Source organism: Amycolatopsis sp. NPDC041971, from assembly GCF_055588925.1.
The window spans coordinates 161,372-206,903 of the sequence record NZ_JBVJCE010000009.1; the positions used below are offsets into that span (position 1 = coordinate 161,372).

Below are 45,532 nucleotides of genomic sequence, written 5' to 3' on the forward strand. Positions count from 1 at the left end.
ACTAAAAAGCATCAACGCGCCCCCCCCCCCTCCCGGCGCTGTCTAGTCGTTTGGGGGTGGGGGGGTGGTGGGTTTGTTTTTTTTCTCCCCCCCCCCCCCCCCCCCCCCACGACCAACCCGACCCACCACGCCACCACCGGGTTCACCACCAGAGAACTGAGAACAGGAAACCATGAGCGACACGAAGGAATGGACGTTCCCGGCCTCGTTCGGGCAGGAGCGGATCTGGCTGTCCGGTCAGCTCGACCCGGCGTCCCCGGTGTACAACCTGCACTGCCAGGCCCGGCTGGACCGCCCGCTGACCGCGGACCAGTGGCGCGCCGCGCTCGGCGTCATCGTCGGGCGGCACGAGGCGCTGCGCACGTCGTTCCGCATGGACGGCGGCGCGCTCGTACAGGTGGTGCACGCCGAGGTTCCGATCGAGCCCGAGGTGCACGACCTGCGGGACCTGCCCGCCGACGCCCGCGATGACCGGCTCGCCGAACTCGTCGCCGCCGTCTCGCGCGGGGCCATCCCGCTCGACTCGCCGCCGCCGTGGCGGGCCCAGGTGTGCCGCACGGCCGACGACGAGTGGGTGCTCACGTTCGTCGTGCACCACACCGTGTTCGACGCCGCCTCGGTGCTGGTGCTGGGATCCGAGCTCGGCGAGGCGTGCGACGCCGTGTTCGAGGGCCGCAAGCCGAAGCTGCCCGAGCTGTCCATCCAGTACGCGGACTACTCGGCCTGGCAGCGCGGGCAGCTCGAAACGGCCGGTGAACAGCTGGACTACTGGCGGACGCAGCTCGCCGGGCTGCCGCCGGTGCACGGCCTGCCCACCGACCGGCCGCGGCCGTCGGAGCTGACGTTCGCCGGTGACCAGGTGGACTTCACCCTCCCGGACGGACTGATCGACCGGGTCGGTGACCTGAGCCGAGAGCTCTCGGCGTCGCCGTTCATGGTGCTGCTGGCCGGTTACGCGGCACTCCTGTCGCGACTGTCCAGAGTGGACGACGTCGTCGTCGGCGTCCCGGTCGCCGGCCGTGACCTGCCCGAGCTGGCCGACCTGATCGGCATGTTCGTCAACCAGATGGCCGTACGTGTCGACTGTTCGGGCGCACCTGCGTTCACCGAGCTGGTCGGCCGGGTCCGGACCACGCTGCTGGAGGCGATCGACCACAGCCAGGTGCCATTCCAGGCGGTCGCCGAGGCGGCCGTGGCCGAGCGCGATCCCGGTGTGCAGCCGGTATATCAGCTCGGGTTCAACTTCCTGCCCGATTCGGGGCTGGAGCCGATCCGCTCGGCCACCGCGAAGGACGACATCGCGATCGACCTGACCGCCGTGGACGGCAGGCTCGTCTACCGCACCGACCTGTTCGACCGCGAGACCGCCGAAGCCGTGGCCGAGCGGTACCTGCGGTTGCTCGCCGCGGCGCTGGCCGATCCGGCTCAGTCGGTCGCGGACCTGCCGCTGCTGTCGGACGCCGAGCGAGAGCTGGTCCTGACCGGGTGGAACCCGGGGGAACTGTCCACTGTGTCTAAATCGGCCGCGACGACCGTGCCCGCCCGGTTCGAGGCCCAAGTGCGGCGGACCCCGGACGCGCCGGCCGTCGACTTCGGCGGGATTCGCTTGACTTACGGGGAGCTGAACGCGCGAGCCAACCGCGTCGCGCACCGGCTGCGCGATCTGGGCGCCGGCCCCGGCACCGTCGTCGGCGTGTGTGTGCCGAACTCGGCGGACCTGCTGACCGGTGTGCTCGGGGTGCTGAAGAGCGGCGCGGCCTACGTCCCGCTCGACCCGGCCAACCCGGCCTCCCGGCAGGCGCTGATCCTCGCCGACGCGGGCGTCCCGTTCGTGCTGGTCACCGGAGAGTCCACAGTGGACACCAAGATGCTGGCCTTGGACGACCCGGCCGAGTGGTCCGCCGCGGCCACCGAAGACCCCGAACCGGCGGCAGGGCCGGGCGACGTCGCCTATGTGATCTACACGTCGGGTTCGACCGGGAAGCCCAAGGGCGTCGAGGTCGAGCACCGGGCCGTCGACACGTACCTGGCCTGGGCGCGTGAGGCGTATCCCGGCCTGGCCGGACGCGCGTTGCTGCACACGTCGCCGTCGTTCGACCTCACCGTGACGACGCTGCTCGGCACCCTCACCGCCGGGGGCGCGGTGGTCGACGGCGGCCGCCCGACGTTCGTCAAGGCGACCCCGACGCACCTCGCCGTCCTCGCCGAGGAGCTGTTCCCGACGGGTGAGTTGGTACTCGGCGGCGAAGCGCTGACCGCCGAGACCGTCCAGCCGTGGCGGGAACGGCACCCCGGCACGCTCGTCGTCAACGAGTACGGCCCGACCGAGGCCACGGTCGGCTGCGTCGTGCACCGGATCGAACCCGGGGACGAACTGCCGTCCGGACCGGTCCCGATCGGCCGCCCGGTGCCCGGCACCCGCGTGTACGTCCTCGACGAGCGGCGGCGGCCGGTGCCGCCGGGCGTCCCGGGTGAGCTGTACGTCGCCGGGTCGCAGCTCGCCCGCGGCTACCTCGGGCTGCCGGACCAGACCGCCGGGAAGTTCACCGAGGGTCCGCACGGCCGGGTGTACGCGACCGGCGACCTCGTCCGCTGGCGCCGTGACGGCACGCTCGACTACCTCGGCCGCGTCGACGAGCAGGTGAAGCTGCGCGGTTACCGCATCGAGCCCGGCGAGGTCGAAGCGGCGCTGCGCGAGCTGCCGGAGGTGCGGGACGCGGCCGTTGCGGTCCGCGGCGACACACTCGTCGGCTATGTCGTCGGCAGCGCCGAGGGAGTGGCAGAGGCCCTGCGGAAGACGTTGCCGGAATACCTGGTGCCGACCCGGTTCGTGACACTCGACGCGCTGCCGGTGGCGGCCAGCGGCAAACTCGATCGGGCCGCGCTGCCGGATCCCGAACCCGGCGAGGCGCCGGTGTACGTCGCACCCCGGACCGCGGCCGAAGAACTCGTCGCCGAGGTGCTCGGCGACCTGCTCGGCGTCGACGACCTCGGCGCGCACGACGACTTCTTCGCCCGTGGCGGCAACTCGCTGCTGGCGATCCGCGCGATGGCTCGGATCCGCAAACAGGTCGAAGTCGACATCCCGGTGCGGGGGCTGTTCTCTCTCACCACCGTCGCCGGACTCGCCGCCGAGATCGAGCGGCGGCTCGCCGAGGACCTCGACCAGCTCAGCGACGAAGAAATCCAGCGCCAGCTGGCCGAAGGTGAGCTCTCATGACCGCGATCGACGAAGCCGGCAGCGCGGCCGCGCGCCGCGCTCTGCTCGAACGGCGGCTGCGACGGCGCACGGAGCGGGCCGCGACCATCACGCCGCGCCCAGCCGACGCCGTCGTCCCACTGTCCTATCAGCAGGAACGCGTCTGGTTCATGGAGCAGTTCGCGCCGGGCACCGGGTCTTACCACATCCCGGTGCCGATCCGGCTGACCGGCAGACTCGACGTCGCCGCACTTCAGTCCGCTTTGGACACCCTGCCGGCGCGGCACGAGGCGCTGCGGATGCGGTTCCCGGCCGGGGACGACGGACAGCCGACCGTCCACATCGAACCATCGGTCGAGGTCAGTTTGTCCATTGTGGACTCCGGGAGCGAGGAAGCGGCCCGCGCCACCGTCGACGCCGCCGCGGCCGAGGCGTTCGACCTGGCCGCGGGCCCGCTGCTGCGCGCGACCCTGGCCAGGGTGTCCGACGAGGAGCACCTGCTTGTCCTGTGCACGCACCACATCGTGGGCGACGGCTGGTCGGTCGACCTGCTGCTGCGGGACCTCGCCGCGCGGTACCACGCCCTGAGCACCGGCGGCACGGCCGAACTGCCCGCGCTGAGCATCGGGTACGGCGACTTCGCGCACTGGCAGCGCCGCACGCTCACCGGTGGCGAACTCGACCGGCAGCTGGAGCACTGGCGGGCGCAGCTCACCGGGGTCGAGCCCCTGGAGCTGCCCACCGACCGGCCCCGCCCCGCCAAGCAGAGCTTCGACGGCGCGATCCACGAGTTCTTCGTCGAGCGCGACCTCGCCCGTGCCCTCGGCGAGCTGAGCCGCGAGCACGGAGTCACGCTTTTCATGACCCTGCTCGCCGCCTACCAGGTGCTGCTGGCGCGGTATTCGGGCCAGGAGGACTTCGCGATCGGCTCGTCGTCGGCCGGGCGCGGCCTGCCCGAGTTGGAGGGCGTGGCGGGCATGTTCATCAACATGCTGCCCCTGCGTGCCCAGCTGGCAGGCGACCCGACGTTCGCCGAGCTGCTCGAACGCACCAGGCGGCACGTGCTGGACGCGTTCGACCATGCCGACGTCCCGTTCGAGCGGCTGGTGAACGCGCTTGGCGTGCCCCGCGACGTCAGCCGCTCGCCGGTGTTCCAGGCGATGTTCGTGCTGCAGAACTACGAGATGGGCCGGATGGGCGCGGCCGGGGAGTCCGATGTGGACTTCCGCTGGCTGCCGATGGACCTGCCCGCGACCCGGTTCGACTTCGAGTTCCACGCGATCGAGGTCGAAAGCGGGTTGATCGGCAAGTTCGTGCACAACACGGCGCTGTTCACCGCGGACACGGTCGACGGGATGGCCGGGCGGCTGGTCACGCTGCTGCGCTCGATCGTCGCCGACCCGGACCGGCGGCTGTCCGAACTGGACATCCTCGACGCCGGGCAGCGCGAACTCGTCCTGGAGCGCTGGAACGCCACGACGGCCGAGTTCCCGCAGACCACGCTGCACGCGCTCGTCGAGGAGCAGGCAGCTCGGACGCCGGAAGCACCCGCGGTGACCTTCCGCGGCGCGTCGCTGACCTACCGCGAGCTGGAGGAGCGGGCCAACCGGCTCGCGCACCGGCTGCGCGGGCTCGGCGTCGGGCCGGGCGTGCTCACCGGCGTGTTCGCGCAGCGGTCGTTCGAGCTGGTCGTCGCGCTCCTCGGCGTACTGAAAGCCGGTGGCGCGTACGTCCCGCTCGACCCGGAGTACCCGGCCGACCGGCTGGCGTTCATGCTGCGGGACGCTGCCGCGCCCGTCGTGGTGACGCAGGCGGCGTTGCGCGAGACGCTGCCGCCGGGTGACGCGACCGTCGTTGTCGTGGACGACCCTGCCGAAACGGCCGGGCAGCCGGGTACTCCGCCCGAGCCGCTCGCCGGACCGGACGACCCGGCGTACGTCATCTACACCTCTGGCTCGACCGGCCTGCCGAAAGGCGTGCCCAATGGTCACCGCGGCATCGTCAACCGGCTCGACTGGATGCAGCGCGCGTACCACCTCGACGGCACCGATTCGGTGCTGCAGAAGACCCCGGCGGGATTCGACGTGTCGGTCTGGGAGTTCTTCTGGCCGCTGAGCACCGGCGCGCGGCTCGTGCTCGCCGAACCCGGCGGCCACAAGGACGCCGCGTACCTGCGTGAGCTGCTCGCGTCCGAAGGCATCACCACCGCGCACTTCGTGCCGTCGATGCTCACGCTGTTCCTGGCCGAACAAGGTGTCGAGACCTGCACGGCGCTGCGGCGGGTCGTGTGCAGCGGGGAGGAACTGCCACTCGACGCCGCCCGCGAGTTCACCCGGCGGCTGCCGGAGTGCGAGCTGCACAACCTCTACGGCCCGACCGAAGCCGCCATCGACGTCACCGCCTGGCACTGCACGCCCGCCGCGCTCGCCGAGGTCGCGTCGGTGCCGATCGGGGCGCCGATCCAGAACATCCGGATCTACGTACTCGATCCCGCCGGGCGGCCATGCCCGGTCGGCGTGCCCGGCGAACTGCACATCGCCGGCGTCGGCCTGGCCCTCGGGTACCACAACCGTCCGGAGCTGACGGCCGAGCGGTTCGTGCCCGATCCGTTCCACAGTGGACGGATGTACCGCACCGGCGACCTCGCGCACTGGCGCCCGGACGGGACGATCGCGTTCCTGGGCCGGATCGACCACCAGGTCAAGCTGCGCGGCCTGCGCATCGAGCTGGGGGAGATCGAGACGACCTTGCGCGCCCAGCCGGGTGTGCGCGACGCCGCCGTGATCGTCCGCGAGGACACACCGGGGGACAAGCGGCTGGTCGGGTACGTCGTCGGCGACGCCGAGCCCGGCGCGCTGCGGGCGGCGCTCAAGCAGAGCCTCCCGGATTACATGGTGCCCCCGTCGTTCGTTCCGCTCGATGAGCTGCCGCTCACCCCGAACGGCAAGCTCGACCGCAAGGGGCTGCCCGCTCCGGTCGCGTCCCGTGACGCGACCAACGAACTGGTCGCGCCGTCGACCCCGGTCGAGATCCTGCTGGCCGAGATCTGGCGGGACGTGCTCAAGGTGGATGAGCTGGGCGTCGACGACGACTTCTTCGACCTCGGCGGCCACTCGATGCTGGCCACCCAGGTGGTGGCGCGGATCGGCAAGGCGGGCGCCGGTCAGGTCGGCGTCATGGATCTGTTCCAGCACCGCACGATCCGCGAACTGGCGTCCTTCATGGACGGTGACCCCACCGACCGGCCACGCCATCTGCTGTACGAGCTGACCAAGCCGACGACGCGGCGGACGCTGACCTACGTCTGCTTCCCCTACGGCGGCGGCAGCGCGATCGTCTACCAGCCACTGGCCGACGCGCTCCCGGAGGGCTACTCGCTCTACTCGGTCGCCATTCCCGGCCACGACGTCGGACTGTCCGAAGAGGCCTTGCCCTTCGACGACCTGGTCGCGCGGCTGGCCGACGAGATCCTCGACCGCGTCGACGGCCCGCTGGCCATCTACGGCCACTGCGGTGTCGGCAACGCGCTCGCCGTCGCCGTCGCCCGCCTGCTCGAAGAGCGCGGCCGCGAGCTGGAGGTTGTCTACATCGGCGCGATCTTCCCGTTCGCCCGCATGAAAGGTCCGGTGGGCACGCTGCGCACCAGGCTGGAGAAGCTGCGCAGCAACCGGTACTACTCGAACTGGCTCAAGGGCATGGGCGTCGACACCGACGACCTCGACCCGGCGCAGGCCGACCGGATCATCACGAACATGCGCGCCGACAGCCGCGCCGCCGAGGAGTACTTCAGCGGCCTGCTCGACGCCCGCGTGGCCAAGCTGCGCGCGCCGATCGTGTCGGTGGTCGGCTCCGAGGACCCGGTGACCGACTACTACGCCGAGCGGTACCGGGAATGGGAGTTCCTCACCGACACCACCGCGCTCGTGGTGCTCGACCGGGCCGGGCACTTCTTCCTGCGCTACCGGGCCGACGAACTCGCGGAGATCGTCACGCGGGTGCACCCGGCGCTGGACGACCCCGGTGAACTCGACGTCCGGGCCCGCGGCGAAGACGCGGCCTGGGCGGTGCACGAGACCCATCGGGCAGAAGTGGACGAAAAACCCGCCGTGCGGCCGAGTATGGCCCGGTTCGTCACGATCACGATCGGGCAGCTGGTGTCCTCGACCGGCTCGGCGCTGACGTCGTTCGCGGTGCCGATCTGGCTCTACACCCGCACGGGCTCGGTCGCCGACCTCGGCCTGCTGTGGGCACTCGCGCTGCTGTTCGGCGTGCTCGTCCTGCCGGTGGCGGGCGCACTGGTCGACCGCGGCGACCGGCGGCGGATCATGATCGCGGCCAGCAGCGTCGCCGGCGGGATCCAGCTGGCCCTGGCCTTGCTGCTGATCACCGGGCACGTCCAGCTCTGGTTGTTCTACGTGCTGATCCCGCTCGGTTCGGTGGCCGCTTCGTTCCAGCGCATCGCCTATCAGTCGTCGGTGGCGCAGCTGGTGCCGAAGCAGTACCTCGGGCACGCGATGGGCCTCGCGCAGCTGTCCACCGGTTTCGCCCAGCTGCTGATGCCGGTGCTCGCGGCCGGGCTGCTGGCGACGATCCAGCTGTCCGGCATCCTGATCCTGGACATGGCGAGCTACGCGTTCGCGATCGTGGGCCTGCTGCTGGTGCGGTTCCCGGACATGATGGGCTGGCGCCCGCGCGAACCGCTGCTGACGGCGATCGCGGGCGGACTGCGGTATTCGTGGAACCACCGCGGCTTCCGCACGATGCTGCTGTACTTCGCGCTGGCGAACGTCTTCCTCGCACCCGCGCTGGTGCTGGTCTCGCCGCTCGTGCTGTCGTTCGGCTCCGTCACCGACGTCGCGCAGGTGGCGCTGGCCGAGGCCGTCGGCGCGGTGGCGGGCGGGATCGGGATGGCGCTGTGGGGCGGCCCGCGGCACCGGCGGATGGTCGGCGTGCTCGCCGGCAACATCGGCATCGCGCTCGGCAGCCTGGTGATGGGCCTGCGGCCGTCGCTGATCGTCGTCGCGGCCGGGGTGTTCCTCCTGGCCGCCGCGATGTCCGTGTCGCAGGGCATCTACGCGACGCTGGTGCAGGTCAAGGTGCCGCAGCGGTTCCACGGCCGGGTGTTCGCGATCAACCAGACGATCACGTGGTCGACGCTGCCGATCGGGTTCGCCGTGCTGGCTCCGCTGGCCGTCGGCTGGTTCTCGCCGCTACTGGCGCCCGGCGGCGCGCTGACCGGGTCGGCGGGCGCCGTGCTCGGCACCGGCGAGACCCGGGGCATCGGGCTCGCTTATGTCGTCTTCGCGCTGATCCTGCTGCTGATCAACGTGGGCGGGTTCTCGATGCGGCGGCTGCGCCGGTTCGACACCGAGGTGCCCGATTCACTGCCGGACGACCTGGTAGGGGCGCAGGAACGGGAGCGGAAGCTCGCCGGGAAGGAGGCCTCATGAGTACGGCAGTGCTGATCAGGGAGGCCCGCGGGCACTGGGTCGGCGAAGTCGCGCCTGCGATGCGGGCGGCCGGGCACCGCGTGGTGCTGCTCGCCCCGCCGATGGAAGCGGCCGAACGGGCCGCGCTGGACGGCGTGGTGGACGACGTCGTCACACTGGACGACGTCTACGACCCGGAAGCCGTCTCGGCGAAGGTCCGCGAGATCGACGGCGGTGCGTTGGCCGGCATCTTCACCGGCTCGGACGGCGCCATCGCGAACACCGCCCGCGCCGCGGAGCTGCTCGGGGTGGCGCGCTGTCCGGCGTCGGTGTTCGCCTTGTGCGCGAACAAGTTCGCCGTCCGGGAGGCTCTCGCCGCGGCCGGGCTGCCCGGACCCGCGCACGCCCTGATCTCGTCGGCCGCCGAGGCGGCGTCGGTCGCTTCGGCGGTAGGGCTCCCGGCGATCGTCAAACCGGTCAACGGGGCGGGCAGTAATCTTGTCCGCACCGTGTCCACTGTGGATGAACTGGCTGCCGCGTATGAGCTGCTGGCCGCGCGACTGCCCGAGTCGGTGGATCCGCGCTACCACCGTCCACTGGGGACACTGGATCCTTCGGCGACGTTCCTCGTCGAAGGGTTGCTTTCCGGCCCGGAGTACGCGGTGGACGTGCTGGTCCGCGACGGCGTGGCCGAGCCGGTCGAGATCCTCGACAAGCCGCTGATCGACGAGCGGAAGTTCGAGCTGGCGCTGTCGTGCCCGCCCGCCGGGCTCACCGCCGACCGGGCCGAACTGGTCACCGCGGCGGCGGTCGCCGCCGTCCGCGCGCTGGGTCTCGACAACACCTGTGCCCACGTCGAGCTGATCGACGACGTTGACCGAGGCCCGACGATCGTCGAGGTCAACGCGGGCAGGCCCGCCGGGTCGATCATGCCGCTGCTGGCGAAGCTGCGCACCGGCATCGACGTGTTCGCCGAGCTGGCGGCACTCGCGGTGGGCGCTCCGCCGCCGATACGGGAACCCGCGAAACTGCCGATCCCGCTGGGGATGCTGATCCTCTACGCGGCCGGTTCGGGCCGGTTGACCGGCATCGGCGGGCTCGACGAGATCGCCGAGCTGCCCGAGGTGATCGACGTCGTCACCACCGTGTCGCCAGGACAGGTGCTGACCGACGAACAGGAGATCTACGCGGTCAACCTCGTCGTGGCCGGGTTCGCCGATCACGACGACCTCGCCGCCTTGCACGCGGAGGCGAGCAAGCTCGTCCGGCTGGAATTGGAGGACGTGTGAACACCGCGTTCGTGGTCCGGGAGACCGCCGGTCAGTGGATCGCCGATGTCGTGGCCGCCGTGCGCGCGACCGGGCTGGGGGCCGAACTGGTCACCCAGCCTCTGGAACCGGCCGAACAGGCACAGCTGACGGAACTGGTGGACGGCTTCGTTTTCGTCGACGACGTCCGTGACGCCGAAGCCGTGGCCGAGGCGATCGGAGCGCGGACCGCGTGTCCGGCTGGGGTGGTGACCGCCGCCGAGGGGATCATCGCGAGCGTCGCCCGTGCGGCCGAGCTGCTCGGTGTGGCGCGGTGTCCGGCGTCGGTGTTCACCGTGACGCACAACAAGTTCGCGGTCCGGCAGGTGCTGGCCGCAGCCGGGTTGCCGGGGCCGCGCAGCGCATTGATCTCGTCGGCCGCCGAGGCGGAGTCGGTGGCTTCGGCGGTCGGGCTCCCGGCGATCGTCAAGCCGGTGAACGGCGCGGCGAGCAATCTCGTGCGTACTGTGTCCACTGTGGACGAACTGGCGGCCGCGTACCGGCTGCTGGCCGAGCGGTTGCCGTTGTCGGAGGACGCCCGGTACCACCGGCTCATCGGTGGCGGACCGGCGCCGATCGACCCGGTGAAGGTGTTCCTCGTGGAAGGCCTGCTGCGTGGGCCGGAGTTCGCGGTCGACGTCCTGGTGCGTGACGGCGTCGCGGAGCCGGTGGCCGTGGTGGAGAAGCCGCTGATCGACGAGCGCAAGTTCGAACTGGGTATGGTCTGCCCGCCGCTCGAACTGTCCGAAGAGGACACCGAACGGCTGTTCGCGGCGGCGACGGCCGCCGCGCTCGCGCTGGGCCTGGACAACACCTGCGCTCACCTGGAGCTGATCGACGACGCCGAGCTGGGCCCGACGATCGTCGAGGTGAACGCGGGCCGCCCGGCCGGCGGCGCCCAGCCGGTGCTGCTGAAGCTCGCGACCGGTATCGATGTCATCGCCGAAGCCGTGTCTCTGGCACTGGGCACGCCACCGCCCGCGCGAGGTGCGGGCCTGCCGGTGCCGGTGGGCTACCTGATCTTCTACGCCGAGGGCGCCGGGCGGCTGGTCCGTGTCGAGGGCACCGACGAGGTCGCCGATCTGCCCGAGGTGCTGGAGGTCGTCACGATCGTGCGGCCCGGCCAACTGCTCACCGACGACCAGGAGATCTACGCGGTGAACGTGCTCGCCGCGGGGTTCGCCGATCTCGAAGACCTCGCCGCGCTGCACGCCGAGGCCGCCAAGCTGATCCGATTCGAACTGGAGGACTCATGACCGCCGAACTCACGGCGAACCTCGGCAGCGCCCGCAGCGCTAACAACGTCGAGGGCAACGAACACACCAAGCTCACCGTGTACGCGGCCACAGGCCTGGACTGGGTGCGCGCGCACCGCGAAGCGCTGCAGGACCGGCTACGCGAGCACGGCGCGATCCTGCTGCGCGGGATGCCGGCCGACCTGACGATGTTCAACCAGGTCACCGAGGAGATCGGCGGCTCGCTGCTGACTTACACGGAACGGTCGACGCCGCGGTCGGCGGTCTCGGGCAACATCTACACCTCGACGGAGTACCCGCCTGCCGAGTCGATCCCGATGCACAACGAGAACTCGTACTCGGCGCACTGGCCGGCCCGCCTGTTCTTCCTGTGCGACACGGCGGCCGAAACCGGCGGCGCGACGCCGATCGCCGACAGCCGCGCGATGTACCGCCTGCTGCCGTCGGATCTGCGCGAGCGGTTCGCGGGCGGCGTCACCTACGCACGGGCGTTCCGTGAAGGCCTCGGGCTGACCTGGCAGGAGGCGTTCCAGACCGAAGACCGCCAGGTGGTGGCGGACTACTGCACCAGCAACGGGCAGACCTACGAGTGGACCGACGAGGGCCTGCGCACGCGGCACGTGCGTCCTTCCTTCGTCGTGGAACCGCACACCGGCGCGACGGTGTGGTTCAACCAGGCCAACCTGTTCCACGTTTCGAGTCTGGGGGAGGAGGTCAGCGAAGCGCTGCTGGAGCTGTACCCCGAGGAGGACCTGCCTCGCCACGCGCTCTTCGCCGACGGCTCGCCGATTCCGCGGGCGGACCTGGACACGATCAAGGCCACTTACGACGAGGTCAGCTACGCGTTCCCGTGGCAGCCGGGCGACATCATGGTGATCAACAACATGCTGATGGCCCACGGCCGCGAGCCGTTCACGGGCAACCGGCGGACCCTGGTCGCGATGACGTGACCTGACTCAGGGTTCGCCAGTCGCCTTCGAGGCCGAGGTAGTCGACGCGCCGCACCTCGGCGTCGAGTTCGGCCTCGTCCCGCGCCCACACGGGCGGCACCGTCGCGCTGAACGTGGCGGAGCCGCTCTGTGGCACGACCGAGCGTTACTACTGGCCGGTTTTCTCTTCCAGCGTACGGCGTCGAGCGGTCACCTCGTCGGGGTCGTCCCCGAGGACCAGCAGTTGCAAGGTGCTTCGCCTGATCGGATCGTCCGTGTGGCCGGTGTCATGACCGGCGACGATGAGCAGGCCGCCGGCGGCCAATGCCGGGCGTAGCTCGGTGAGCAGGTCGGTGAGGGCGCCGGCGACGGTCAGCTTCACGGACTCGGCGGGGCGGTCGAGGGCGTCGGGGCGGACGGACTGCATCGCCAGCAACGGGATCGAGCCACTGGTGATCCGGAAGTTCAGGTCGAGCACGACCTGCTGGCCGTCCTGGGTTTGGGCGCAGTCAAGGCTGCACAGGCCGCGGTAGCCGACATCGGCCGCCCGCTGGGTGATCGCCAGGCATTCGGTGAGCAGTTCGGCAGGAGGAGAGGCGACCGCACCGAATCTGCCGCCGGAATAGACCCCTATCGCGTCGACGCGTTGTTCGGTCACGGCCAGCAGGCGAGCCCGCGCGTCCGCTCCCACGTAGAACTGCAGGCCCCAGTTGCGCAGGATCTGCAGGTACTCCTCGACGACGAACTCGTTGAGCACATCGGTGAACGCCGGGAGCGTGATCTGCTCGTCGGCCCGGTGCAGATAGACATCGAGGCTGCCGCCGTGCGCGTCGTTGGTCGCGGCCTTGAGCACCCACGACTTCTCCGCCGGTGCCGCCTCCGCGAGTTGCGCGCGGGTCACGACGCTGCGGTGCGCTTGGAAACGTGGTTCGACCAACGTGGTGATGCTGGCTTTGTTGTTCAAGTAGCCGACGAGTTGCGCGCTTTTGAGCGCGCGTTCGTCTGGGCACAGCGCGGTCGGCTGCGGATACTCCATCGACATCAGCAGGCCTTCGGACACCGCTTCGGTCACGCGGGCGGCGAATTCCCTTTCGCTTCGGAACTCGCGCAGGTCCGTGCCGACAGGCAGGCCGCTGTCCCGCAGGTGTGCCAGCAGATCCGGATCCGTGCCACCGGCGCTGCAGATCACCGGCGTGTCGGCCGCGACGGCGATCGGTCGCGCGGAGACTACGTCGCGGCTGTGGCGGTGCCTGTTCACTGGTTCGGCGGCCGCCAGTTCGGGCCGCGCGCAGACGGCGATGCCCGGACCGTACACATCGGTGAGAGAACGAGGAGCGCTGACGGCGTGCGGCAGAACGACTGGAACACTGATGGAGGATCTCCTGTGGAGTGAGTCGGACCGGCCAGAACCGGCTGTGGCGTGCGGGGAAAACGAGGGAGAGACGACAAGGCGTTGGCCGACCGAAGCCTGCGAGCACCAGCACTCGGAATTTCGCCATGACCGGTGCCGTCAACCGTGTCAGGCCTGCCTGCCTGTCCACTGTGGTACGTCTTGACCTGGCGTGTCGGGCAGGCGCGCGTGCCGCCGAGGTCGGAAGCTGTTCACCGGCTCGGCCTCACCTGATCCGAAAATCGGACCCGTTAGCAGGTGGGTAGCCTCGGCGGAGGGCGGCGGAGCCAGGGCTGGCTGTCGTCATGATAGCGGAGGATTCGAAGATAAGCTTATAACCGAGGGCTTCCAGTGACGGAAGTGGTGGCGTTTCTCGCGCTCCGGGCCGGTGCAAGCGTCGTAGAAGCCAGAGTCCAGGTCCTGCTGACGAGTGTCGGGATCGCCCAGCGGCTGCCGACCGATAGGGATTTTGGCGCGGTCTCGCCGTTCGTCAACGCGGTGAGTAGCCGTTCGGTTCGGAATTCCCCTCGTCGGCGACTCGCTCCGCGGCCGTGGTCAGCACCGTGCAGAGTCTGTCCACGTCGAACTCGGTGGTGCGCCAGTTGCTGAACGCCACCCGGACGCCGGGTGTGCCGTGGTACACGGTCGGTGTGACCACGGCCTCGCCACTGCCGGTGACCGCGCGAACCAGGGCGTCGACCCGTTCCTGGGTCGGGTTGTCGGCGAGGGTGCAGCAGACGACGTTGAGGCGGACCGGCGCCAGCAGCCGCAGCCGTGGCTCGCCGGCCAGCCGCTTGCCCAGCCGGGCGGCCAGCGCGGTGGTGCGGTCGACGATCTCTTGGTGTCCCTCCCGGCCGTAGGCGACCAGTGAGAACCACGTGGGCAGCGCTCGCAATCGCCGGGAGTTCTCGGGGGTCAGGTCGGCGTACGCGGGCTCGCCGACCGCCGGCGGCAGGTAGGCCGCGACGTTCTTGAACGCCGCGAACTGGAGGTCGCGGCGCCGGGTGAACTGCACCGCGGCGTCGTACGGGACGTTCAGCCACTTGTGCAGGTCCACGCAGACCGAGTCGGCTTCCGCGAGGCCGTCGACCAGTTCGCGGTGCCGGGGTGACAGAGCCGCGAAGGCGCCGAAAGCACCGTCCACGTGCAGCCAGAACGGGAACCGCTCCTTCAGCGCCGCGATCGCGCGCAGGTCGTCGAAGTCCACGGTGTTCACCGTGCCGGCGTTGGCGACCACGATGGCGGGTTGTCCGTCCAGCGCCGCGAGGGCTTCGGCGAGGCGGTCGACATCCACCGCCTCCCGCTCGGGCAGCGCGGGTACCAGGGTCAGCTGGTCCCTGCCGATGCCCAACATGGACAGTGCTTTGTAGACACTCGAGTGCGGGGTGGCCGAGAGCACCGGGATCGGGCCGAGCGCGCGGACGCCGGCGTGGGTCACCGAGATGCCGGCTTGTTCGCCGAGCCATTCCCTGGCCACCGCGAGGCCGACGAAGTTCGACATCGTGGCACAAGTGACGAATGCGCCGTGGTGTTCAGTGCCCAGGCCGAACAGTTCCGCGAGCCAGCCGGTCGTCTCGCGTTCCAAGTCGACCGCGGCCGAGTCTCCTCCGGAGGCCGCGTTCTGATCATACGCGCTGGTCAGCCAGTCCCCGGCCACCGAGGCAGGGGTGGCGCCGCCGGTGACGAACCCGAAGTACCTCGGGCCGGCGCTGCCGGAGAACCACGGTGCCCAGCGTTCCTCGAACCGGGTCAGCGCGCCGGCCGTGCCGATCCCGGCCACGGGCGTCGGCGCGGCACCGACCTCGGGTGCTCGCGCGGCGACCGGACGCGTGTCCAGGCTCGTGAGCGCACGTTCGGCCGCGTCCCGGGTGGCCATCAGCAATTCGGACAGGTCGGTCAGGTCATCGGTGAGCTTGGGATACATCGGTCATCTCCGGGTTCAGCGGGTGAGGGCGTCGGCGAGGCGGTCGAGCGCGGTGCTGAAGTCGGCGGCCGGAAGGTGGCCGAAGCCAAGCCGGAACACCCTGTCGTGCTCGCCGAACCATGAGCCGCGCGCGACGCGGGTGTCGCTCTTGACGAGCCGGGCGTAGAACGTGGCGACCGCGTCGTCGTGCGGGAACAGGTTGGCGGGCAGACGTAGGCAGCACATGGCGCCGCCGTCCGGGCGGACGATCTCCACGGCCTCGTTCTGTGCCCAGTCGACCAGTTCGGCGAGCGCTCGGCCCAGCCGCTCGGCGCGGGGAGCGAGAATTTCCTTTCGCCGGCGGAGGACATGTACGGCCAGGAACTCGTCGACGGTGGAGCAGGCGATGGTGGTGTGGAACTTGGCTTGGCGGAGCCGTTCGTACAGTTCGGGGTCGGTGGTGGTCAGCCAGCCGATGCGCAGGCCGGGCGCGCCGTGCGCTTTGGAGAGCGAGGAGCAGGTGACGAGCTGTGGCGACATGGCTGCGGCCGACCAGGGTGTCGGGTCGTCGTCGTAGGTGGACTCGCGGTAGGTCTCGTCGAGCAGCACGACCGCCTCCGGTGCGCGATCCCGCACGACGGCGAGCAGCCCGCGCAGCTCGTCGTCGGTGAAACGGACACCGGAAGGATTCTGCGGTGAGGCCAGCGACACCAGCCGGGTGCGGGGGGTGAGCGCGTCGGCGACCGTGTCCAGTGCCAGCCGGTAACCGTCGTCGAACGACAACGGCACTACGTCCACCCGCGCACCGAGTCCTTCCGGGACGGTTCGCGCAGGCGGAAAGCACGGCGTGACAAGGAGGACCCGATCACCCGGGACGCAGGTGGCCTGCGCGAGCAGGAACATCGCCTCGATCGCGCCGACCGTCACCAGCACCTGTTCGGCGTTCACCCCGGCACCCGCGGCGATCAGCTCGCGCAGCTCGGCGTCACCGCGTGAGGTGCCGTAGCCGAGTGCCATGTCCGCGAGCTCGCCAGGGCCGGCCAGATCAGCGACCCGCAGCGGCGGGCAGGTGCTTTCGGCCAGGTCGTAGCGCACCGAGCTGTCGATCAGGCTGGTCATGGAGCTGGGTGTGAAGGTGGTCATGGCGTCCATGATCGAAGCAAGCCCGCTGTCGTGGCAGAGCCAATGCCGCTAAATTGGTTTGCTGATGGAGCCAACTGGGTTGAACGAGCGCCTCGGTCGCTGGTCATCGGGCCGCGGACCGCTGTATGTCCTGCTCGCGGCGCGGATGCGCACGCTGATCGATGACGGTGAGCTACCACCGGGCTCGCGACTGCCACCGGACCGCGCGCTGGCCTCGGCGCTGGCGGTCGGCCGCAGCACGGTCGTCGCGGCGTACGACCAGCTGGCGGTGGAGGGCCGCATCGTACGTCGGCAGGGCAGTGGCACCAGGGTCGCCGGAGCCGCCCCGACCCCGCTCCGGTCCACCACGGACGCGCCGGCGTTCCTGCACCTGTTCGAACCGAAGGACGGGGTGATCATGCTGGCGTGCGCCGCACCGGCCGGCCCACCCGCGGAGCTGATCGAGGCGTATACCCGGATCCTGCCGCAGCTGGCGGCCACCACGGACGACATCGGCTACCACCCGATGGGACACATCGCGCTGCGCCGCGCGATCGCCGAGCGCTACCGGCAGCGTGGCGTGCCCACGACGTCGGACCAGGTGCTGGTCACCGCCGGCGGGCAGCAGGCACTGTCACTGCTGGCACGTGCGCTGCTCCGGCCCGGCGACCGGGTGCTGGTGGAGACCCCGACCTATCACGGTGCGCTGGAAGCGTTCCGGGCGGAGGGCGCCGTGCTGCGTGGGACGCCCGTCGGGCTCACCGGATTCGCGGATGCCTCGGCCGAACACCGTCCCGTGCTCGCCTACACGATCGCGACTCACCACAATCCCACCGGGGCGGTGATCCCCGCGTTGCGACGGCGGCGACTGGTGGAGACCGCGGTCGCCGCCGGTGTCGTGCTTGTCGACGACGAGGTACTCGCCGATCTCGGCTTCCCAGGCGAATCGACACCGCCGCCGTTGGCCGCCTACAACGACCAGGTGATCACGATCGGGTCGCTCAGCAAGGTCGCCTGGGGCGGCCTGCGTATCGGTTGGGTACGGGCACCGGCTCGAGTTGTCGCACGACTGGCGCGGCTGCGGGTAGTGCACGACCTCGGCGGCAACATCCCCGCGCAGCTGGCCGCCGTCGACCTGTTCTCACGCCTGGACACGCTCCAGCGTCGCGGCGCCGCAGAGCGACAGGCCCGCCACGACCACCTCCGTACCGAGCTCGCCCGGCACCTGCCGGACTGGCACGTGCCTGCCGTGCCCGGAGGCCAGACCCTGTGGGTTCGGCTGCCGCACGGCGACGGGACGTCATTCACCCAGACCGCTCTGCGCCACGGCGTCGCGGTGCTCCCGGGCACCGGGCTCGACGCCGAGGGAGGCAGCACGGACTATCTGCGACTCCACTTCCTCGCAACGCCGGACGACCTGACCGAAGCCGTCCAACGCCTGACCGCTGCCTGGCGTGGCTATCGCCCGCAGCCCGACCGGGTTCCCTCGATGCCGACCCTGGCGATCTGATCCAGCACGACACCCCACCGGCACCGGCAGATCGTTCTGCCGTCCTCACCGCACCCAGCCACCGCGTCCTCCATTCGCAGTGCTGGAAACCGCCGTTCGTCAGCCGCGCTCGTAGCTCGCGCCGGACTTGTCCCTGCGCAGCATGCCCTCGTCCACCAGGGCGCGGCGCAGGGTCACCCAGTCGTCGAACCACTCGCCGCAAATCGCGTTGACCTTGGCTTCGGGATAGGACACGCCGGGTTCGAACGAGTCGCTCACCACCTCCAGCACCCGGCTTCGCACTGTCTTGTCGCCAGGGATGGAGGTGAGGCGGCCGCGCCGGAAGTAGGCGCCTGCTCCGTCTCCGCCGGCTCGCCCGGCGAGCCTGGCTTCCGCTTGGACGGCCAGCTGGAAGGTGTCGTCGATCAGACCGCAGACGTGCTTTTCAGGGTCGAAAGAAGCGATTCTGACGTTCGCCAGCTTCTGCAAAGCCACGGCGGCGGCCGGTGGGCGCAGCCCGGCACGGTCGGCGACTTCGGCCACAGTCGTCGCACCGAGGGCGAGGGCCGCGTAGGCGGCGCGCCGGTCGTTCTGGGCGAGCGCGCCCACCAGATCGCGGCAGGAGGGCTGAGGCGGGTCCGCGAGGGGGGTGTTCATGGTGTCCGTTCCGGTTGTCGTTCGGGCACCGGCAGGGGAGAAGGAACCGCGGATGCGACTCCCCGGATGCTCGCCTCTGCTTGCCGCCCAGTTCGCTGCTCGGTGCCGGTGGCGTCGCCCGTCATGCGGCCGCTTCGGAGCGTGGGTCGATCGGTGTGAGCACGCCGAGGCGGTCCTCGATCTCCTGGGCAGCGGCCAGGCACAGATCCTCCCGGAACGCGCGTCCGACGATCTGCACGCCGGACGGCAGTCCGTGAGTCACTCCGGTCGGCACCGCCACCCCGGGGACGCCCACGAAGCTGGTCACCGTGCACAGGCGCATACCCGCGCCGACTCGTTCCCTTCCGGCGTCGTCGCGTGACTCCAGCCCCGGCTCGACGGGCGGCTCGGTGAACACCGGTCCGAGCAGCAGCGGGTACTCGTCGAGGAACTCCGCCCAGGAACGGCGGATGCCCAGCCACACTCCCATCAGCTTCATGAACTCCGCGGCTGTCGCGGGCTGAGTCTTCTCCATCGCCATCCCGATGTAGCGGTCTCCACCCTCGCCGAGCAGGGTCCGTACCACCGGCCAGGTCTCGGCGAATTCGGTCACGGTGATCCGGCCGTACGTCTCGAGTGCCTCGGCCAGCCGGGGAACGTCCGGCACCTCCCGCACGTCGTACCCGGCGTCCCGCAGCGCGTCGGCCGCGGCGGCGACAGCCCCACGGACCGACGGGTGGACGCCGTGGCCGCCGGGGTCGGCGACGACCGCGACCCTCATCCGGCCCGGCACCGGCTCACCGTCAAGGGGCACCGGCACGGCCCGCGGGTCCCGCGGATCGGTTCCGGCCAGCGCCTCGTATGCCAATCGCAGGTCGGCGACCCGGCGGGCCAGCGGCCCGTCGGTGACCAGCATTTGTGAAGCCGGTCCAGGGTCGTCCTGGCCGAGGATGCGGGGGTCGGCGGGGAATCGCCCGGCGGTCGGCTTCAACCCCGCCACGCCGCAGAACGAAGCCGGGATCCGTACCGATCCGCCGGAGTCGTTGCCGAGCCCGAGCGCGGCCATGCCGGTGGCCACGGCCGCCCCGTCGCCACCGCTGCTGCCCCCTGGGGTGCGGCTCGGGTCCCAGGGGTTGACGGTGTCGCCGAACAACTCGCTGCGCGAGTGCATCCCCGCCAGAATCAGGGTGGGCATGTTGCTGTGGCCGATGGGGATGGCCCCGGCCGCACGGAGCCGAGCCACCGGCAGCGCGTCCGCGGGGGCCACCATGTCGCGGAAACGCGCCACTCCGAACGTGGTCGGCACACCTTCGACAGCGGTGGACTCCTTGACCGTGAACGGCACGCCGGCCAGGGGCCCGAGGTCCTCGCCCGAGGCCCTCCGCCGGTCCAGCCGCGCGGCGGCGTCGCGGGCACGTTCGGCCATGAGCTGGGTGACGGCGTTGACCCGCGGGTTGACTTCGGCGATGCGTTCCAGATGGCTGTCGATCAGTTCGACCGCCGATATCCCTCCGTCTCGGACAGCCTTCGCCTGAACGGCCGCCGGCGACTTCCACAAGGCGTCTTGCATGATCTTCGCGTTCCCGTCCCTAGGTCGACGTGCTGGTATCGGCACCATACACCGGTTCCGATACGCTGGTATCGGAATAAGGAGGTGACCGCACATGCCCAAGCAGGTGGACTACGAAGGCCGCCGCCGTCAGATCGCCGAAGCCGTTTGTGTCCTTTCCGACGAACACGGACCCGAGGGGGTGACGATGCGCGACGTCGCCGCCCGCGCGCAGGTTTCCCTGGGTGCCGTTCAGCGCTGCTTCCGCAGCAAGGAAGAAATGCTTCTGTTCGCCGTCGACCATGTCGGCGAGCGCCTCATCGAACGCGTCCGCGACCGGCTGGCCCGGAACCCGGGCCAGCCGGCCGCCGCCGCACTGGCCGGCGTGGCCGCCGAGATCGCCCTGCTTGGCGAAGAACACCGCGCCGAAGCACGGATCTGGCTCGCGTTCCTTGCCCAGGCGGCCGTCAACGAGCCGCTCGCCGGGCCGTTGAGAACCAGCTACGCGGCCCTCGAGGACCTCCTCGCGCGCCTCATCGCGGCGGTCGCAGCCGAGAGCGGTCCGGCCGATGAAGACGTCGTCCCGCCCGATCCGCGGCGTGCGGCTCGCACCCTGCTCGCCCTCGCCGACGGCCTCACCGGCCACGTGCTCATCGGCCACCTGACCGCGGAAACGGCCGAGGAGGTCCTGCACGCGCATGTGGCCGGCCTTTGTGAGCGCCTCTGACGCTCATGAGGATCCTTTGATCCCGTCAAGTCGCGAACCTGCTCACCGACTGGCCTCGAACGCGGCGTGGGCTGGGTGCGGTAGCAGGTGTGAGAGCAACAACTTGATCACCAGGAGCGGCACCACCCAGGCCAGCACGGCGGTCGGCGGCAGGACGGCGGTGCATACGGCGATCAGGCCCACGGCCGACGCGAAGGCGACGGGCTGACGGAAGGCGTCGGGGGCGAGGATCACGAGAACGGCGGCGAGCACCGTCCCCGCATAGGCGGCGATCGCCGTCGCCCACGGCATCCCGGGCAGGACGAACGCGAGTACCAGCGTATGGATGTGTGCGGCGACGAACCCGAGCGCCGACCATCGCGGGGATCCGGATGCGTGAAACCGACGCGAGCCCGATGGCGTCGCGTTCACCACCGCGCCTCCGAAGAGGTCGAAACCGACCAGGACGAGGATGATCGCCGGGAGTGCCGGCAGCGCCACGGCAACGGCCAAGGCCCCGGCGAACACCGCGCCGAGAACCCCGGCGCCATAGCCGAGCAGCCGCTCGATCGAAGTCGCCCCGGGGGCGATCAAGGTCTGGTCCGCGCGGTCGATCCATGAACGTAATACCGCCATCGGCGCTTCCTCCGGTGCCTACTTGTCCTTTGGTGAATACTTAGTCACTATGGTAACCATGTATTCACCCGAGGATCGAACGGCGAAGGCGATCATCAGGGACACCGCCGTCGAACTGTTCGGCCGTCACGGTGTCGATGCCGTACCGCTTCGGAACGTCGCCGTCCAGGCCGAAGTGTCCCAAGCGCTCATCATCAAGCATTACGGCTCGCGGGACGGACTGATCGCGGCGGCCGACGAACACGTCTTAGGCGTCACAGAACGGTTACTGCACGGCGTAGCGATCGAGTCCGGCGGAGACTTCGGCCTTGACGCGATGGGGGCACCGATCTCTCGGCTGCTCGGCACCTCGAGCATAGGCCCGTACCTGGCAAAACTGCTGACGGGAGAAGGTGACCGTTCTCGACACGCATTCGAGCGACTCACTGAGTTCGCACGCGGCCTCATCGAGCAACTGGCCGAGGCCGGAATGGTCGCTTCGGGAGTCGACCGAGACGACCTCGCGGTGATCCTTCTCGTCCACGACCTGTCCATACTCATCCTGCGCGCTCGCATCACCGAAGCATTCGGCGTCGACCCACTCGATGGCACGGGCATGGAGCGTCTGGCGTGTATCGCCAAGGATCTTTATTCGGGCAAGGCACTGACCGCTCGATGAAGGGGCTCGCCTTTGTCGATGGGCACCGGGCCTGTCCCATTCCTCACCGGAGCAGGCCGCTTCGGTAGGCGAGGACGGCCGCGTGCACTCGGTTGTCGACATCGAGAGTGTCGAATAGTGCGGATACGTACTGCTTCACGGTGCCTTCGGACAAGTGCATCGCGTCAGCGATCTGAGCGTTCGAACGACCGTCGCCGATGTGGGTGAGGAGCTCGATCTGGCGCGACGTAAGCATGTTCGTGATATCCATGCGCGCCTTCGCGGCGTGGAGACCAGCTCGTTCGCGGGTCGCGAGCCAGCGCGCCACGCGAGGCGAGAAAGCGCCGCCTCCTTGCGCCAGTGCCCGGACACCGCCGATGAGCTGTTGGGGCTCGTCTGACTTGAGCAGGAAACCAAGTGCGCCCGCGCCGATCGCGTCGGCGATGAGCTCCTCGTCGGAGAACGTGGTCAGCATGGCGATCGGGAGCCGGGGCCGCCGCCGCCGGATCTCTCGAAGAGCCTGAATGCCATCGAGACGAGGCATTTGAATGTCGAGAAGCGCGACATCGATGCGCTTGGCGACAGCTGCGTTGATCGCTTCGTGACCGCTGGCGGCCTGCGCGGTGACCGAGATGTCCTGATCGGAGACCAGGATCCCGGCTATGCCAGCTCGCACGAGATGGTCGTCATCGGCGATGAGGATACGGATCGGCTGTGTGCTCGCTCCGTCGTCAGCGGTCATGGCGCGGCCACCGTCGCGGTTCTGGTGACTCGGCTTGATGCGAAGCAGACGGCATAGACGTCGACGCGTTCGAAGAAACTCACCTCGGCTTCGAAGTAGAGGCAGTCTTCGTCCGGTCGGGCAGGGAACTCGTCCCGAGGCGGGTCGAGCAGTTCGAGGGAGGGAAGAGCCTGTTCGATCACCGCCCTGTCGTCGCCGATCGCGATCTCGGCGAATTGTGCGCTGCTCATCACGGACAGCGTGTTGGCGAGCACGAAGTATTTGATCGCCACGCACGCGAGCGCGCTCACGATCGCCACCGTTGGTCCCACCACGGCTCGAGTGGCTTGTAATCGAATCTTCGCCGCGGTGGCTTCCGCGGCAACGATTTCGTCGTGACGGGGCGCGCTGTCGGTGGTCGGCCGTGCCTGAAGGGGGAGGGTGAGGGTGAGGGTGAACATGTCCGGGCTCTCCTGGACGGTCAGGTCACCGCCCAACATCGCGGCCCGATGACGAAGGCTGACCAGGCCGAATCCAGATCCGGACCCGCTGGACTCGATTGTCCGTTCAGACAAGCGATTGCACAGCTGAACGACGACGTCCTCGTCGGAGAGCGTGACAAGAATCTTCACAAGCTGCGCGGGCGCGTGTTTGGCGGCGTTGGTGAGCCCCTCCTGAATCACGCGAGCGACGGCGTTGGCTGCTCCGTCACTGAGCCGGTCGTCCCATTCACTCTCAATGCGCGCATCGACCAGCATGCCCGCTTTACGCGCACCCTCGACCGCGTCATCGATCGTCAGCGGCGTCCACGCCGCCACCGCGTCGTCGGACTGGCGCAGCAGCCGGACTGCGAGTCCGAGTTCGTCTGCCGCCTCCGCCGCCATCCGCCGGACACCTGCGACCTCCGCCCGATCGACGGCCGTGAGTGAACGGGCGAGCGAAAGCCGCCCCAACCGGACAGCCATCAGCGTAAGGGTGTGACCGAGCCCGTCGTGCATCTCGGCGGCGAGCACCATCCGCTCCCGTTGCCGAGCGGCACGGATCTCGCTCGCACGCCGCCGTGACTCGGCCTCAGCGAACTGCCACCCCCGCCGCCGGAAGTCGCGCCGCTGCCGCAGAGCGCGTCGTAACGTTAGCGGCCCCGCCAGCGTCAACGCGGTGAGCAGGCCAAAGATCACCCCCTGGAGGGCATCCTCGACCCGCGGTCCTGGAAGCCGAATAACCGTGGCCGCCGACACCGACCCCACAACGACCGCGAGCACCCTCGCGTCGGGTGTCGTGAGCGCCAGCACCAGGGCGGCGACCGCGACGATGCCCAAAACCGGTGCGGGCGCATCGACCAGCCAGTTCGTGGAAGCGCCTGCACAGATCGAGGCCAGGCAAGCCGCGGCGGTCCGCCTGCCGCCACCTATGACGCGGTCATCGAAGTCGTCCCCCATGCCGGTCAACGCAGGTACACGACCTCGCCCAGGTGAACTGACGATCGTCAGTCGAGAAGCAGGCGATCGCGAGTGCCGACGCCGGCCCGGCGGATCTACGGTCGTGTTCATGATCGATCTCCTTCGCTCCTTCCTCGAACAAGCCAGCGGCCATGTCGCGCTCCTGCTGGTCTGCGTCCTGCTGTTCGCGGCCGTCGACGCGGCGCTCGGTGTCGGAGCGGTCTTCCCGGGAGAGACCGGCGTCGTCTTGGTGACGATCGCCCTGACCCCGCGCGTCGAACTCATCGCACTCGCCGTGGTCGCAGGCGCCCTGGGCGCCTTCATCGGAGACCACATCGGGTTCGCGGTCGGCCGCACTCTCGGTCCACGGCTCGGCGACACCAGACTGATCAAACGTCTCGGAAGCCGCCGGTGGGAGAGGGCCCGCGTTCAGGTGGCGGGCCGTTTTTGGCTCGTGATCATCGCGCGGCTGCTCCCGGGTATCCGCACCTTCGTCGCCGCGGCGGCGGGGGCGTCGACGATGCCCTATCGCAGGTTCGCCGCGGCATGCGGCATCGCCGCGGTCCTGTGGGCGACGATCTGGGTGGTCGGTGCGGCGACCATCGGAAACGCGCTGCTCGACGTCGTCGACCGATACACGCTCCCGTCACTGGCGATCGGGGCGGTCGCCATAACTTGTTCGCTGCTCCTCCGTCACCATCACAGGCAGAGCCGAGAATGACATCACCCCGGACAGCCACTCTCCGACGCCTCGAGCGACGGCGCGTGTCGGCGGGCGGCGTCAGTCCTGCCGCGGCGGGGCGCCACCGTACGTGCGGATCTTGTACTCGGTGGCCTCCATGGCGATGGCGAGCTCGTGCAGCCGCCGCTGGATACGATCGCGTTGCTCGAGCATCATGCGACTACGCTCCGGGATCGTGCTCTCGCCTTGCTCGACCAGCGCGACGTAGTGCTTGAGGTCCTGCATCGACATGCCCGAGACACGCATCCGAGCCAGGAACACCAGGCGTCGCAAGTCAGACACCGAATACATCCGGTAGCCGGACGAGTTGCGCGTGGGCCGGACGAGCTCCTCCCGCTCGTAGTACCGCAGGGTGTGCGGAGACAGGCCGATGATCTTGGACGCTTTGGCAACGGTGACGGGCGTCGCCGACGTGTCCAGGCTGGAATCGTCCAGGAGTTCGTGCAGTCTGTCGATCATGGTGACCGAGTGATCGCCCGAGGAAGCGAGCAGTCGTTCGAGGATCGTGTCGGTCGCTATGTTCACCATCGTAAGTGTCCTCAGAAAGCCCGGACCGACGGCGGCATACCGGGGAAGTCGGCGGACTCGCTGGTCTCCGCCCACGTGCGCACCCCTTCGAGCGCGGTCGTGTACGCGCGAGTGAGATTGCGTACGGCCTCTGCTCCGAGGGGGAGTCGCAGGGGCGGATGCTCGGCATCCAGCACTCGGCGGATGGCGTCGGCACCGCGCACCGGATCGCCCTCTTGGTTGCCGTCCGCATCGGTCATATTGGTGCGGATGCCGCCGGTGACCTCGTCGTAGGCACGGTTACGCGGCGCGGTTCCGAGCACTCCGCCGGCGTTGAACTCGGTGCGGAAACGGCTGGGCTCCACGATCAGCACCTGGATCCCGAACGGCTTGACCTCTCCCGCCAGCGCTTCCGACCATCCCTCCAACGCGAATTTCCCCGCCGAATAGCTGCCGACCGCCGGGAACGACATCCGCCCGCCCTGGCTGCTCATCTGCACGATCGCCCCCGACCCCGCCTGCCGCATGTGTGGCAACACGGCGCGGACATACGCCGCAGGACCGAACAAATGCTGGTCGAGCATGTCGCGCAACTGCGCGTCCGTGATCTCTTCGGCGGCACCGACCTGACCGGCGCCGGCGTTGTTCACGAGGACATCCACCCGGCCGAACGTCTCGACAGTTCGCTTCACAACCACGGCGGCGCCCTCTGTGTCCCGGACGTCGTGCTCGAGCGCCAGAAACCGGTCACCGTGCTTGGCCCGCAGCGCATCGAACCGTCCCGTACGCCGAGCGGTCCCGACCACGCATTCGCCCGCCTCCAATGCCGCGTCGGCCAAAGCCAGCCCCAAGCCCGACGACGCTCCAGTGATGATCCATGTCTTCGTACCGCTGATCGTCTTCACAGCGTTGACGTTAAACGTTCGAGTGCGCTCGAAGGCAAGCTCGACGAAGGAATTGTCGTGCCCGGGGTCAATGTTTCCGACATGTCCCGACAGAGCTCCTGGTTCATGGTCCGGTGGCGACGATGTTCATGCCGCATGGTTCCCGTCGGTGAGGGAGACGCGCCCGTTCGCCCGCTCGGTCCAGGGGGTCGTGAGGTCGGACATGATCACCTGACGAGGAACCGCTCACCGGTCCTTCACTACCCTCCGAGGCGCCCCCTGGTGACAGCGGGACCACCGTGACAGCCACGGCAGCCGCATCCCAGTACATGAAGGCCCCCTTCCCTGCGTCTAGGTACAGGAAGGGGGCCTTCATGTACCTCACCCGACATCAGGCCGCAGGTCACGCGGTAGGTACCTGTTAGAGCCCGAATCGCCGCTCACGACAGGCGGTCTGGATGACTCCCGGTTATGCGGGCAGGTCGTTGATCCATTCCGCGGTGATCTTGGCGCCGGGTGAGCCGGCTATCTTGTTCAGCCCGCCCTCCATGTCGACGAACACCGACGTCCCGTTGACCCTGCCGGTTGCCGGGTCGACCACGAAGCGCTGGTCGTCGGGCAGCAGCAGACCTTGGCCGCCGGGTTGGTCACCGAGGCTCCGGACGCCTGGATACGCGGCAAGTGCGCGGAACGCCGCAGCCCGGACCGCGGGCGGGGCGGGCAGTGTCGAGGCCAGCGAAATCAACGACAGGAATGCCGCATCTTTCCGGTCGGCCGCGGTGAGCGGGCCCGCACTCGTACGCGCGGTCGAGTGTGTCAGTGCTTCGGCGATCCATGCCGTCAAAGCGTCCGGGCTCGTGGGTAGGCCACGCAGTTGCTCGAGGGTGAGATCGACGCCGACCAGCGAGAACGGTTTCGCCTGGGGTGGCTCCAACGCGATGACCTGGTTGCCGGATTTCGCACCCCGGAACCACCTCTTGCCGTCGGCCTTGACCCAATATTCGTAGGTGATGGTCGGGGTCGTCACGTGGACGTGCCAGTAAGTGCCCACCCCATCGGGTGTGCGTTCGGCCACGGTGGCAGCCGCGAGCAGAATCTCCTGGCCGGTGACCGTCTTGGCGACAATCGGGACCTGTGACCCCGCCAACGGGGGGCCGCCTGCCAGGGGGCCGGGCACGAGGACGAACACCGCGGCGGCGGCGGCCGCCGCCGCGGTGACCCCCGATCCAGCGACCAGCCATCCGATCCGCTTGCGGGGCTTGGAGACGCCACGCAAATGGTTCTGCAGGCGGTGCCGACTGCGGTCGATCACCTCCTGGGACGGCTCGTCACAGACCAACGCGGTGCGCAGTAGATCCAGGTCATTCATCGTGAACCTCCGGGGAAAGGGCGGTGTTGAGCTTCTTGCGGGCCCGGTTGATCCGGGAGCCGACGGTGCCTGAGGAGATGCCGAGCGCCGAGGCCACTTCCTCATAGCCGAGCTGCCCGACCGCGACGAGCAGCAGCACGTCACGTTCTCCCGGCGACAGCCGAGACAACGCCACTGCGAGTTCTGGAGCCAGTCGCCGTGCGGCCACGGAGGCGACTACTCGACTCTCGTGTCCCTCGGCGTCCGGAGCTGGAGCGATCCGAGCCAGCGCCCGATAGCGGCGCGCTTCCTGGCGGCGATGTCTGGCCACCAGGTTCGTGGCGATGCCGAACAACCAGACGCGCAGGTCACCACGTTCGGCGTCGTACGTGCTCCGACGGTCGAACGCGACCAGAAACGTTTCGGATGCGACGTCCTCCGCGGCCTGAGCGCCCAGGCGAGCGGCCACATACCGAAAGATGAGCGCGAAGTAGCGGTCGTGCACTTCGGTGAAGGACTCCGGATCCCGGAGTAAACGGGCGCCAAGGTCGACCCCGCTCACGCCTGCCTCGACTGTCCTGTGCCCCGCCTCTGTCATGGGGTCCTTCCGGTTGGGGGCCTGCTTACACCACTACTTCACCGAAGTCGGGTTTCTTCTTCCCGCCTGCGAGCGTGGGTTGGTCGCCTGCCGGGCGGTGGACTCCGAACCGTCGGTCGTCAGTGCCTCTGCCGTCCGGTTCGATCTGTTCTACGTCCAGGCTGGACTCTGCACCGTGCTGGTCGGCCGGCTAGGCGGGGAGGTCGACGCGGAAGTCACCGCCGACGCTGCGGCCCGTCTCTTCGTGCCCACTCGGCCACCGCCGGGACCGTCCTGTTCGAGACAGACCGGCGATCAGGCAGCGCCATCGTGTTGGCCGCAACGCCACTGTCCGGCCGGATTCGGGATCGAGACCGCCGTACGCTTGCCGGGTCGCTGAGAGGTTCGTCCGCACTTTCAGGGCCGCAGTCACCGACCGGTTGCCGATCACGGGGGGCATCCGCGGGTCGTGCTGGACAGGTATGTCGATCATTACAACGGGCGTCGTCCTCATCGAGGCCGCGACTTCTTCTTCACGCGCGCCTGGCGATAATCAATGCGGATGTTATGCCTGCAAATGGACGAGCCGGTTCCGGTCAACGGACTAGATTCGATCCGTTCGGTGAACCGGAAATCTGTTCCGCGTCGATGATCGGCCCGATTCGGGACGCGAAGTCTGCATGGTGGGATTCGTTCCCGGTGCGGGGTGACGTCGCCGGAATCGGCAGAATCCGCCCGGTCTTGAACGATTCTATCGGTGGCAAAGAATGATCGAACTGCCGGGGACCTATGTCGAAACTTTTGAAATTCGCCCGAAAGGGCCTGCTGGTTGGAAAGTCTTGCGCCCCCCGTGGTTCTCGGTCATAGTCGTTGGGCAACTGGCGATGGGGGAAGTTCGATGATGAATCATGCCCGGTCAAGGTGGTCGCCGAAGGCCCTGGGGAATGTCCGAAGTGGACTGATAGTCGGTATCGGTTTGGCATTGGGAGTCGCTCTCGCGCCCGCGACGGCTGAAGCCACGACCGAAGTGATCGTGCGTGAAGGTAAAACCCAGCCCGTTTTTTCGTACGCCGACGCGGTACGCGAAACGGTGTACGTCGAGACTCCGGTGGACAGTGACGCCGACGGCCGGAAAGATCGTGTCGCCGCTTATGTTACCCGGCCCAAGGAAACGCGGCAGGGTCTCAAGGTCGCGTCGATCGTGGAAGCCAGCCCCTATTTCGGTGGACTGGTCGACGCGCCGTATCACCCGGTGGACGTCACCGACGTGCCCCGGTTGTCCCCGTGGTCGCCGCCGTCCGGGCCATGGCCCGGGGTGGACTACGCACGCACCAACTATGACAATTACTTCGTCTCTCGCGGCTACGCGGTCCTTTCGGTGAGCGGTTTGGGAACCGGCGAGTCGGACGGTTGCCCGAGTGTCGTCGGTACCGACGAGAAGCTCGCCGTGAAATCGGTGATCGACTGGCTGACCGGCCGTGCCCGGGCGTTCTCGAACGAAGGCGCTCCGGTCGGCGCGGATTGGTCCACGAAGAACGTCGCGATGGCGGGTGGCGCCTACAACGCTTCACTCGCGCTGGCCGTCGCCGGAACCGGAGTAGCCGGTCTGAAAACCGTTGTGGCCACCGGGTCGGTGTCCAGCTGGTACGAGTATTACCGGGCGAACGGCGGCGTCGTCGCTCCGGGCGGGTACGGCGGTGAGGACGCGGATCTGCACGCCAAGGTGGTGCTCACCCGCAAGAACCCCGGCGTCTGCGCAGAGGCCGTGCACCGGATCGAACGCGAGATGAACAGGGTCAGCGGGGACTACAACGCCTTCTGGCACGAACGAAACCTCGTCAAGGACGTCCCGAAATTCAAGGCCAGTGTGTTCCAGGTGGGCAGCGTAGGCGACTGGAACGTCAAACCCAAGCAGTTCGCCGAGTTGTGGAAAGCGCTGGAGCGCAACGATGTCCCGCGACGGTTGTGGCTGGCACGCACGCCACACGTGGATATTCTCCACGCCCGCCGGCAGGTGTGGACCGACGCTGTCCACCAGTGGTTCGACCACTGGCTCTACGGAGTGCGCAACGGTGCCCTCGGTGAGCCGAGGGTCCAGGTGGAAACCGAGCCCGCGATCTGGCAGGGGTACCGGAACTGGCCCGATCCGGCCGCGCGTCCGGTGACCTTCCGCTTCGGGGCGGGGAACTCCCAGGCCCAGCCGGGCAGTCTGGCGCCGTGGCCCGCCGGCTTCGGGCATCGCCAGGAGTTCGTCGACGCGCCCGAACGGACCGCCGACGATCTGGTCGCCGATCCCGGTAGCGCTGACTCCAACCGGCTCGTCTACCTGACCGAGCCGTTGCCGAAGGATCTGCGTCTTTCCGGGGTGCCCGAGGTGACTTTGCGGGCTTCGGTGGCAGGCCCGTCGCCCTACCTGACCGCGCTTTTGGTCGACTACGGCACCGATACCCGCCCGACCGGATTCGGGCCCACCGACGAATCCTGGTGCTTCGGCGACAGCATTCCGGGCAATTCCGGTTGCCGGGCGATCTACCGGTACACCACCGCGCAGACACCGTATCAAGTGGTGAGTCGCGGCTGGCTCGACGTGCGCAACAGGCATTCGGCGAGCGTCACCGAACCATTGCGGCCGGACCGGACTTACCCCTTGCGGTGGGATCTGCAGCCGCAGGAGTACCGGTTCAAGGCGGGGCACCGGCTGGGAATCGTCCTGATCTCCACCGACCGCGACTTCACGCTGCGCTATCCGGCGGGAACCCGGATTTCCGCGCAGCTCGGCTTCAGTGAGATCACTTTGCCGGTAGCCGGTTGACCTCGGCTCGGCTTCTCACGCACGTAATCACAAAGAAACCAGGGGACAAGCATGCCCACGATATCCGTGACCCGAGATACCAAATCCACTTTGGACATACTGAAGGCGAAAATCGAAGACCTGAAGCTGAGTGGCCTCTACCGGCACTACGTCCCGTGCAGCTATCTGGCCGCCGAGCAGGGACACGCTTTTCACGCCGGCCGGAAGATCCAGGTCTGGTGCACCAACGACTATCTGGGCATGAGCCAGCATCCGGACGTGATCCAGGCGCAGATCGACTCCGCGCAACTCCACGGTGTCGGCAACGGCGGTTCGCGCAACATCGCGGGAACCAGTGAGGCGCACGTTCGGCTGGAAGCCGAGCTCGCCGCCTGGCACGGGAAGGAGCGCGCACTGGTTTTCACGAGCGGCTACGTCGCGAACTTCGAGACGCTCACGACACTGGCCTCGGGCATTCCGGACCTGGTGATCTTCTCGGACTCGCTCAATCATCGCTCGCTCATCGAGGGGATCCGGCGGTCGGGAAGCCGCAAGCACATCTTCCCGCACAACGACCTGGCGGCGCTCGAACGCGCGCTGGGCGAGTACGAACTCGAGCATCCCAAGCTCATCGTGTTCGAGTCCGTGTACTCGATGGACGGTGACACCGCCCCGGTGGCGGCCATCTGCGATCTGGCCGAGAAGTACAACGCGCTGACCTTCATCGACGAGACGCATGCCATCGGGCCCAACGGGCCGACGGGCGCGGGCATCTGTGAGGAGATCGGTGAAAATCGTGCGACGTTCATCCAGGGGGTCTTCGGCAAGGCGGTCGGCACCACCGGCGGATACGTGGCAGGTCCGGACAGCGCCTTGGACTACGTCCGTTCCCACGCGCCGGGGTTCATTTTCACCACCACCATCCCGAGAGCCGTACTGGACGGCACGCTCAAGAGCCTCGAGGTCATCCGGCGTGACGAGGGTATGCGGCGTGCCTTGCGGGCGAACGTCGCCTACCTGAAGAACGCCCTCCGCACGGCGGGCATCGAGTTCCTGCGCGCCGAGAGCCACCTGGTTCTGGTGCTCGTGCCGGGCAGCGATCGGGTCAAGAAGGTGTCGAAGCGGCTGCTCGACGAGCACGACATCTACGTGCAACCGGTCAACTTCCCCTCCGTTCCCAAGGGCAGTGAGAGATTCCGCATCACCGTCGCTCCCTACCGGACTCATGAGCACATCGACGGCTTCGTCGGCGCACTCGGGCGTTGCCTGTCCATCGAGGACGAAACCACCGCTAACTGATCGAACACAGTTCAGGAGAAGAAATGCGGATCAACGAACTCACTTCATTCATCGGTTCCGAGATGCTGGACCTCACCTATGAGGAACTGGCCACGGACGACGTGTTCGGCAAGTTCACCGAAATCCTGCACTTGCGGGAACTCGTGGTCGTCCGCGGTCTCGCGCTGAAACCGCGACAGCAGCTGGAACTGGCCCAGCGGCTCGGCAAGCCGGTGCCGTTCCTGATGGCCAAGTACCGCCATCCCGAGATCGAGGAGATCATGATCTCCTCGAACGAGGTGAAGAACGACAAGCCGATCGGGGTCGCGAGGGTCGGGAATTTCTGGCACCAGGACTCTTCCTATGTCGGCAACCCCGCGCCGTACACGATGCTCCACGGCGTGAACGTCCCGCGGGCCAGCGGCCACACCCTCTACGCCAACGCGGCGGACGTCTACGACCGCCTGCCCGCGGAGTGGAAGGCCAAGATCGCCGGGCGCACGGCGCTGCACACGGTGAACAAGCGGTTCCGGGTCCGCGCCGAAGACGTCGGCCTGTCCATCGCCGAACTGAGGGCGAAGGTCGACCTCGAACACCCGAAGGTCGAACACCCGCTGGTACGGGTGGACCCGGACACCGGACGCGAGTACCTCTACGGCGCACCGGAGTACATGGATTCGGTGAACGGGTTCGACGCCAACGAAAACGAGGCCTTCTTCGCGCTGCTGGACCAGCTGATCCAGGATGAAGCCCACGTCTACACCCATCGGTGGACACCGAACGACCTCGTGGTGTGGAAGACCGCGACGACCTACCACGCGGCGACCGCCGTCGAGCCCGGCGTGTCCCGCACGGTGCACCGGATCAGTATCAAAGCGAACGAACGGTGAGTGGGATCCTCGACTTCGAGGTGGTCTTCCCGCGGTCCAGTGCGAAAGTCCAGGACATGCACACCGCGTCCGGTGTGGACATCGAGGAGATCCTGGCGATCACGCACTGCGAGGAGTTCCCCGCGCTGGGGGAAGGGGAACAAGCGTGGGAACTCGCGCTCGCCGCCGCGACCGCGGTACTCGAACGCACTCGGGTGTCACGGTCCGCCATCGGGCAGGTGATCTACGCCGGTTCGGGCGAATGGGACATCCCGTTCTGGTCGCCCGCGGCCAAGGTGGCGCATGAACTGGGCGTCGATCAGGCGCATTGCTTCGAGGTGGTGAACTTCTGCAACGCGCTGATGGCGGCCGTCCGGGTGGCCTGTGACGAACTCGCCCTCGGCCGCAGCGAGTACACCCTGGTGCTCACCGGAGACCGGCTGAGCCGCCTTGTCGACTACAGCGACCCGGATTCCAAGGCACTGTTCAACTTCGGGGACGCGGGCGCCGCGGTGCTGCTCGGCCGCGGCGTCCCGGCGTTCGAGGTGCTGCACTCGGCCATGCGCACCGATCCCGGCTGGTCCGACTACTACGCCGGGGAGCGCCGACCGGACCGGGTCACCATCCGGCGGCAAAGCCGTCGCGAAGGACTCGCGGAGGCCTACGTCGAGAACTTCACTTCTCTGGTGGCGGAGACATTGTCGGCGCTGGGCAGGGGGCTGGAGGACATCGCCTACTTCCTGATCAATCATGGCGACCGGAACATGCACGAGAAGCTGGTCCACGGCATCGGCATCCCCGCGGACAAGAGCGTCTTCAACTACGACCGGCTCGGCCACATGGGCTGCGCCGACACGCTGATCGCCCTCCAGGGGCTGATGGCGAAGGGAAGGCTGCGGCACGGTGACCTGATCCTGCTCGCGACCAGCGCCATGGGCTTCAGCTGGGGAATCACGGCCTTGGAGTGTCAGGAATGAAGATCTTGGTCATCCACCAGGTGCCCGACGCCAAAATCGACTACCGCGCCGCCCTCGACCACGAAAGCCATGATGTGACCTACATCGGCTTTCCGCGCCGGATGGCCGATCTGCCGGACGATCTTCGCTGCGTTCGCATCGAACTCGACGACGGGCAGGACCTGGTGGAGGGGATCACGTCCCGTGTCTCGCGCGCGGACGGTTTCGAAAAGGTGCTCTCGCTCTCGGAGTTCGGGCAGCTGGAGGCCCGGTACGTCCGGAACCACTTGGGGTTGCCCGGCGCTTCACTGCCGCAACTGGAACGGATCCGGGACAAGGTGAGCATGAAGGAGGCGCTCGCCGAATCGGGACTGCGGTATCCACGGTTCGTCGCGGCTCCGATGAGTTGCCGTCCTTTGCCGTGGCGGGGCAAGACCGTCCTCAAACCACGTCGCGGTGCCTCCAGCGAGGACGTCCACGTCTACGAAACCGCGATGGAAGCCCTGGGTGCCTACTGGAAGCTGGACAAGCGACACGACTACCAGCTGGAGGAGTACGTCGAAGGGGAGATCCTGCACGCCGACGGCCTGGTGAGCGCCGGTGCGCTGGTCGACCTCGTGGTCAGCCGGTACATCAACAAGCCGATCGACTTCGTGGGTGGCCTGCCGCTCGGGTCCCACCAGATCCCGTTCGACCCCCGGCATCGGGTGTTCGCGGAGCAGGTGGTCAAGGCGTTGGAGATCGAGGAAGGTTCTCTGCATCTCGAGATGTTCGAGACGCCGCACGAGGAACTGATCTTCCTGGAGGCCGCCAACCGGGTAGGCGGCGCCGGCGTGATCACCGCACATCTACGACATCGCGGCGTGCACCTGCCCGCGCACGAGATCGCCATCCGGCTCGGCCTGGACCGGCCGGAACCCACCGTGGCCAGCGGCCGGTACCACGGCTGGCTCGTGTTCCCGGGGCATCACCTGGAAGGGGGGCGCGGACATACGATCACGATCCCCGATCGCTTGCGGACACATTCCTGTGTGGACCATGTCCACCGGCTGGCGCCCACGGATCCTTTGCCCGACCACGTCACGTATCACGAGTGGCTGGCACCGGTCTTCATCGAGGCGTCCCATCGCGACGACGGCGTACTGAGGGAGTTCCTCACGGAGTGCGCGCGATCCATTTCGGTCGATGCGGGAGGAACGGAATGAGGCACTACCCGACCGACGTCGTGCTGGCGGTCGACCACGCGGCGGCCGCGCTGTCCGGAGACCCGGGCGGCGAGCTGAGCACACACCTGGCGGATGCGGGCCTGTCCCGGCTGGCGGCCATCTTCGCCGGAGGAAGACTGGCCGGAGCGCTCGACGAGCTTTTCGGCGGTTTGGACCAGTACCCCTGGCGAGTGCTGGTGGACACCAACGAGGTCGAGGAGTTCCGGCCGATCGGCACGCTGATCCTGGACGATCGCCGGGCGGGCAACACGGTACGGGGGCTCCTGCTCGGCTGGGCAGCGGGCGACACCGTGGTCATCCGCACCGCGAGGCGGCCGTTCTGGGAGGGGTTGATCAAACTGCTCCGGCAGCCCGGTTTCCCGTTGCCGGACGCACGAGTGGCCGACGAGCGTGAGGCCGTCCCGGAGGGGGTGGTCGTCCACGTCCCGGATCTGGTTCCGATCCGCCCGGAGCGGTGGAGCGGCGTTCCGTCGGCCGGGTCGGGCGACGGGGAGTTGTTCGGCGACGCCGAGCAGGCGAAGTCGTGGGACATCCGGATCCACGTCGATCCGGGGAAACCCGGCGAGGCGGCGAGGGCCGCCGGTTCGGCACTGGAACTGGACTGCCGATCGGACTGGGTCCGGCGGCTGTTCCGCCGCGACTACCTGATGGCCACCCGGCTTTCGGTCGTTCGCAGCCTCGATGACGCGCGGGGGAGCGAGCGGTTGGACGCCAAACTCCGGTACGTCGTCGAACGGGCCCGGCGCACCGCCTTCTACCGTGACTTTCCCGCCGTCGACGGATTGGCGGACCTGGCGCGGCTGCCCGTGCTGGAGAAGACCGATCTGGACGCGCATTCGCTGCCCGCCGGCCGGGGCATGCTCACCGACGACCCGCCCAGCGGCGAGGTGCTGCGCAGCGGAGGCTCCTCCGGGCAGCCGCGTTATGTCGTGTATTCGCGGACCGACTGGGAGAACATGGTGCGCGAGGCCGTGCCGCTCTTCTACGAACTCGGGTTGCGCCCGGGAGACCGGTTGATCAACACCCTCTACGGCGGCAAGATGTACGGCGGGCTCACCACCACCCTCAGCGAGTTCGCCAGGATGCCGGTGGAGTGCTACACGATGGGCCAGTCCATCTCGGTCGAGGATCTGGTGACGTTGACCGACATCTTCGGCCCCGACGTGCTCGTCGGCCAGCCCGCGCTGATCATGCCGCTGCTGCGCGAGGCGAAGGTACGCCGCCCCGCCTTACGCCTGCGGAAGGTCATCTACGGTGGCCTGCCGATGAGCGAGACCGACAAGGTCTGGTTGCGGGAGAACCTCGGCACGGAGGTCATCTCCAGCATCCTGGCCGCGAACGACGGAGCCCAGCTCGGCTATCAATGCGGGGAGATGAGCGGGACGACCCACCACCTCTGCGAGGACTACAACCTCATCGAAGTGGTCGGGGAGAACGGCGAACCCGTGCCGGCCGGTGAACCCGGCGAGCTGCTGATCACGAGTCTGCAGAAGTTCGAGGGGCCGCTGATCCGGTACCGGATCGGGGACAGCGGCCGCGTCTACCATCACGAGTGCGGCTGCGGGGTTTCGGGCAAGGTGCTCGAGTATCTCGGCCGTTCCGACGGGCTGATCAAGATCATGGCGAGCCGGAGCAGACTGGGCTACCGGGACGTGGTGGGCGCGCTGGCGAAGTTCCAGGTCTCCCAGCTCCAGATCGAAATCATTTCGGACGGCGGCACGGAGACCCTGATCATGCGGATCGAGTCACCGTCGTCGCCGGATCCCGCTGAGGTACGCGGCCACCTGCTCGAGTGGTTCGACCTCGATGAGGATCTCGATGATTTCGACAAAGCTCTGGACGTCTTCGACCTCGTCGTCGAATGCCATGCCGAGGGCACCCTCGACCGTGATCCGGTGAGCGGCAAGATCAAACCGGTCATCGACCGTCGCGTGGGGCAGCGATGATCTGGCGGGACCCCAAGTCACGCACGGTCCTCGGTTCGATCCTGCTGTCGAGCGTGGGGGTGGGGATCTACGTCCTCGCTCTGGGGCAGTTGCTGTTCACCATCACGGGCACGCCGCTGGCGTTCGCGGTGGTCATCACCGCCCAGGGGATCGGGGCGATCGCCGTGCTGCCCTTCGCCGGCCCGCTGGTCGACGGCCTCAGATCCCAACGGGTGTACGCGGTCTGCAGTTTCTCGCGGGCGATCGTGGTGCTGGCGATCGCGTTGATCGGGGCAGGGGCGGGTACACAGGCGGTCCCGTTGATCACGATCGCCGCGATGCTGCTGGCCATGCTCGACAACGTCCAGCGAACGGCCTTGTTCAAGTTCATCGCACACCATGTGAGCGCGGAGAACAAGATCAAGGTCAACGGCCTGAGCGGCGCGGCGATCCAGGTCGGTGTACTGGGCGGGATGGCGCTCCTCGGCCTGGTACTGATCAAGGGAACCGCCGCGCAGGCGCTGCTGCTGACCGCGGCGGCATCGGCGGGCGCCGCGTTGTGGATGTCCACGGTGAAACTGGACAAGGCCGAAGGCCAAGGCGCACTTTCGTCGGTGCCGCTCCGCGCGGCTCTGCCGGCGGCCCTTCGCGACTGGCGGCAGATGCTTCGTCAATACCGCGGGGAGTTGGTGGTCTTCGCCATGCTCGTGATGTGTGCGGCGGATTTCGTCGCCGCACACAGCTTGAGCACACTGGTCGTGCCCCTCGTCGCCGACTACTACGACGGCCAAAGCTGGTTCATCGCGGCGCTGGAGGCGACGTTCGGCATCGGAATGATCGCCGCGAGCCTCGTCACCCGCTACACCGTCACCCAGCGGTTGCTGCCCGTGTGGGCGGGCGTGCAGGCCGCGATGGCCTTGCTCTTGTCGTCGTCGGGCCACCCGGCGGTACACTTTCTGGGCTACTTCGTCGTCGGCTTCGCCAACTTCAACAGCCTCACCTGGCTGATCACCACCCTGCAACAGCACGCCGGTGACGCGGACAAGGCGAAAATGGCTTCGTTGCGCCTGTTGTCGATCGGCTTGGGCACGGCGTTGCTGATGCCGTTGATCGGCCGGGCTTCACAGGTCTCGCTGGGGTCCGCCTTCGTCGGTCTCGCGGTGATTCTGGCGGCTTTCACCTTGTGCGGACTATGGGTGGCGATCGGGTTCCGGCCCCGGGTTCCGGTGACAAGATGAGACGAGGGAGCAACGATGGCTGATCGGTCATGGGCCGTGCATCAGGTGAGGCGGCCGCGAGGGTTGCCGGTCCCAGAGGACTTCGCCTTCGTGGAGGGCCCCGTTCCGAAGCCGGCGGACGGCATGGCGCTGGTGGAGAACATCTACCTCTCCGTCGACCCGTACATGCGCGAATCCATGGACGAGCTCTGGCAGCTCAACGTCCCACTGGAAGGCAGGTCGATCGGCCGGGTCGTCGACTCGCGCGCCGACGGGCTGGCCGAGGGAGACCTGGTGTTCCACCGGCAAGCCTGGCGTACGCACGCTTTGGTGGAGAAGGGCGGCGCTCGGGTGCTGCCGTCGGTGGCGGGCGTGCCGGTCAGTGCCTACCTGGGCATCCTCGGCGGAACGGGGCTCAGTGCCTACGTCGGGTTGACCAAGATCGCGCGGTTGCGCGAGGGGGAGTCCGTGTTCATCTCCGCGGCGGCCGGTGGCGTCGGAAGCTCAGCGGGTCAGCTCGCCCGCCTGCTCGGCGCCGGGAGGGTGATCGGAAGCACCGGTTCCGCGGCGAAGGTCAAGCATCTCATCGACGACCTCGGATTCGACAGCGCCTTCGACTACCACGACGGGCCGGTCCGCGAGCAACTGGAGGCGGCCGCCCCCGACGGAATCGACGTGTACTTCGACAACGTCGGCGGGGACCATCTCGAAGCCGCCATCGGTGCCCTGCGCGACCGTGGCCGGATCGCGTGGTGTGGTGCGATCAGTCAGTACAACAGTGCCGAGCCCCCACCAGGACCGCGCAATCTCTTCGAAATAGTCGACAAGAGCCTCCGGCTGGAAGGGTTCCTGGTCCGCGATCACCGGCATCGTCAAGACGAGCTGGAGGAGTTCCTCGTCCCGCACCTCCAGAGCGGTGAAGTCAAAGTGGACGAGACCGTCGTCGGCGGTTTCGACCACGTCGTCGACGCGTTCATCGGCATGCTCCAGGGGAAGAACGTGGGGAAGATGATCGTCCGGGTCTGACGCGGACCGGCCGTTTCGAGTGTCGTCACACTCGCCCTGAACTCGCGTCCGCGGCACCGTCTGTCGAGGGAAGCTGCTGCCCAGGCGGGAACGCCGAGCCAACCCGTGCCAGTAACGCGTGAAATCTCCCTCGGACATGCGGTCTCAACTGCTCGACGTGTCTCCGCAACCCACTAGTGTCTCGTAATTCTCTTTGGTTAAGCGGGTTTGATGGCAATGCCAGGTAGCTTGAGTTGATCTTGAACCCTGCTTCGCGTCGTTGCTGACGCTCAGGTGCTCCGCAGTGGTGTGGGTGTGACGGATATGACTGACGCCCCGCGTACCCCTGGCGCCACACCAGCAACGGTCCAGAGTGGACACGATGAGCTGAGGTGCGCAAGCTGTCGTCACCGACAAGAAAGCGCAGTTCAACGGGTTGATCAACTGAAGCTACGTGGCATTGGTTTGATGGGGACTGGCTGAGTTGCGGGGCTTGGTGAACAGCCCGGACGTGCCGGCACCGATGCGCGCCGGGAAGGCCGACTAGATGGGACCTTGCGGATCTGGGAAGCCCTGTGCGACTCAAGAAACTCTGGCATAGCGGGAACGCGTGCGATCGGCTCCGCGGTCCACTGTCCGGCTGTGCGGCTGTGCGGCAAGCCTCGGCCGTCAGAATCGGGAACCGAGGACGTGGTCGACGGCTGCGTGCAGCGTCTCGGTTTCGGTGGCCAGAATCGATTCGTCGGAGGGTAAGGCTCTCGCGATGGAGAGTCCGTTGAGGACGGTCACGAGGAATCTGGCGCGTCGCCGGTTGTCGCCCTCGGCGAGCGCGCCTTCGTTGCTCAGGACGGTTAACCAGTGCTCGACACGGCGTAGTGCTTCCCGCTCGATAGCGAAATACGCCGCGCGGTTCTCGTCGGTCGGATCAGGCTCGATGTATGTCCTGAAGATCTCGCCCCAACCTGCTCGTGCCTGGTCGCCCACGCCGGCGAGAGCGAGCACCTGCCGCAGGCAATCGATCAGCCGGTCCCGCGCCGGTGCCGATCGATCGTGAATCCTGTCGCCGGGGGTGATCACGTCGTAGATGCCGGTGAGCACGGCGTCCTGCAGCGCGCGCTGCGTCGGGAAGTGATATCTGAGCGAGCCGGTGCTCACCCCGGCCCGCGCCGCCACCGCCCGCACGCTGAGCCGCGCACCCGGATCCTCCCCGAACATCGCCATGGCCGCCCGAAGAACCCTGTCCCGGCTGCCGGCGCCCGTCTCCTGCTCCATTGCCACCTCCTCTAACACACTGTACTAGCACGCTGTGCTACAGTCATCGCCGACCGCACTAACACAGTGTATTAGAAGCTGGGTCGAAGCGGTCGACATGCGGTCGCCCGCCGAACGAAATGGACGTGAAACCCATGCACTGCCTCCGCAGGCCGTTCCAGATAATCCGCGCTGACCTGCGGGCATATCTCCTCGTCAACGTGTTCGTCTACGGGGTGTTGCTCCTCGGCATGGCGCTGGGATCGCTCTTCCCTGGCCTGTACGCGGCGCGGGTCGCCTCGTTCGCGGAAGGCGGACAGGGGGCGCTCGTCAACGCGATCGTCGGCAATGGCTGGTTGTTCGGCACGGTCATCTTCCTTGTCAACGTGTTCCCGACCGCGCTGCTGCTCATCACCCTCCCGTCACTCGCGGTTCCCTACGCTGGGCTCGCGGTCTTCGCGGTCAAAACGATCGACCTGGGCATCACGCTCGCCCCCGTCGACTCGACCTCGCGACTGACCCTCATCCCGCATTCCCTCACGCTGCTCATCGAGTTCCAGGCTTACGCGCTCGTGATGTTCGGCGCATACCTGCTCGGCAGGTCCTGGCTCCGGCCCGCGACAGTCGACGCCCCCACCCGCCGACAGGGATACGTGCGCGGTCTGACCCGGCTTGGCTGGCTCTGGCTCCCAGCACTCGCGCTCTTCGTCATCGGCGCGGTGTACGAGGCCATCGAGATCTACTTCCTCGTGCCGCTGGTGCTCGGACCCTGATCCTTGCGCACTGACCGTCTGGCGACGACTCGCGCAATGCCGGCGGCGCACCGTGGTCAGTGTCGACCACTGTCCCTGTCCTGACGCTTCCGTTCTTACCGAATCGATCTCCGCCGGCGATGTCGGCGGGCTGAGGAGACGCTGTCATGCACGAGTGGAGCCGACGTCGCGCGGCGAAGCGGGTGAAGCCCGGAACCGGGCGGGAGCTGAAGCCGTTCCGCTGGTGGCAGCCTTTCTCGCGGTCGCTGTACTCGCTGGCTTTCGGGCACGATGATGGGTGGCGGGCGGTGTACGTCGTTGACGTACCTCATCGTCGGCGGTTCTGGTCGAACGACGGCAAGGGCACAGCCGATCTCTACCTCGACGGCCGTCATCAGGCCGAATCGAAGCTCCCCGCCGTTTTTCCCATCCCGAGCGGCACGATCGAGGTCGCGGAGTCCCCGTTCGGGCTGAAGCGCTGCCACTATGTCACGGCGGCGGGGGAGGAGCATCCGCTGATCCCGGATCGCACCTCGGCCGAAGGACGCCGTGCTCACCTCGCCCGCAAGCATCCCGTTCTGAGCCGCGCGATCAGTGTCACGTCGATCACCCTGCTCGTGATCTCGGTGCTCCTCCTCATTCCGCAGCTCATCGAGGTCGCCTTCAAACTGCCGCCAGTCGCGGCGCGCTTCGGGACTTTCGTTTCGCCCATCTCCCTTCCTGCGTGGCTCAACTCTTTGCTCGGCATCGGCGCCGCGCTGGCCAGTATCGAACGCGCACTCCGCTTACGCCACAACCGGTTCCTCGACACCGTCGGTTAGCACTGACTGGTCGGCTGCGGGTCGGATGGGGACAACGTCAGCGCGTGAGGCTTCCCAGCTCCAGGTGAACAGCTCCCGCGGTAGGTCCATCGCGCCGAAGAGGCGATCGCGTGACGTTTCGAGGTCTCGGCGCAGCCGGTCCAGGTTCGCGTCGAACAGCCGCTCGTCGAAGAACGCCTCCACGTGTGCTGGCCTGCGCGTAGGGGCTTGGTGAGACGTCGGTACAGGGGGTCGTGAGTGATAAATAGGGCTAGAACACGAATCGCCACTCACGACCCCTGTACCGACGCCCCGCGTATCACTGGCGCCACACCGGAAAAAGTCCATAATGGACACAATGAGCTGAGGTGCGCAAACTGTCGTCACTGACAAGAAAGCGCAGTTCAACGGGTTGATCAACTTAAACTACATGGCATTGAGTCTGGACTCATTCGAAAACGTAACAACGGAAAGCGGCATACAGCGTTGTTCCGCTCGGGTCGTTCGGGATTTCGTCAGGTCCATTGCCAGCTGATGCCCAGCACGCCTCGCTGCAGGTTTGTCGCGGTGAGATGGGCCAGGCGGCCGGGAGAGAGGGACAGTTCGTTTCCGCGGGCCAGGGGTGTATCCGTGTCGTGCTGGACTAGTTCGAAGCAACGCACCGGTAGGCGGGGTTCGGTGAAGCGAACGCTGAGGACATAGCTGCCCACCGGATAACGGAAGGCGCGCCGGTAATCGAGGGCTTCCCCGCCCTCGCCTTCGATGGTGAAGGCGTACTCCATCAGATGGGTCCGGCCTGGGCTCAGGGTGTGGTCGAACAGCATCTCCGCGGCGATGACCGGAGCCTTCGGGTGGCGGCTCACGCGGCCGACACGGCAGTTCGCGACGGCCTCGGGCACGATCTCTTCCGGCGAAGTGCCGGAGTCGCCACAGTACACCGCGATATGCCGGTCGGGGTGGCCGTCGATGGCTCGCAGCACTTGCCGGGTGTGGATGCGGCGGATCACGCCGTCGGCGTCCACCACGGCCGCGTCGTCCTGGCACCACGCCCGCAGGTTTCCGTCGGATGGCCCGGCCAGCGTTTCCAAGGTTTCGGCCAGCGAGTGCGCCGGCTCCAGCATGTGGCCATACCGGCGGGCGTGCTGCCGACGCCCCGCCCACCGGCCACGCGGCCGAGGTGGGCCGAGCAGCGCTTCCAGCGAGTGGCGGGGCAGGCAAAGGATGGTCTCGATGGCCTGTACCGCGCGCAGCGAGTCGGCCCGCTCCGGACGGCTGCGGCCCAGACGCCAGTAACTCAGGCTCGCGAGGCTGATGTGGATGCCGCGCCGGGCGAGCCGGTCGCGCAGGCGTTCCAGAGTGAGACCGCTGCGACCGATCGCGGCGTCCAGCGCCTCGTGGAAGGGGCCGGTGCGCAGCAGCACGTCGATCTCTTGACCAGCACCGGATCGGACGGCCACGACGCGACTCCCTCGACTGTGGAACAAACAGTTTAGGAGGCGGAATCCCGTCACCACGTCCGGAAACAGCAGGTACTTGTTAACAGTATTGCGGCCGGTTCCACAGACGATCCGACGCGGTCATCCACCACCTTGACCCACTCGGACAGCGGGTATGTCATCAGCGCGACAGCCACCTGCAACGGCGGTCAGCCCCTGCCCCTGCGCCGACTTCCTGGAGAGCACATGTCCTGTTCCCCACGCCGAGGATTCGCCATCTCCGCGTCACTGCTCGTCGCCGTCGCGATGACGTTGGTCCCGTCGACGGCGACCGCCGGCCCCACCGAACCCGACCTCGCCACCACCGTGCGCGCGACCGTGCTCGAGCAGCACGGAGCCGCGCTGAAGGCACAGTGGGGCACACAGTCGCTGCGTGAACCCCTCTTCGAACCGACCCGCGCCTCCGGGTCCTGGGTGTTCGGCAGCACCACCATCCCGATGACCTACGGCCAGGAGCACGGTGCGCCCCTGATGGCGCTGTTCCTGGCTCAACGTGGTCAGCTCGGCTGGCGGGTGGAACTGGACGGCACCGCCGGATTCACCGAGTTGGCCACCGTGGCGCCGACGGCGGTGCTCAGTGAAGGGGAGAAGCGGACGTTCGCCGACCACGCCGCGGGACAGAACCGGACACTCGCCGACACCGGCCTGGGTCTGCCCTGGCCGCAGGGCGTGGCCTGGTGGATGGGCGGTGGACCGCACGGCAACAGCGGCGACTCCCGGCCGTTCAGCTCGATCGATTTCAACGGCGGTGACGGCCGCGTGCTGTCCGCCGGACCGGGACGGGTGTACAAAAGTTGCGTTCGTGGTCGCAGTGCGCTGGTGAAAGTGGTGCATGACAACGGATACAGCACCACCTACTACCACATGTACGACCTGACCACGCTGGCCGACGGCAGCACTGTGCGCACTGGCACCTACCTCGGGCACATCGGCAACGAGTTGCCGTGCGGCGGGTCCAGCAGCGGTGCGCACGTGCATTTCTCCCTGTTGCGCGGAAATACCCACATCAGCGTGAACGGCATGACGGTCGGCGGCTGGACGTTCTACCAGGGCAGCCAGGCGTACGGCGGCTACGCCCAGCGCGGCAGCACTCGCGTGTCGGTCGGCGGGCGGGTCACCAATTACGGGGCGGGCACCACCCTGCCCACCGGCACCGTCGACGGCGGCTCGAACAGTTCCGTCACCTTGCGTTCCGGCCCTGGCACCAGCTACGACGCCGTGGGCACCGTCGGTAACGGCACCGTGGTCACCATCGCCTGCACCGCGAGGGGCGAGGCGGTGGACGGCGTCTGGGGCCGTACCGACCTGTGGAACCGGCTCGAGAACGGCAACTGGATCAGCGACGGTTTCCTGGACACCGGCTCCAACGAACCAGTGGCGCCCGTTTGCTGAACCGGCCGGAGCCAAGCGCTTCGGCGTGGAGACAGACGCGGTGGAGGTGGGGGGGGGGGGGGGGGGGCACCCCCGGGAAAAAACACAAACACCAAGCAGGGGTAAAGAAAGGAGGGGGGTGCCGCGGCCCAGCAGCCCCCCCCCCCCACCCCCCCCGATATACCCCCA

The 45,532-nt window shown here is 68.1% G+C and carries 35 protein-coding genes; 20 read left to right on the plus strand and 15 right to left on the minus strand.

Annotation, left to right across the window (positions count from 1 at the left end; all coding sequences use genetic code 11):
- Positions 1-172 precede the first annotated feature (172 nt).
- From ACZ6DT_RS19815 to ACZ6DT_RS19835, 5 genes are read left to right on the plus strand one after another with little or no spacing between them, the layout of a single operon-like run.
- Entirely contained in the window at positions 173-3,220 is a 3,048-nt protein-coding gene (locus ACZ6DT_RS19815; RefSeq protein ID WP_465596952.1) for a non-ribosomal peptide synthetase, read from the plus strand.
- Complete coding sequence (locus ACZ6DT_RS19820) at positions 3,217-8,649, plus strand: non-ribosomal peptide synthetase/MFS transporter (protein ID WP_465596955.1); 5,433 nt, start codon at positions 3,217-3,219, stop codon at positions 8,647-8,649. Before ACZ6DT_RS19815 ends, ACZ6DT_RS19820 begins: the two co-directional genes overlap by 4 nt.
- The gene (locus ACZ6DT_RS19825; protein WP_465596958.1) at positions 8,646-9,917 is read left to right on the plus strand and encodes an ATP-grasp domain-containing protein; all 1,272 of its coding nucleotides are present in this window, start codon (positions 8,646-8,648) and stop codon (positions 9,915-9,917) included. The genes ACZ6DT_RS19820 and ACZ6DT_RS19825 overlap by 4 nt, the downstream gene beginning before the upstream one ends.
- Positions 9,914-11,191 (plus strand): ATP-grasp domain-containing protein, encoded by a 1,278-nt coding sequence (locus tag ACZ6DT_RS19830; RefSeq protein WP_465596961.1) that lies wholly within the window; start codon positions 9,914-9,916, stop codon positions 11,189-11,191. The genes ACZ6DT_RS19825 and ACZ6DT_RS19830 overlap by 4 nt, the downstream gene beginning before the upstream one ends.
- Positions 11,188-12,141 carry a TauD/TfdA family dioxygenase gene (locus tag ACZ6DT_RS19835; RefSeq protein WP_465596964.1) on the plus strand — a complete coding sequence of 318 codons (954 nt, stop codon included), beginning with the start codon at positions 11,188-11,190 and terminating at the stop codon, positions 12,139-12,141. The genes ACZ6DT_RS19830 and ACZ6DT_RS19835 overlap by 4 nt, the downstream gene beginning before the upstream one ends.
- Here the strand turns inward: ACZ6DT_RS19835 and ACZ6DT_RS19840 are convergent.
- The 4 genes from ACZ6DT_RS19840 to ACZ6DT_RS19855 form a co-directional block, all read right to left on the minus strand.
- On the minus strand, positions 12,104-12,277 hold the full coding sequence (locus ACZ6DT_RS19840) for a hypothetical protein (protein ID WP_465596967.1): 174 nt from the start codon (positions 12,275-12,277) through the stop codon (positions 12,104-12,106). The two genes, ACZ6DT_RS19835 and ACZ6DT_RS19840, sit on opposite strands and share 38 nt — an antisense overlap.
- A gap of 12 nt (positions 12,278-12,289) precedes the next feature.
- Positions 12,290-13,435, minus strand: a complete 1,146-nt coding sequence (locus ACZ6DT_RS19845; RefSeq protein ID WP_465596970.1) for a hypothetical protein — start codon at positions 13,433-13,435, stop codon at positions 12,290-12,292.
- A gap of 565 nt (positions 13,436-14,000) precedes the next feature.
- Positions 14,001-15,434 (minus strand): pyridoxal phosphate-dependent decarboxylase family protein, encoded by a 1,434-nt coding sequence (locus ACZ6DT_RS19850; RefSeq protein ID WP_465596972.1) that lies wholly within the window; start codon positions 15,432-15,434, stop codon positions 14,001-14,003.
- Between the two features lie 15 nt (positions 15,435-15,449).
- Positions 15,450-16,556, minus strand: a complete 1,107-nt coding sequence (locus tag ACZ6DT_RS19855) for a pyridoxal phosphate-dependent aminotransferase (protein WP_465596975.1) — start codon at positions 16,554-16,556, stop codon at positions 15,450-15,452.
- Between the two features lie 79 nt (positions 16,557-16,635).
- Here ACZ6DT_RS19855 and ACZ6DT_RS19860 point away from each other — a divergent pair, with 79 nt between their 5' ends.
- Positions 16,636-18,045: an aminotransferase-like domain-containing protein gene (locus tag ACZ6DT_RS19860; RefSeq protein WP_465596978.1), complete on the plus strand. Its 1,410-nt coding sequence runs from the start codon at positions 16,636-16,638 to the stop codon at positions 18,043-18,045.
- Between the two features lie 99 nt (positions 18,046-18,144).
- Here the strand turns inward: ACZ6DT_RS19860 and ACZ6DT_RS19865 are convergent, their stop codons facing one another.
- Positions 18,145-18,681, minus strand: a complete 537-nt coding sequence (locus tag ACZ6DT_RS19865) for a DUF2087 domain-containing protein (RefSeq protein WP_465596981.1) — start codon at positions 18,679-18,681, stop codon at positions 18,145-18,147.
- A 121-nt stretch (positions 18,682-18,802) separates the two neighbouring features.
- Positions 18,803-20,230, minus strand: coding sequence for an amidase (locus tag ACZ6DT_RS19870; protein WP_465596984.1), 1,428 nt, complete (start codon positions 20,228-20,230; stop codon positions 18,803-18,805).
- 94 nt (positions 20,231-20,324) lie between these two features.
- Here ACZ6DT_RS19870 and ACZ6DT_RS19875 point away from each other — a divergent pair, with 94 nt between their 5' ends.
- Positions 20,325-20,936 carry a TetR/AcrR family transcriptional regulator gene (locus tag ACZ6DT_RS19875; RefSeq protein ID WP_465596986.1) on the plus strand — a complete coding sequence of 204 codons (612 nt, stop codon included), beginning with the start codon at positions 20,325-20,327 and terminating at the stop codon, positions 20,934-20,936.
- Between the two features lie 42 nt (positions 20,937-20,978).
- Here the strand turns inward: ACZ6DT_RS19875 and ACZ6DT_RS19880 are convergent, their stop codons facing one another.
- Positions 20,979-21,551: a hypothetical protein gene (locus ACZ6DT_RS19880; protein WP_465596989.1), complete on the minus strand. Its 573-nt coding sequence runs from the start codon at positions 21,549-21,551 to the stop codon at positions 20,979-20,981.
- Positions 21,552-21,609: 58 nt separating this feature from the next.
- Here ACZ6DT_RS19880 and ACZ6DT_RS19885 point away from each other — a divergent pair, with 58 nt between their 5' ends.
- Positions 21,610-22,209, plus strand: coding sequence for a TetR/AcrR family transcriptional regulator (locus ACZ6DT_RS19885; protein ID WP_465596992.1), 600 nt, complete (start codon positions 21,610-21,612; stop codon positions 22,207-22,209).
- Positions 22,210-22,252: 43 nt separating this feature from the next.
- On the opposite strand, the gene ACZ6DT_RS19890 is transcribed toward ACZ6DT_RS19885, so the two are convergent.
- Together ACZ6DT_RS19890 and ACZ6DT_RS19895 are read right to left on the minus strand one after the other, a co-directional pair.
- On the minus strand, positions 22,253-22,930 hold the full coding sequence (locus tag ACZ6DT_RS19890; protein WP_465596995.1) for a response regulator: 678 nt from the start codon (positions 22,928-22,930) through the stop codon (positions 22,253-22,255).
- Positions 22,927-24,459: a sensor histidine kinase gene (locus ACZ6DT_RS19895; RefSeq protein ID WP_465596998.1), complete on the minus strand. Its 1,533-nt coding sequence runs from the start codon at positions 24,457-24,459 to the stop codon at positions 22,927-22,929. The genes ACZ6DT_RS19890 and ACZ6DT_RS19895 overlap by 4 nt, the downstream gene beginning before the upstream one ends.
- Here ACZ6DT_RS19895 and ACZ6DT_RS19900 point away from each other — a divergent pair.
- Positions 24,458-25,069 (plus strand): DedA family protein, encoded by a 612-nt coding sequence (locus ACZ6DT_RS19900; protein ID WP_465597001.1) that lies wholly within the window; start codon positions 24,458-24,460, stop codon positions 25,067-25,069. The genes ACZ6DT_RS19895 and ACZ6DT_RS19900 overlap by 2 nt on opposite strands.
- 60 nt (positions 25,070-25,129) lie before the next feature.
- Here ACZ6DT_RS19900 and ACZ6DT_RS19905 read toward each other — a convergent pair whose 3' ends face one another.
- From ACZ6DT_RS19905 to ACZ6DT_RS19920, 4 genes are all read right to left on the minus strand, one after another.
- The gene (locus ACZ6DT_RS19905; protein WP_465597004.1) at positions 25,130-25,618 is read right to left on the minus strand and encodes a MerR family transcriptional regulator; all 489 of its coding nucleotides are present in this window, start codon (positions 25,616-25,618) and stop codon (positions 25,130-25,132) included.
- An 11-nt stretch (positions 25,619-25,629) separates the two neighbouring features.
- The gene (locus tag ACZ6DT_RS19910) at positions 25,630-26,502 is read right to left on the minus strand and encodes an SDR family NAD(P)-dependent oxidoreductase (protein WP_465597007.1); all 873 of its coding nucleotides are present in this window, start codon (positions 26,500-26,502) and stop codon (positions 25,630-25,632) included.
- 448 nt (positions 26,503-26,950) lie between these two features.
- The gene (locus ACZ6DT_RS19915; RefSeq protein WP_465597010.1) at positions 26,951-27,850 is read right to left on the minus strand and encodes a CU044_5270 family protein; all 900 of its coding nucleotides are present in this window, start codon (positions 27,848-27,850) and stop codon (positions 26,951-26,953) included.
- Complete coding sequence (locus ACZ6DT_RS19920) at positions 27,843-28,427, minus strand: RNA polymerase sigma factor (protein WP_465597012.1); 585 nt, start codon at positions 28,425-28,427, stop codon at positions 27,843-27,845. The genes ACZ6DT_RS19915 and ACZ6DT_RS19920 overlap by 8 nt, the downstream gene beginning before the upstream one ends.
- Before the next feature lie 1,012 nt (positions 28,428-29,439).
- On the opposite strand from ACZ6DT_RS19920, the gene ACZ6DT_RS19925 reads away from it, so the two are divergent.
- Genes ACZ6DT_RS19925 through ACZ6DT_RS19960 form a run of 8 tightly spaced genes read left to right on the plus strand, consistent with a single transcriptional unit; the run spans position 29,440 to position 39,694 of the window.
- Entirely contained in the window at positions 29,440-31,218 is a 1,779-nt protein-coding gene (locus ACZ6DT_RS19925) for a Xaa-Pro dipeptidyl-peptidase (RefSeq protein ID WP_465597015.1), read from the plus strand.
- A gap of 51 nt (positions 31,219-31,269) precedes the next feature.
- Entirely contained in the window at positions 31,270-32,496 is a 1,227-nt protein-coding gene (gene hemA / locus ACZ6DT_RS19930) for a 5-aminolevulinate synthase (protein ID WP_465597018.1), read from the plus strand.
- Positions 32,497-32,519: 23 nt separating this feature from the next.
- Positions 32,520-33,365, plus strand: coding sequence for a TauD/TfdA dioxygenase family protein (locus ACZ6DT_RS19935; RefSeq protein WP_465597021.1), 846 nt, complete (start codon positions 32,520-32,522; stop codon positions 33,363-33,365).
- The gene (locus ACZ6DT_RS19940) at positions 33,362-34,321 is read left to right on the plus strand and encodes a 3-oxoacyl-ACP synthase III family protein (protein ID WP_465597024.1); all 960 of its coding nucleotides are present in this window, start codon (positions 33,362-33,364) and stop codon (positions 34,319-34,321) included. The genes ACZ6DT_RS19935 and ACZ6DT_RS19940 overlap by 4 nt, the downstream gene beginning before the upstream one ends.
- Positions 34,318-35,505: an ATP-grasp domain-containing protein gene (locus ACZ6DT_RS19945; protein WP_465597027.1), complete on the plus strand. Its 1,188-nt coding sequence runs from the start codon at positions 34,318-34,320 to the stop codon at positions 35,503-35,505. The genes ACZ6DT_RS19940 and ACZ6DT_RS19945 overlap by 4 nt, the downstream gene beginning before the upstream one ends.
- Positions 35,502-37,472: a phenylacetate--CoA ligase family protein gene (locus ACZ6DT_RS19950; RefSeq protein WP_465597032.1), complete on the plus strand. Its 1,971-nt coding sequence runs from the start codon at positions 35,502-35,504 to the stop codon at positions 37,470-37,472. The genes ACZ6DT_RS19945 and ACZ6DT_RS19950 overlap by 4 nt, the downstream gene beginning before the upstream one ends.
- Positions 37,469-38,689, plus strand: a complete 1,221-nt coding sequence (locus tag ACZ6DT_RS19955; RefSeq protein ID WP_465597035.1) for an MFS transporter — start codon at positions 37,469-37,471, stop codon at positions 38,687-38,689. The genes ACZ6DT_RS19950 and ACZ6DT_RS19955 overlap by 4 nt, the downstream gene beginning before the upstream one ends.
- 15 nt (positions 38,690-38,704) lie before the next feature.
- Complete coding sequence (locus tag ACZ6DT_RS19960) at positions 38,705-39,694, plus strand: NADP-dependent oxidoreductase (RefSeq protein ID WP_465597038.1); 990 nt, start codon at positions 38,705-38,707, stop codon at positions 39,692-39,694.
- Between the two features lie 648 nt (positions 39,695-40,342).
- On the opposite strand, the gene ACZ6DT_RS19965 is transcribed toward ACZ6DT_RS19960, so the two are convergent.
- On the minus strand, positions 40,343-40,945 hold the full coding sequence (locus ACZ6DT_RS19965; protein WP_465597041.1) for a TetR/AcrR family transcriptional regulator: 603 nt from the start codon (positions 40,943-40,945) through the stop codon (positions 40,343-40,345).
- A gap of 134 nt (positions 40,946-41,079) precedes the next feature.
- On the opposite strand from ACZ6DT_RS19965, the gene ACZ6DT_RS19970 reads away from it, so the two are divergent.
- Complete coding sequence (locus tag ACZ6DT_RS19970; protein WP_465597203.1) at positions 41,080-41,697, plus strand: stage II sporulation protein M; 618 nt, start codon at positions 41,080-41,082, stop codon at positions 41,695-41,697.
- A gap of 146 nt (positions 41,698-41,843) precedes the next feature.
- A complete protein-coding gene (locus tag ACZ6DT_RS19975; RefSeq protein ID WP_465597044.1) occupies positions 41,844-42,497 on the plus strand; it encodes a hypothetical protein in 654 nt (217 codons plus the stop codon).
- 494 nt (positions 42,498-42,991) lie between these two features.
- On the opposite strand, the gene ACZ6DT_RS19980 is transcribed toward ACZ6DT_RS19975, so the two are convergent.
- Positions 42,992-43,933 (minus strand): hypothetical protein, encoded by a 942-nt coding sequence (locus ACZ6DT_RS19980; protein ID WP_465597047.1) that lies wholly within the window; start codon positions 43,931-43,933, stop codon positions 42,992-42,994.
- A gap of 225 nt (positions 43,934-44,158) precedes the next feature.
- Between ACZ6DT_RS19980 and ACZ6DT_RS19985 the strand changes: the two genes are divergently transcribed.
- Positions 44,159-45,364: a M23 family metallopeptidase gene (locus tag ACZ6DT_RS19985; protein WP_465597050.1), complete on the plus strand. Its 1,206-nt coding sequence runs from the start codon at positions 44,159-44,161 to the stop codon at positions 45,362-45,364.
- Positions 45,365-45,532 lie beyond the last annotated feature (168 nt).

What these genes read in the sequence shown, in the direction of transcription:
- hemA (WP_465597018.1), top strand. Translation starts at nt 31,270, where the DNA reads ATGCCCACGATATCCGTGACCCGAGATACCAAATCCACTTTGGACATA.
- ACZ6DT_RS19975 (WP_465597044.1), top strand. Translation starts at nt 41,844, where the DNA reads ATGCACGAGTGGAGCCGACGTCGCGCGGCGAAGCGGGTGAAGCCCGGA.
- ACZ6DT_RS19945 (WP_465597027.1), top strand. Translation starts at nt 34,318, where the DNA reads ATGAAGATCTTGGTCATCCACCAGGTGCCCGACGCCAAAATCGACTAC.
- ACZ6DT_RS19825 (WP_465596958.1), top strand. Translation starts at nt 8,646, where the DNA reads ATGAGTACGGCAGTGCTGATCAGGGAGGCCCGCGGGCACTGGGTCGGC.
- ACZ6DT_RS19915 (WP_465597010.1), bottom strand. Translation starts at nt 27,850, where the DNA reads ATGAATGACCTGGATCTACTGCGCACCGCGTTGGTCTGTGACGAGCCG.
- ACZ6DT_RS19965 (WP_465597041.1), bottom strand. Translation starts at nt 40,945, where the DNA reads ATGGAGCAGGAGACGGGCGCCGGCAGCCGGGACAGGGTTCTTCGGGCG.
- ACZ6DT_RS19865 (WP_465596981.1), bottom strand. Translation starts at nt 18,681, where the DNA reads ATGAACACCCCCCTCGCGGACCCGCCTCAGCCCTCCTGCCGCGATCTG.
- ACZ6DT_RS19890 (WP_465596995.1), bottom strand. Translation starts at nt 22,930, where the DNA reads ATGACCGCTGACGACGGAGCGAGCACACAGCCGATCCGTATCCTCATC.
- ACZ6DT_RS19960 (WP_465597038.1), top strand. Translation starts at nt 38,705, where the DNA reads ATGGCTGATCGGTCATGGGCCGTGCATCAGGTGAGGCGGCCGCGAGGG.
- ACZ6DT_RS19875 (WP_465596986.1), top strand. Translation starts at nt 20,325, where the DNA reads ATGCCCAAGCAGGTGGACTACGAAGGCCGCCGCCGTCAGATCGCCGAA.
- ACZ6DT_RS19850 (WP_465596972.1), bottom strand. Translation starts at nt 15,434, where the DNA reads ATGTATCCCAAGCTCACCGATGACCTGACCGACCTGTCCGAATTGCTG.
- ACZ6DT_RS19895 (WP_465596998.1), bottom strand. Translation starts at nt 24,459, where the DNA reads ATGAACACGACCGTAGATCCGCCGGGCCGGCGTCGGCACTCGCGATCG.
- ACZ6DT_RS19880 (WP_465596989.1), bottom strand. Translation starts at nt 21,551, where the DNA reads ATGGCGGTATTACGTTCATGGATCGACCGCGCGGACCAGACCTTGATC.
- ACZ6DT_RS19985 (WP_465597050.1), top strand. Translation starts at nt 44,159, where the DNA reads ATGTCCTGTTCCCCACGCCGAGGATTCGCCATCTCCGCGTCACTGCTC.
- ACZ6DT_RS19970 (WP_465597203.1), top strand. Translation starts at nt 41,080, where the DNA reads ATGCACTGCCTCCGCAGGCCGTTCCAGATAATCCGCGCTGACCTGCGG.
- ACZ6DT_RS19815 (WP_465596952.1), top strand. Translation starts at nt 173, where the DNA reads ATGAGCGACACGAAGGAATGGACGTTCCCGGCCTCGTTCGGGCAGGAG.
- ACZ6DT_RS19855 (WP_465596975.1), bottom strand. Translation starts at nt 16,556, where the DNA reads ATGACCACCTTCACACCCAGCTCCATGACCAGCCTGATCGACAGCTCG.
- ACZ6DT_RS19905 (WP_465597004.1), bottom strand. Translation starts at nt 25,618, where the DNA reads ATGGTGAACATAGCGACCGACACGATCCTCGAACGACTGCTCGCTTCC.
- ACZ6DT_RS19920 (WP_465597012.1), bottom strand. Translation starts at nt 28,427, where the DNA reads ATGACAGAGGCGGGGCACAGGACAGTCGAGGCAGGCGTGAGCGGGGTC.
- ACZ6DT_RS19950 (WP_465597032.1), top strand. Translation starts at nt 35,502, where the DNA reads ATGAGGCACTACCCGACCGACGTCGTGCTGGCGGTCGACCACGCGGCG.
- ACZ6DT_RS19885 (WP_465596992.1), top strand. Translation starts at nt 21,610, where the DNA reads ATGTATTCACCCGAGGATCGAACGGCGAAGGCGATCATCAGGGACACC.
- ACZ6DT_RS19835 (WP_465596964.1), top strand. Translation starts at nt 11,188, where the DNA reads ATGACCGCCGAACTCACGGCGAACCTCGGCAGCGCCCGCAGCGCTAAC.
- ACZ6DT_RS19820 (WP_465596955.1), top strand. Translation starts at nt 3,217, where the DNA reads ATGACCGCGATCGACGAAGCCGGCAGCGCGGCCGCGCGCCGCGCTCTG.
- ACZ6DT_RS19935 (WP_465597021.1), top strand. Translation starts at nt 32,520, where the DNA reads ATGCGGATCAACGAACTCACTTCATTCATCGGTTCCGAGATGCTGGAC.
- ACZ6DT_RS19870 (WP_465596984.1), bottom strand. Translation starts at nt 20,230, where the DNA reads ATGCAAGACGCCTTGTGGAAGTCGCCGGCGGCCGTTCAGGCGAAGGCT.
- ACZ6DT_RS19955 (WP_465597035.1), top strand. Translation starts at nt 37,469, where the DNA reads ATGATCTGGCGGGACCCCAAGTCACGCACGGTCCTCGGTTCGATCCTG.
- ACZ6DT_RS19900 (WP_465597001.1), top strand. Translation starts at nt 24,458, where the DNA reads ATGATCGATCTCCTTCGCTCCTTCCTCGAACAAGCCAGCGGCCATGTC.